This window comes from Sodalis sp. RH16 (assembly GCF_047324245.1).
In the GTDB taxonomy this organism is placed as follows: domain Bacteria; phylum Pseudomonadota; class Gammaproteobacteria; order Enterobacterales; family Enterobacteriaceae; genus Acerihabitans; species Acerihabitans ligni.
Genome location: NZ_CP178737.1, coordinates 800837 through 857836, shown reverse-complemented (window position 1 = coordinate 857836; position 57000 = coordinate 800837). Strand labels below are relative to the sequence as shown.

Here is a 57000-nt window from a genome sequence, read left to right as displayed (position 1 = left end):
GGCGCCGGCCTTCAGGTAGTCCAGAAACTGCGATCGGGCATGCATGCTTTCGCCATGGGCCAACGGCGTCCTGACGGCGGCCTTCAAATCGACATAGCCCTGAAGATTATCATGCAGCAGCGGTTCCTCAATCCAGCCCAGTCCTAAGGCGTCCAGCCGCGCGCAGTTAACCAGCGCGTCGCTGCCGGACCATTTCTGGTTGAGGTCGACCAGCAGCTTTCCGCCGCCGCCCAATTTCTCCTTCGCCTTTACAATTCGCTCGATATCTTCTTCCAGGTCATCCCGGCCGATTTTGAATTTGATGGTTTGATAACCCCTGGCGATATAATCATCCACCCTGTCCAGAAAGTTCTCCAGCGGATCATCCTTGCTAAGATTAATCTCGCTGATATAGGCCGGGATGTCGGAACGCATGCCGCCGAAAATCTTATATAAGGGCTGATTGAAAACTTTACCTTTTATATCCCATATCGCTATATCAATGGCGGCGATTGCCATTAGATTAACCCCGATACCAAGGCGCCTTGATTGGCGTTGCAGGGTGTGCCAGATTTTTTCGTTATCCAGCGGGTCCATGCCGATAACCAGCGGCGCCAGGTAATTTTCAATCAGCGACGCAATGGCGGTGCCTCCGATATCCACCGTATAGGTAAAGCCGGTTCCTTCAATATTTTTGTCTGTCTGAATCTCAACGATGATGAATTCAATGCCCTGGACTTTATTGGTAGCGTCTTCCCAGGCGACGCTGGGCGGCGTTCTGTAAACCGAGACATTTATATTGCTGATTTTCATTGTTTTTACCCTGTTAAATTGAATAAAGAATTCTTACCGGCCGGTAGTTATCTTTTTTCAGGCGCCTGGACAACGCTTTATGGCATTTATGTTAACAACCAGTATTGTTTATGTAAGAATATCTTGGACACTTGTATCCAAGTGTTCAAGATTAAAAAATCGAAAATGTGAACAAAGCCGCAGATTCTGATCAGCGGTTTAATACCATGCCGGGAACGGATCGCTATACCATTGCCAGATTTTCGCTCCCAGCGCCATTTCCTCATCGGTTAATAAACAATCATCAAATCGTTTTCTCAACACCGCTTCATCAAGGCCGCGGCCTATCAATACCAGCTCCTGCCGGGCATCGCCAATTCCTTCAAGCCAATGTTGGCGTGGATGAATCCGGGCTTGGGCATCGTGGGACATAGTGTCGCGGGGTATGGCGGACCACCACTGTCCCGCCAGCCCATAAATGCTCACGCCATCGGTGCGGGACCAGAAACCGGTGTAACCGGGACGCGTAGCCAGCCAGAAAAAACCGGTGGAGCGTATGACACCCGGTAAATTTTCTTCAAGAAGAGGATATAAACGCTCAGGATGGAAAGGTCGACGGGCGCGGTAGATAAAGTTGCCCATGCCGTATCTTTCGGTCTCGGGTAAATTATGGTCCATTGTGTTTTGTCCTTTTCAAAAGGGGGCAAGATTTTAAGCAAAAGAATTCCCTGATGCCGGCGCATCATTAATGTCTCTTTTAGGTAGGTCTTAATCACGATCAATAATAAAAAAGTCATCTCCCCATGGTTTAATCATTTGTCCCATGCAGGTACTTATTTGCGATGGCCCGCCATTCCGGCGTCATGTAATTATCCGGATAACGCAGCGGTAAATTCTCCTCCGGACGCCAGCTGTTCAACGAGCCCACGGTTTGCGGCAGGAAGGCTATCAAAGCCGGCAGCGTTACGCCGCTGCGCAGCGCCATCATTTGCCCCGGCCGCAAGGCCACCGTGTTCAGATGTAATCGTCCGGCGGTCTGGGCCAGGGCGCAAAACCCCATCAACATCCGGTATTGCGACCGGGCCTGCTCATTACTCCACGGCGCCTGTTCAAAAAGCCTCACAGTATTAATGCTTACGCCGTTAATGCTTTTACGGCGCAGAACATACAGCCCCACATGATGATCGTTATCGATATTATTATTGAGCAACGAGTGTTGGGTTGAACGAAAGAAATAAACATCCGTTTTAATATCTCCGCTGTCAGCGGATAGCAGGCTTTTGGCCGCATGGTCCAGATTATCCCGCCACCGATGGGCAGACAGGGCGAGGTTGACCGGCGCGGCGGTTTTTGCCTTCAGCCAGTCGGCATCGATATTGAACCAGCCGGCTATGCAATCCAGGGTTTCTTCATTGAGATAATCCAGCGTTCGCGCCCGGTCTTCAAGCACCCCCAGGCGAATGTTGAACGGCGCCAGCAGCGTCGCCACTTCGGTGATGCCCAAGCCATGCGCTTCCATAAGTAATTGGAAACGTTCGTAAACATGGCTGGCCTGATTTTCAAACGGCAGCAGCATTTCACGGATAACCCCTTCCAGAATGAGATTGATCAGGCCGGAAGCCGATATACCCAAACCGGCTGATTGACGAACGACAAATTCCCGAACGCCTGGTTTAAGCCGCAATGCCAAGGGATCGTGGGATTTTCGTCCGTCTCCGGCGGCGTGAAGCAGGGCTGCAACAGATTCATCTTCCTGGCCGGCATAGATGCGTGCCATTACGGCGGTAAAGGTGGGTGTAAACATATTCGCTCCGTTACCATTAATCTATTCAAAATGTATTCAAGAAGTATACCGAAGCAAATACTTTAAGACCCATCATCGATAATGTATAATTGATAAAATCGATCGTTCGGATCGAATCTATTTATGTATTCTGATCGAATACATATATATATTCAAAGCGAGTCGCCCATAATTGGGTAATATTATTTTTCAACCTGTAATGAATTTAAGCATATTCTAATTTGGCTTAAGTCGCTATTTTTATACTGCCGCGATTTTCTACGAAAGTAATCAATAACGGCAGGTTCCGCCTGGATGAGAGAGCGGCAGGAGGGAGCGGCCGGGCGCACGAAGCCACGCCGGCGGAGCTGCTTAATGTTTCGGTGAAACGCCGTCCATATAGAACACATTGCCGTTGGCGGCGGGGCCCGCATCGGCGATGGCGGTAAATCGCCCGTTATAGCGCAGGCGATAAGCCGCGAGCTCATCGGCATCCGGCTCCAGTTCCCGTAAAAACGACAGCGCCAGGCGTACGTGTTTATGGGTCAGCTCCGCGGGCAGCCGCGCTTTACCCAAAACCGAGTGCCAGAACAGCAGGCTCTCTTCGGACTCATCGATAATAAAGGTCTGGTAGATCAGCAGCACGCCCGCCGCGTTGCCGATATGGGCCTCGGTATTATGCAGCAGGTAGCTGACGAACTCGCCGCCGGGGGTCTTCCCCATCTGGCTTATCATGGATTCCACGTAAACCGGCTCGATGTTCAGCCGTTTGGTCAACGCCTGCGACGCCCGGCGGGAATCGGAGTTCACAATGCGAAAGCCGATAAGAAAAACGACAGCCAGTGTCGCCAGTATTAGCCAGATCATGGGACATCCTTTAGCAAACCAAGCCCTATCATAAGGGTAAACCATAGAAGAGAAAACAGCGGCGTTGAGGGAAGGTTGTCTTCGTTCACGCCATTTCATCCAGCGTGACCGCCAGCTTCTGGATCATCATCTGCGCGGCGCGCGACAGCTGGCGGCGAGGGGCGACGCAAAGCGCCAGGGTTAAAGGGCGTATCGGCCTGCCCTGGATGGGAACGAACAGCAGCTCGCCTCTTTGCACCTCGGTGATGACATCCAGTTTGCTCAAGATGCCGATACCGGCCGACTCGCGAATAAACGATTTGATCATCCGGATATCATTGCACAGGATCCCGGCGTCGGGGGTGATGCTGTGCCTTTTGTAGTGGAGATGCACCCGATCGTGCACGGTCAGTGGGGCTGCGGGCATAATATGGCGGTATTCCGACATCTGGCTGATGGACACCGTTTGGCTGGACGCGAGAGGGTGGGCCGGCGACATCACGATACCAATGGGTATTTCAATAAAGGTTTTCACCTCCAGCCCATGATGTTCCACCGGGTCCAGCATAATGGCGAAATCCACTTCCGCATCCGATACGCGCCGGCTGATGTCACGGCTGTCATTCACGCTGATATCCAGCGTCAGCCAGGGACATTCCAGCGCAATCTCCGCCAGCTTTCCGGCGATGGCGCCTTCGCTCAGGGCCTGGATCAGCGCTAGGGATACATGGCCGCGCTTGAGTCCCTGGAGCTCATCAAAACGTTCTCGGGTGCGTGCGTATTCGCGGCGCCAGCGGAGCAAATCATCGCAGAGCAGCTCTCCGGCGGAGGTTAACCGCAAACCGGCGTGTAGCCGTTCAAATAACAATACCCCCATTTCCTCCTCGGCGTTCAGGATTTGCCGATTGATAGCCGACGCGGAAACGTGAAGTTTTTCAGATGCATTACGCAAACTGCCGCTACGGGCGACCTCCACAAAATAGGTGGCAAATCTGGAGAAAGGATCCACTGGCGTCGCTCCTGTACTGTTTTTTGCAGAGTAAAAGTTAAAATTCTGTTATGGACTGCAACACCAAAGTGTATTCACAATGTAAATGCAAGAGCAATGTCTTATCCATTATTTTTTGTGAGTCTGAGAGGAACCGGATGATGAATAAAATAGCGCCCCCTCCTCACTGCAGTTTCGAGCCTGACGACTGGCTGCGGCTGGCCGGCTATTGGTATCCCGTGGCGCGAGCGTGCGATGTGGGCAATGCGCCGCAAAAGGCGACCTTACTGGACGAACAGTTGGTGATTTACCGGCTAAAAGGGCAAATTGTCGTCGCCAGAGACGTCTGTCCGCACCGCGGAGTACCGCTGACGCTGGGATTTCAGGAAGAGGAGGGCATTGTTTGCCCCTATCACGGGCTGCGGTTCGGTGAAAATGGCCGCTGCAACCGGATTCCCTCCAGCCCGGGACAAAGCATTCCGGCAAAGCTCAACCTGACGACATTCCCGGCACGGGAGCGTTATGGGCTGATCTGGACCTGTCTGGCACCGGCGCAAGACACTGACGCTCCGCTGCCGTCGATGCCCCACTGGGACGATGCCGGTTTTCAGCAAATAACCTGCCCCCCGTTCGATGTGGCGGGTTTTGCCGGGCGCCAGGTCGAAGGCTTTTTGGACGTCGCCCATTTTGCCTGGATCCATACCGCAACCTTCGCCGATCCCGACAACCAGGAAGTGCCGGACTATTCCCCCGCTGAAACGCCGTACGGTTTTTCCGTTGATTACTGGAGTACGGTGGGAAATTATCCCGCCAGCGCGGAGCACCGCGGCCCCGAGGGCTTTAAATGGCTGCGCCGTTTCGATATGTATCTGCCGTTCACCGCCACGCTGACCATACATTTTCCCGGCGAGTCGCGGCTGGTCATAATGAACGCGGCCTCCCCCGTTTCCGCCAGAAAGACCCGCATGTTCGCGCCCATCGCCCGTAACTTCGATCTTCATGTACCGGTTGAGGACGTGCATGCCTTTAACCATAAGGTTTTCGAAGAGGACCGGCTGATGGTGGAGACGCAACGGCCGGAACGCCTTCCTCTCGATTTGACGCTGGAGGCGCATATTCCCGCTGACCGGAGCTCCATTGCCTACCGGCGCGGACTGAAAAAACTTGGTTTCGGCGAATTCTTCCTGGTTTGAAATCTATAAGGAAACGGAAATGGAAAAACTTGCCGTTTTTGTCGATGCGCTCTCGCGCCAGGGAGAACATTGCATAGCCGTCAGGCTTACCCCGGAACCGGGGAAATCGCTGCCGGCTTGGGAAGCGGGGGCTCACATTGATCTCCATCTGGCCAACGGGCTTATCAGGCAATATTCCCTGACGGGGCCTCCGGGCGAAACGGATCATTATCTCATCTGCGTTAAAAATGAACGGGATTCCCGCGGGGGTTCGCGCTATCTGCATAATGAACTGCGGTTAGGCCAGCAGATGGAGATTTCACCGCCGCGAAATCTCTTTCCCCTCGAAGAGGCTGACAGCTATCTGCTTATTGCCGGCGGGATCGGTTTGACGCCTCTGCTGGCGATGGCGGAAGAACTGGAGCGCCTTAAGCAACCCTTTGAGCTGCATTATTATGTGAAGCGGAGAAGCCACGTAATATTCCGGGAAAGGCTGGACAGCCATTTTGCCTATGGCCGGTGCCATGTCGGGTCGGGTTGCGAGGGGAGATCGCCGCGGACAGCGTTGCCTGAAGGGCTGGCGCAGCCCGCCGCGGGGAAAAAACTGTATTTGTGCGGCCCAGAGGCGTTTATGTCGCATATCCGCAACAGAGCGCTTGATGCCGGCTGGCGTTCTGAAGACATTCACTCTGAATCATTCCAGCCCCGCGCGCGTAATATACCCTGCACCCAGATAGAGCATGATTTTACCGTAACGCTGAAATCCAGCGGGATGTCTTTTACCGTTCCTCCAGACAAAACCATCGCCGCCGTGCTGCAAGAGCATGGCGTCGATGTGCCCTTGTCCTGTGAAATGGGCATTTGCGGCGCCTGCCTGACGCCGGTGCTGGAGGGTAAAGCGGACCATCGCGACACCGTGCAGTCAGAAACGGAAAAGGCCGGCCATAAGCAGCAGATAACCCTTTGCTGCTCCCGCAGCCTGACCGGCAATTTGGTTATTGATTTGTAGGATTGTCCGTGGCGATGGAGAAGGGGCACATGACGCATCTCCATCGCCCTTGCAGGCGTTAGCCCGTTGATTATTGACACCGCCTCCGAAAGCTGATGCGGTGGTATTAAAATGTTATATAGGTGGTTTTAAAGATGTTGGCAGGAAAGGGAATTTTTCAGGGTGAAGATGAAGTTACCGTTTTCTTTGGTTATTTTACCTCCGGTGGCAGTTAGGTTCGAAGTCAGTTCAAAAAACTCATCGCTGGTCATTGCGAAGGCGAATTCAACTTTTTTTGCCTTGCCCGTTTTGAGGATATTTTCAGCTTCTTTTAACGACGTCGCTTTATAGAAACACATAAGCTTATCCTTTTCTCTGATTGATTTTGGTGAGTTGTTTACCCGAAGTTGCACCAAAACAGTTCATATATCATATTAAATCAAAGATAAACAGATCTGGAGGGGCATGGTGTGGCTTTTTTGCATTTTGCCGGATCATGAAAGCAAAAGGGTTTGAACGTTTAACAATCTTCTGAACGCCAGCGAGCCGCTGTGGGTCAGGGTGACTTCCCTGAAGCCCGGCGTTCTGGTTAACTTCGTCAAAGAACGAAACGTAGCGGAAACTGGGGATGGGGTCTCTCCATTTCTCGGTACATTCACCGTTTTTTTACTTTTATTGCGGCTTCGGATGGACTATTTTGCGCTGACAGGTCGGTAAACAGGATGGCTATTATCATGAAAATCACGGATTTTCCGGTGGAATCTCTCTGTAATGACTCCATTCGACTCATTGCGCCTACGATGAGCAGAGTTGAAGAAATGCTCATTTTGATAAGTCATTTCAATGAATTGCATCATGATTTCCTTTTATGGGCATCCAGGGAAAACAGCCTTGATGATGTTCGGGAAAATATGCGGGCAGCGATACAGGATTTTGCAAAGGATAGTAACGAATACAAATTCCTCATCATCAGTCGCGAAAGCCAAAAACTCTTGGGTTGCATCAGTCTTTTTATTCGTAATCCGCAAATCCCCTATTATGAAATAGGCTATTGGCTTGCAACCGACGTTTTGGGCAAAGGATTGATGACCCAAGCGTGCATTTTGGTGCGAAACCTTGCCCTCGACGTTTTGAAAGCGAACCGGTTGGAAATCAGAACCGCGGGAAAGAATATTCGTAGCGCTGCCGTGGCGCTGCGTTGCGGTTTCAAGCGCGAAGCCGTTCTTTCCAACGAGCGTCTCGATGGCCATGGCCGGTTGGATGACACCCATATCTATCTCTACACGACGGTATGATACCTTGGGATGAAAGCCTCAATGATTATTTGCATGTCTTGACCAACAAAATTAGACCAAGTAGACTCAATGCAGTTGACCAACTTTTTTTGACGCTGGCTTACCGTTAACGCCAAGGGGGCAGTGATGCAAAAAGTAAATCTTTATGATGCAAAAACCCATCTTTCCAGGATTATCTCCAAAGTACAAGAAACGGGAGAAACCTATGTGATAGCTCGCAACGGCAAGCCTATGGCTAAAATCGTCCCTTTGTCGGCAGCGGAAAAAACACCCAGGATTGGCTTTATGAAGGGGAAAATCTCGGCTCCCGATAATTTTAACGAGCTGAACAGTGACGATATTTCCGACCAGTTTTATGGGAAGTAAGAATGCCGGCGAAAAAGGATGATATCAAAAAGTTGCTTTTTGCGGATTATCTATTGGACACCCATGTTTTGATTTGGGCGGCGGGGGAGCCTGAGCGATTGAACAGCAAGGTTATTGATATCCTGTCCAATGAGAAGAACCGTCTGTATTTCTCCGCCGTATCTATCCAGGAGATCGCTATCAAGACCGATTTGAACAAACCTGATTTCAGTATTGATGCCGAGGCATTGACCGAAGGCTTGCTGGAAGCGGGCTATACCGAGCTGCCGATGACGTCGCGACATGCTAGCGGTATCAGTGGCTTGCCGGTGATGCATAAAGATCCGTTCGATCGTCTGTTGGTTGCTCAGGCGAAGGCGGAGAATCTGAACTTTATCACTAACGATGGCATTATCATTAAATTCTGCTCTGATTATATCAACATCGTTGAGTGTGTTTAAAAATTGGCCCATGCCCATGCCCATGCCCATGCCCATGCCCATGCCCATGCCCTTGTTCTTGTTCTTGTCAGGGTTTTAGCCGCTGCCGGCTAGGCCGGCAACCACACATCACTCTGCTGGTTTATTGTTTTCCAGCCACTGCTTTACATCGGTAACCCGAATTCCGTTGCGGGCGTTATAACTCTCTTCTTTCCGCCAGGCCACGCCGTCCGGTCGCGCAAAGGCGAGCCGGTAGGCCGCCGCCACATCGTTTGGCGCGGCTTTTGTCGCCTGCCGCAGGTCATCATGGCTATGCACCTCTAGGGTGAAGGGACGCTGATAATGCTCACTCAACAGCGTGGTCAGCCGGCGGTAGGTAAGGGTATCGCCGGCGATATACACCACTTCATCCTCGATAACGGGCTGGTGGAAAAATATCTTCGCCGTCAGGATGCCGATGTCCTCCGGCGTGGTAAGGGTCAGCCCATAATCCCCATCGCCCGGCGCATGGACCCGATGCCGGGGCATGTCCACCAGCCCGAAGCCGGGTTCGAAAAGATAGCTGGTGAACATGCCCGTGGAAACGATGACCCAGCGGGTCTGGCGCTGGGCGCGTAACATTTGACGCACGGCCAGCTGTTCATCCCACACCGGCTGCCCGCTGTCCAGACCCACCCGATCGTAATCCACGCCAAACTGCCAGGGAAAATAACGTTCCACGCCGGCATCGAGCACTGCTTGGGTAATTTTAAGCTGGGTCCCCGCTCCGCCGACAAAACCGCTGCAATTGATGATGGCGTCATAAGAGGTGAAGCGCTCAGCCAGTTCTTCAGCGGTTTGCCGGCTGAAATCCGCGGTGATTACCGCAACGCCCCAGGCCGCCAGCCGTTGGCGGCGGGTCCGATTCGCCGGACCGTCATCTTTTAACGATGCCGGGCGCAATAATACGGTTAAAAAGATATCGGGATGCCGCTCGCGCTCTTTTACAAAGGCATCAAGCATTGCCATACCCAGTTCTCCGGCGCCGAGAACCAGAATTTTTCGCCATTGACGAGTCATTGAACCGTTCATAGTATCCTCCTGTGGATGTGGCCACATCCTGCCAGCAGGAAACCCATGCCGCAATCAGGTACACAGATGATACCGGGGGAGTGAATGAAACTAGCGAAAGCGCAGATAGCGCAATTCTCTGCCATTTGTGATGCGCTGAGCGATGAGGATGACGACCTGAAGCGGGGGATTCTTGCCCATGCCGGCAACCGCTGGTCGCTGGGGGTGGTGTATGCGTTGGGAACAAGGGGGACGTTGCGTCATGCGGAGCTGATACGGGCATTACCCAAGATTACGCAAAGAATGCTGACCCTGACGTTGCGCCGTCTTGAGCGGGATGGCCTTATCAGCAGGCATGATTATCAGCAGAAAACGCCGCATCCCAGGGTGGAATACGGGCTGACAACGCTGGGAGAAAACATGCTGCTTAATATGCTGCCGCTATGGAACTGGATCATTGAAAATTCGGCGGCCTTTCGCCAGTCCCGCGATGATTTCGCGGCCAGGGAGTTGGGATAACGGCTTATCCGCGGCTGTGGATTTCCCACGGCTAAACCGCCCGAAGCGTTATTTCTTTTTCGATGCTTTGCCTTTTTCCGCCGCTTCATTTTCAATAGGCGGGACCGCGCCGATTTCCGCGCCGGTTATGGGGTTCACCGCCGGGTCGGATGCCGTGCGAAGCGCGAGATTGTCCAGGTTGGCCTGCTGTTTTTTAGGCAACGTCACGCTGGCGCCGCCGTCGCCGCCATCCACCGCCGGCGCCGGTTCGGCCACGTAGTTGAAATTCTCGTCCGAGTTCCAACTGCCCCTGACTTCGCCCCCGTCGGACATATTGAAATAGGTGGCGGCATATTTTTCTATGGGCGGCAGCTTGCCGGGCGGGAAGTTGTCGCGAATGGAATACAACGCTTTCTCAAATGAAATCTGGTGGGCCACTTCACGGGTCATCAGAAAACCCAGCGCGTCTTTGACGCCGGAGTCATCCGTCAGGTTAATCAGGCGTTCATAGATGATTTTGGCGCGGGCTTCCGCCGCGATATTAGAGCGTAAATCCGCCGTGACCTCGCCGATGGTATCGATATAAGCGGCAGTCCAGGGTGCGCCGGCGGAGTTGGTCAATGCCGGCCCGCCGCCGTATAATAGCGCCGTGGTATGGCTGCTGTTGCCATTACCGGTTAATGAACGATAAAGCTCCCCTGCCTGTTCGGTGCCTTCAGCGAGATCGCCTTTGGCGCCTTTATTCAGCATGCCCACCAGGGTACCGATGATTTCCAGATGGCTCAGTTCTTCGGTGGCGATATCCATCAGCAGATCCTTGCGGCCCGGATCCTCATCCCCGATACCTTGGGTAAAATAACGGCATGCCGCCGCCAGTTCTCCCTGCGGGCCGCCGAATTGTTCAAGGAGAAGATTCGCCAGCCCAGGATTAGGATGGGCGACGCGGACGGTGTACTGCAGTTGTTTTACATGTCTAAACATTACTCTCTCCAAAAATCAAAATGACGGGTTCGGCGATTCCTTGCCCTGTGATCCCTGTTTTCTTACTGTTGGCAACGCGTCGCGGCGCATTGCCCGGTAAAATTATTTTTTCGCCTCGACATCCGGCGTATTGGACCGCACCAAAAATTGTTCCGTGAGCGCCGGCAAATGGGTCAGCGCCCAGTCAGCCATAGCGATTTCCTGTTCGCGGATCTGTTCAAAAACACGAGCGCCTTCAATATCCCCGACCAGCTCGGCCGCGGCAATCAGCGAGGTGTAGCAGGCGACTTCGAAGTGTTCAAAGACATAGCCGCTGATCGCACCTTTTATCACTTCATCTTCCGCGGTCATGCCGCCCATTGCCTGGCCAAAGGCCGATAATTTTCCCATCGCGTCTTTCAGCGTAGAGCGGGAAACATCATTACGGTCAATGACTTCATCCAGCAGCACCAGCTGTTGGCGGGTTTCTGCGATATGCTGTTCAATGCGCGCTTTAAGATCGGGATAGTGTTCGATCCTGCCGGCCATTTTTTCCAGCATGCTTTCCGCCTGCTTTTCCATAGCGTGGGCGTCACGCAGCCAATCGTGGTAATTTTCTTCGTAAGTCATGATTCACCTCGTTTTTGATTAACTATTACTACTTATGTAGGGAACGGATTTGAACAAATAAATATTTAGGACTATTCGCATAGGATAAGAATTGAATAATTTGATTTTACTGGAAATAGTAAATGGCAAATTAATAAAAATATTGATTAAATTTAAATGAAAATATTTTCTTGGCTAAAAACGCGTGCTAACCCGAGACTTGTGCTCATGAGATAAAGCGGAAACGAAGTATGCCGACAGGGAGATTGAATCGCGGGAATGAATTAAAAATCGCAAATTATCAACCATTACGGTGAGTATCACACAGATTTAAAGTGTAAAAATGATAAAGAACAAAATACAATACAATTAGATATCGTTATTTTTTTGCAGTCTCTGACGTTTTATAATGCCTGTGTCGTCTATCTAAAGTTAGCTCATCATAAAATTAATGCAAACTCATTACGCTCTTTTTTATTATATACTGTCCTAGGGATATAATTCTGATGGAGTTTTTTAAATTGGAAATTTGACATATTTTAATAGTTCCGCTAGCGGTGTTTATGCAACCGCACGAGAATGACAAAAGGCGGGACATTAAAGCGAAGCGGGTAAAAGTTAATTATTGATCGGAGCCTTTAATAACCTCCTTTCATAACAGCCATTAATCACACCTGTTCATGGCCTTGCCGGGAGCATCAGCCCGCAACCTAATGTCGCGTATTGCCGACGGTCCCGGCCCGGCGCGGTATCAAACGGTCGGCTGTCTTCTCTGGACATGGGATTCAAGCCGGTTAAAAAAATCGGTGATAATAACGTCGCGCTCAATATAAGAAATATAGCGGATAAGATGCCTGGCGGGGTCGGCGCTCCAGGTGCCTTGCGCCGTTAATAACGGCGCGGGCGTCAGGCCGCTGTGCATGGACTCCGGATGCAGCAGCCAGCCGACGGCGGCCATATCCCAAATTTCTTTTGACCAGCCTTTGTGTTCGCGGCTGTACTCCTTGAAGCGTAATGACAAGAAGGCGCCGATGTCGCCGCAGGGTTCGACGTAGCGTTCGATTTCCGGCACGGTAGAGCGCAGGTGCGTGGTGATGCCTTTGCAGGGAATCAGCACCAGGGGAACGCCGCTGTCCAGCAGGATCTGCGCGCCGCCGATATCCTGCCGCAGGTTGAATTCCAGGGTATCGGGCCAGTTTAACGCATGGCCCCCCAGCCATATGACGACGATACGATCGATGATATCCGGCGCCTTCAGCAGTGCGGAGGCGATATTGCTGATGGCGGCAATCGCCACCACGTAGAGCGGCGACTGCGGCGAGGCGCCGCGGGCGGCGCCAATCAGGTGATCCACCGCCTCCGCCTCGCGGGCTTCCTTTGCCGCGCCGACGTATGAGGTCACGCCCTTGAGCACCGGGACGGTGCCTTGCATGCCCAGCCGTTCCAGCAGGCGGTTGATTTCCTCGAAGCTCAGTTCCATGCCCCGGGCGGGATTATCCGCGCGCTGGTTGGAAAAGGGCGCGGCGTAGAGTGCTTCAACCGTCACCTTGTCCGGCGACAGCAGGGCCTGGACAATGGCGAACTGATCGTCTATTTCATTAAACGCATCGGTATCAAGCACCATGCGCACCTTGCCCTGGGGCGGCGTTAATAACCTGACCCGCTCGGTTTCATTAAGACTCATTTTTCAGATCCTTAGCCTTGCGGCATCCGCGTTATTCTTTATTGCCGGCGGCAGCCACCGACGGCGTGAAGTATTTCTGGAAAATCACCAGCACCAGCATGGGAATCACCGACGTAAACAGCGCGCCGGCAAAAATCAATCCCCATTGGGTGCCGGTAGTGGCCGAGAACTGCGCGATGGCGACGGCGGCCATTTGATACTGCGGCGACGGCGCGATCAGCAGCGGCCAGAGGAATGATTGCCATTGGAAAATAAACAGGATAAGTCCGGCGCCGATCATGGCCGGTTTCGACAGCGGCAGGTAGATGCGCAGAAAAATCGCCGTCCAGCCCATGCCGTCGAGAAAGGCGGCCTCGGATAGCTCTTTCGGAATTCCCAAAAAGAACTGGCGTAATAAAAACACGGCAATACCATTGCCGATACCGGGTAACACCAAGCCGGTATAGCTGTTATCCAGCCTGAGCAGATGGAATATCTGATACAAAGGCAGGGCGATGGCGTCGAAGGGAATAAGGAAACTGACCACCATAATGGCGAAAACGACGCCACGCCCTTTGAATTCGATGCATGCCAGGGCGAAGGCCGCCGCCGAGCACACCGCCAGTCCGATGATGACCGTCACGGCGGTCACCAGCACCGAATTGCCGATGGCCAGCAAAAACGGGCTCTGCACCAGGGCGATGACCTGTGACCAGGTGGCCCGGTCCGGGAACAGCGTGCGGATGCTGATGGGGGACAGATAACGGAAAATTTCCTCGCTGGGCCTGAAGGCGCTCACGCCGGTCCACCAGAGCGGCAGGATGAAGAAGGCCACGATGATAAGCAGCGTGACCAGACGAAGCCCGCGGCGAGAGAGGGATGGGCTCATCGTACGCCTCCTTTTTGCATCAGTTTGAACTGAAGGCCGACGATGGCAATCACCAGAATCATCAGAATCACCGTGGACGCATAGGCGCTGCTGGGGTCGCCGAAGGAAAAGGCCTGGGTATAGATCTCTTCCATGATCAGATTGGTTGAATCCTGGGGGCCGCCCTTGGTGAGAATCTGCACCGGCGCGAATACCAGAAAATTGGCTACCGTATTGGCCACCAGCACAAAGGTCAGCGGGCGTCGCAGCTGCGGCAGCGTGACATAGCGGAATTTTTGCCAGGCGTTGGCGCCGTCAATCTCTATGGCATCGTACAGGGCCTGGGGAATATCCTGTAAACCGGCCACCAGGAAGGTCATCCAGTAGCCTACCCCCACCCAACTGACAATCAGGATAATGGAGGCCAGGGCCTGATCGGGGGAGGTGACAAACGGCTGGGAAGCGATGCCCAAGGCGTTGAGTAAACCATTGACGGGGCCGTCCGGCCGCAGTCCCACTCCCCATACCACCGCGGAAACGCTTTGCGGGATGGCCACCGGCAGCAGGATAAGCGTGCGCCACAGGCCTATCAGCGGCAGCGCGGCGTTGGTCAGCAGCGCCAGGGCCAGGGCGATGGCGATTTGCAGCGGATTGACGATAATGGAAAACAGCAGCGTCACTTTTAATGAGGCAATGAATTCGGGATCGGTGAGGATATACAGGTAATTGCTCAGTCCGTATTTGCCGGAAATGGGATCCACCAACGATTCATGGATGGCGAGCACCGCCGGCCAGAGGCGCAGTACCGCCACGCAGAGCAGCGCCGGACCGAGAAATATAAACAGTTGCACCCATTTTTGATTCAATTTACTGCCCATGGCATACCCCTATTCGTTATTTAATCCGTGCAAAAGAGCGGTTCAAGCGCAGCTGCGCGCGCTCAAGGGTCTGCTTGCTGTCGGCGCCGTTTCGGATATCGCTGAATGCCCGGTCGATGATGGTTTCAAATATGACGTACCCTTTGGTACGCGGCCGGCTGACGGCGGTATGGGCCAACTCGTAGGAAACGATGCTTGAGATCGGACCAATCTTGCTGTCCATGGTGGACAGATTGCCGATGTAGCGCTTGAAGGCGACGTTATTGACCGGGGGCAGCGGGTTATTGATGACTGTGCTGTACGAGCCCTCGGGATCGATGGAGATGAATTCGGCGAACAGCTTCGCTTCACGGGCGTGGGCGGAGTGCGGATTGATCCCCACTGCCCACGAGTCGGTGGGCGTGCTGGGACTGCCGCCGGCGAAATAGGGCATGGGCGCCACGCCGTAATGCAGGGAAGCGACCTTGTTGAAGCGGCCGATATTCCAGGGCCCGCCGACAAAAAACGCGACTTTGCCGTCCCCGAACAGATCCGGCGTCTGCTCCGGCGTGACCCCCCGCGGCGCGATATGCTTGATATACAGAGAGCGATACCAGTCGCTGACCTGTTGCCACCCGCCGCTGGTTAAATCAGCGGTCAGCGCGTCGTTGCCCTTCAGGCCGCTGCCGGCGCCATAAGAGATATACAGCGACAGCAGCTGGTAGTAGCGATCCACCTGTTCGAATGAAAATCCCCAGGGAGCGCCCGCCTGCTGCGCCTGTTGAGCCTGGCCGACCAACTGTTGCCAGGTCAGGCGCCGGGCGGGATCCGCCGACGGGTACGGAATATGGGCGGCATTGAGCAAATCGCGGTTGAAGTACATTATCTGGGTCGAGGTCCACAGCGGATAGGCATAGATTTTGCCTTGGTAGCTGACCGCCTGGATGGCCTTATCGCCGGCGATGTTTTCCAGCTTGGCCCGTTCATCCTCCAGGGGCGCAAGATAGGATTTCGATGCCAGTTCGGTCACGCGCGGAACGTCCACCGCGTACAGGTCGAGGTCTTTATCGCCGGAGCCGATACGCGCGGCGACCTGCGCGCTCAGATTATCAAAAGGCACCTGTTGATACTCGATATGGATATTTTTATGCTGCCGTTCAAACAGGGCGATGGCCGGGGCAAAGGTATCGGGTCGCTCCGCCGTGAGAAAGGTTACCGTGGTTTTCGCCTGCTCCTGCGCCGCGCAGGGCTGAGTCAGCGCCGCCGCGGCGACGGATAATATTGCGCCGATGCCCTTGGGGTTGAATATCAACACGGCACGCCCTCCCGCAACGATTTCTGGCTTTGCGCGTCAAACAGATGAATATGCTCCGGCAGGATGCCCAGCCGCAGGCGCTGGCCGGCTTCGATGGACCGGTAGCCGTCCACCATCAGCGACAAAGACATGTTTTGTCCGATACGCGCGCTCACCAGGCTATAGGCGCCTGAGGGTTCATTGAACAGGACCGTGGCCTCCAGGGGCAATCCCGGTCCGTCGATCACCAGGTTCTCCGGCCGGATGCCGAGGGTGACCGCCTGCCGGTCGGGCAGGGTAAAGGGCAACCGCAGCGTAACATCCTCTGCCAGAACCAGCGATGTCTCCCCGGCGGCGGTTCGCACCGTGGCCGGCAGCAGGTTCATGGACGGCGAGCCGATAAAGGTGGCGACAAACTGGTTTTTAGGCCGCAGATACAGCTCCATCGGCGGTCCTACCTGCTCGATAACGCCGCGGTTAAGCACCACGATGCGGTCCGCCAGCGTCATGGCTTCCAACTGATCGTGGGTAACATAAATCAGGGTGGTGGCCAATGTGCGATGCAGGCTTTTTATCTCGATACGCATTTGGGCGCGCAGCTTGGCGTCCAGGTTCGACAGGGGTTCATCAAACAGGAACACCGAGGGTTCCCGCACAATGGCGCGTCCCATGGCGACGCGCTGGCGCTGTCCGCCGGAGAGCTGCGACGGCCGTCTGTCCAGCAACTCTTCGATTTCCAGCAGCTTGACGGCTTTGTCCACGCGTTCATCGATTTCTTTTTTGCCCAGTCCGGCGATTTCAAGATTCAGGCTGATATTACGCCGTACCGTCATATGGGGATAAAGTGCGTAGTTCTGGAATACCATGGCGATGTTTCTGTCTTTCGGCCGCAGCGCATTCACCACCTTATCGTCTATCAGTATTTGCCCCTTGGAGGCGGTTTCCAGGCCGGAAATGATCCGCAGCAGGGTGGATTTACCGCAGCCGGAGGGGCCCACCAGGGCGATGAATTCGCCGTCTTCGATGGTCAAATCAATACCGTCGATAACCCGGTGGCCATGGAACTCTTTTTCGATATTGTTTAACGCGACTCTGCTCATAGCGGCATGTTGTCCTTACGACCTGTAGCGAAATAGCCGGGTATCGGGATGTGGACGTTAACCCGGTAAACGGATTATCTCTGGCTCAAACGGCTGACCGCCTGCTGATGGCTGGGCATGTTGGACGCCCCTTCCAGCTCCACCGCCAGCGACGCGAAGGCACAGGCATAGGTGGCCGCCTGCAATAGGGGCCGGCCGTCCGCCAGGGCGGCGGCCAGCGCGCCGTTGAACGCATCTCCGGCGCCGGTGCTGTCAATACACAGGGCGGGGAAGGCATGGATAAGCTGGAATTGATTATTCTGGTACAGCAGCGCCCCTTGGGAACCCAGCGTAATGATGACCTGTGGCACCCCCAGGGCGACAATAGCCAGCGCGGCTTTTTTTGCGCTGTGGATGTCGGTGACCTCGATGCCGGAAAGCTGCGAGGCTTCCGTTTCATTGGGGGTAACCAAATCAATATAGGGCAGGCATTGCACAACCTCTTGGGAATAAGGCGCGGGATTCATAACAATAGTGACACCCATCGCCTTGGCTAATTTTATCGCGCCTAAAATAGCGGAAATATTATTTTCCAATTGCACCAGTAAAACATTTGATTCCGACAGCTCAGCGGCCATTTCCGCAATTTCTTCATCCGTGATGGTTTTATTCGCACCCGGATATATCGCGATCATATTTTCTCCATTTTCGTCGGAAACATAAATAATCGCATTGCCGGTGGGTTCCGTTTCCGACTGATAAAGCCGAAACGAATGAATGGCGGAAGAAGCCAGGTGATCGCAGGCGAACTGGCTGAATTGATCCTTGCCGACTTTTGACACAAAATGCACTCTGGCGCCGGCCCGGCTGGCGGCGGTGGCCTGGTTGGAGCCCTTTCCCCCCGGACCGAGATTGCTGCTTTCCGCCAGCAGTGATTCACCGCCCCGGGGAAAGCGTTTTACCTTGGCCACAATATCGACATTAAAAGAACCGAGAATACAGACTCTGCCGCTCATTGGATTTTTCCTTTTTTTATCGCGCTTATATTTTTTGCTTTGCACGCGCTGCAATAAAACGTCGAAATTACCGCTTGCCGGTGATATCAGGCTGCGATAAAGCCCGCAGCGAATAACCATGGCTCCCCCATGGCAGCGTTTTAATCCTCCCTGGCTTGCAAGCAGGCGTAAATCAGCCCGTATGGTTTCTTTGGTGACGCCAAACATATTCGACAAAAACGGCACGCTGGCGCGTTCATGTTTATCTAAATAGTCAAGGATGCCTTTTCGTCTCTCTTCAGCAAACATAAGGACCTCTTCACCGGATGGTCTTAATGGTAGGAAGTAAACTTTGTCGGTAAAGTGATCTCTAGCATGTAATATTCAGGAAAACAAAAACAAACAAAAATTTAACACTTGTTTTATCGATACCGGCATGGAGTCGATCGCTATTCAGCAATAGTGCTAAGCTGTTATTCAATGTCTGTCCGGAGCTGCCGCGGCCTGCCGTTCGCCTGAGCCCGGGATGCGGGAACGGTTGGCCCGCCGGCCTTTGCAAGGATCTTGTCATGAAGAAAACCGGTCTGAAGTCGAGTGGACACTGTTTACCAACCGCGTATCCCGTCCCGATACGGGTTCGGTACCGCACCATCAGGCGTCGATAAGCGATGGCAAAGCCAGGACAGACTTCCCCGGATCCCCTAAGCCGGTTCCAGCCCGCCACCAGGGACTGGTTCGCTTCGGCGTTCCCGGCGCCTACGCCTGCGCAACAGGCCGCCTGGGCGGCGATCGGCGCCGGCCACTGCACGCTGGTGATTGCGCCCACCGGGTCGGGCAAGACGCTGGCGGCCTTTTTACACGCCATTGACGCACTGTTCCGGGAGCGTGAAAACGATCCTGCCCGGCCGCGCCAAACCGCCACCCGCGTGGTATACATCTCTCCCATCAAGGCGCTGGGGGCCGATGTGCGGCGCAATTTGAGCGTGCCGCTGGACGGCGTCAGCGCCAGGCGCCGGCAGCGGGGGGATCCCCAGGTGGCACTGACGGTGGGGATGCGCACCGGCGACACGCCCGCCGCTGAACGCGCCGGCCTGCAGCGCAAACCGCCGGATATTCTGATCACCACCCCCGAGTCGCTGTACCTGATGCTGACCTCCAAAGCGCGCGAGACCCTGCGCGGCGTGACCACGGTGATTATCGACGAGATCCATGCGGTGGCCGGTTCCAAGCGCGGTTCCCATCTGGCGCTGAGCCTGGAGCGGCTGGACGCATTGCTGCCCGCGCCCGCTGCGCGCATCGGCCTGTCGGCGACGGTGCGCCCGGTAGAACGCGTGGCCGGTTTTTTGGGTGGCGCAATGCCGGTCACCGTTATCAATCCGCCGTCTCGCCGTCCCCTGGAGGTGAAAATCGTGGTGCCGGTGGAGGATATGACCGATATACCGGCCCGGGGCGATGCCTCGCCGGAGACCGGCGGGCCCGGCCGGCCGGGGTCGATTTGGCCCCATGTGGAAGCCAGTGTCCTGGAACAGATTCTCGCCTGCCATTCCACCATCGTGTTTACCAATTCCCGCGGACTGGCGGAGAGGCTGACGGCGCGCCTCAATGAACGCTATGCCGAGCATTACGCCCATTCATCCTTACCGGAAGAGTCGCCCGTGAATTACCTTTCTTCCTCGGGGGGCACCGGAAAGCGCGCCGCCGGCGAGCCGCCCGCCGTCGCCCGGTCCCATCACGGCTCGGTGTCGAAGGAGCAGCGGGCGGAGATTGAAATCGCGCTTAAATCCGGCGAACTGCGCTGCGTGGTGGCCACCTCCAGCCTGGAGCTCGGCATTGATATGGGTTTGGTGGATCAGGTCATCCAGGTTGGCGCGCCGCCCTCGGTGGCCAGCGCGCTGCAGCGGGTGGGGCGGGCCGGACATCAGGTGGGAGGCGTCTCCTCCGGGGTGTTTTATCCCCGTACCCGGCGCGATTTGATCGACACCGCGGTCACGGTGGAACGCATGCTGGCGGGGTCTCTGGAAGCGGTGGCGCCGCCCCGCAATCCTTTGGACGTTCTGGCGCAGCATACCGTTGCCGCCGTGTCTATGGGGCCGCTTAACATTGAGGACTGGTATGCCATGGTGCGGCGCGCGGATCCGTTTCGCGCGTTGCCCCGCAGCGCCTTCGACGCCACTCTGGACATGCTGGCGGGCCGCTATCCGTCGGAAGCGTTTGGTGAATTCCGCCCGCGCCTGGTGTGGGATCGCGGCAGCGGCACGCTGACCGCCCGCCCGGGCGCGCAGCAATTGGCGGTGACCAGCGGCGGCACGATTCCGGATCGCGGCATGTTCAGCGTGATCCTGCCGGAAGGCGAGGAGCAGCGCGGCGCGCGGCGGGTGGGCGAGCTGGACGAGGAGATGGTCTACGAGTCGCGGGTCAACGACGTGATTACGCTTGGGGCGACCTCCTGGCGAATCCAGCAGATCACCCACGATCAGGTGGTGGTGATCCCGGCGCCGGGACGTTCCGCCCGACTGCCGTTCTGGCATGGCGATAACCCGGGCCGTCCGGCGGAATTAGGCGAAGCCATCGGCGCCTTCCTGCGCGAAGTGGAGGAAGCCACGGCGGGCAAGGGGGATCCGCTGCATAAGGATAGTCCGCTGGCGGCGCGCCTCCAAACCGCCGGCCTGGATGAAAACGCCGTTAATAATCTGCTGCAGCTGGTGGCGGAGCAGCGGGAGGCCACCGAGGCGCTGCCCACCGACCGGACGCTGGTAATCGAGCGCTGCCGCGATGAGAGCGGCGACTGGCGGGTGATGCTGCACTCTTCCTATGGGCAGCGCGTGCATGCTCCCTGGGCGCTGGCCATCGCCGCGCGTATTCACCGGCGTTTGAAAATCGATCCTTCCGTCGTCGCCAGCGATGACGGCATCATTATTCGCATACCGGACGGCGTGGGCCGCCTGCCCGGCGCGGAACTGTTTGTTTTCGACCCCCATGCCCTGGCGCAAATCGTCACCGATGCGGTGGGGCAGTCGGCGCTATTTGTCGCGCGCTTTCGCGAATGCGCGGCGCGCGCCCTGCTGCTGCCGCGCCGCCGTCCCGGCAAGCGCTCGCCGCTGTGGCAGCAGCGCTTGCGCGCCGGCCAACTGCTGGAGATTGCCCGGGAGCATGACGATTTCCCGCTTATCATCGAGACCGCCAGAGAGTGTTTGCAGGATGTTTACGACCTGGCCGCACTAGAGGCGCTGATGCAGCGGCTGCATGACGGCGCGATACGGCTGCAGGAGGTCACCACCGAAATCCCTTCGCCGTTTGCCGCCGATTTGCTGTTCGGCTACGTGGGTGAGTTCATGTATCAGGGGGATGTGCCCCTGGCCGAACGGCGGGCGTCTGTGCTGTCTTTGGACAGCGGCCTGCTCGGCGAACTGCTGGGGCAGGTGGATTTGGGCGAGTTGCTTGATCCCCGGGTGGTGGAACGGGTGGAGCAGGAGTTGCAGCGCACCGCCGCGGGCACCCAGGCCAAGGGCGCCGAGGGGCTGGTGGATCTGCTGCGCGAACTGGGTCCGCTGTCGCTTGCGGAAATCGCCGGTCGTTTGTCCGGCGAGGATCCCGCTGATTATCTGGCGCCGCTGGAGGCGGCCCGGCGGATTATCGCCGTGCGCATAGCCGACGAGGGGCGCTGGGCCGGCATAGAGGATGCCGCCCGTTTGCGCGACGGGCTGGGGGTGGCGTTGCCGCCGGGCATTCCTGACGTATTTCTGCAAGCGGCGAGCGATCCCTTGCGCGAACTGCTCGGCCGCTATGCCCGCACCCATGGCCCCTTCGCCTCGGCGCAGCCGGCGGCGCGCCTTGGGCTGGGAGTGGCCGTGGTCAATGAGCAGTTGGAGCGCCTGCGGGATCAGGGCAGGATTTTGCCCTGTAACGTCGATGCCGGATCCGCACGCCGGTGGGTATGGGATGAAGTATTCCGCCGTTTGCGGGCGCGTTCTTTGCAGGCGGCCCGCGAAGCGACCCGGCCGGTGCCGCAGGAAACCTTTGTGCGGCTGGTGCTGGAGCGTCAGGGGCTGCTGGCCGACGCCGCTTTCCCGGCCACGATACCAGCGCTTGCCGCGGGGCAGGGCGCGTTTGAGGGTATCGAGGGCGTAGCGCGGGTCATCGAACAACTGGCGGGTATTGCGTTGCCGGCTTCGCTGTGGGAGCGCCAGATTCTGCCCGGCCGCGTGCATGACTATCGGCCGGCCATGCTGGACGAACTCATCGCCGCCGGCGAAGTGCTGTGGGCCGGCCATGGCGCGCAGGGAGACGACGACGGGCTGGTCTCGCTGCATCTGCGCGAGCTGGCCGGCGAAACGCTGCCCGTCACGGGTGACAGTGCGGATGATGAGGCCGGCGTACCCATTTCTTCCCCGTTGCAACAGGCCATTCTCAACGTGCTGGCGGATGGCGGCGCCTATTTTGTCCGCCAGCTGGTCACCCTTGCCCAGGGGCATCTGATGGAGGCTTTTGCCCGGGAAACGGCCGAACCAGGGAGCGCGGCGGAGGTCACCGCCGCCGAAGTGGCGGAAGCACTGTGGGATCTGGCCTGGCAAGGCCGCGTCACCAGCGACACCTGGTCGCCGCTGCGCGCGCTGACCGGTGTGCGCACGCCGGTACGTTCGCGCCCTGTCCGCTCACCGCGCCACCGTCGCCAGGTGGCGGGGTGGGTGCCGGTGTGGCAGCCGTCCAAACCGGTATCGGCGAGAAACGCCCGCTTTGGCGATGCGGCCCTGGCCGGACGCTGGTCGCTGCTGGCCGGCGAACCGGTCAACCCCACCGTCAGAACGCTGACCCTGGTGGAGAATCTTTTCGATCGCTATGGCGTGATAAGCCGCGGCGTGGCGGTGGCGGAGCAGCTGCCGGGGGGCTTTCCCGCGCTTACGCCGGTGTTGCGGCGCATGGAAGAGGCGGGTCGAGTGCTGCGCGGCCGCTTTATCAGCGGACTGGGGGCGGCGCAGTTCGCCGATAAAGACTGCATCGAGCGTCTGCGCGAGCTGGCGGAGGCGTCCTCCGGCGAACCGGTAGCGGTGGCGCTGTCCGCCAACGATCCGGCCAATCCCTTCGGCTGGCTGTTGCCCTGGCCCTCCCACCCTTCAGGTATCCGTCCGGCCCGGCGCGGCGGCGCCCTGGTGGTCATCTGCAACGGCCGCCTGGCATGCTATCTGGGGCAGGGCGGCCGCCAATTACTGACCTTTGCCGGCAAAAAAGAGGCATTTGATAAAAATGACGCGGAATCCGCCGGATGGTTTGCCGCCGTACTGCGGGCGCTGGCGGCCGCGCTGAAACGCGAGCCGCGCCGGAGTTTTACCCTGGAAGATGTCGATGGCCGGCCGGCGGGCGCCAGCCCTGCGGCGGATGCCCTGTCCGCCGCCGGCTTTTCGCGCGCACCAAAGGGGTACGCCTGGTATGGGTGAGGCGGAATGGCCGTATCAGCCGGTATATACCCTAAATAATTCGAGTTGCAGGAAGGCGGCAACGCAGCGAACCACAAGAGCTTACCCGAGTAAGTGACCGGGGTGAACGAGGCGGGCCAACGCACCCGTAACGTGAAGGATGACGGGTATACCCATGTAGAGACCGACAATAGCCATCAATAGGCACGAAAGGTAAGGCGCTTTCCCGGCAAGAACGCTAAAGCCGCGCCAGCGTTTGGCCGCCTGCCTTGCGCCGACGGCAGCGACAACACCCACCGTGACCAGGGTGAGCGCAAGACCGATGCTAAAACACAGAACCATGGCGGCGCCCAGCGCCACTTCCTTCAGCTGAAGGCAGATAAGCAGCACCGTAATGGCTGCCGGGCAGGGTATTAGTCCTCCCGTCAGGCCAAAAAGAACGATTTGCATGTTGCCGACACGGTCCCCGGAAAAGCGGCGGGCAATAGCGCCGGCGTGCGCCAGCTCATGGGCGGTTTGATATTCGTCGGGACCGGCTTTTACGCCCGCCGGCGCCGGATGCATAGGTCCGAGAAATATCCGGGGACTGTGGTCTTGCTGCGGGTGAAGGTGGTGGTGAGGATGAGGGTGGTTGTGCGGATGTGGGTGGGGATGGGCGTTTTCCTGCCCATCGCCAAACCGGTTTTCCTCATCTTTCCGCGCCCGCCGGAACATCCAGAACGCCGTGCCCAGGATAATCACGGCAGAGATCATCTGAAGCCAGGGCTCGGCTGATTCCGAGGTGAATTTTCTGCTGACGTACATCCCGCCGAAAGCAATCAGCCAGACAATAGCGGTATGCGATACCGTGGCGGCCAGGCCCAGCATAACGGCCTGGCGGATGGTTCCCTTGATGGCAATGATAAATGCCGCCATCATCGTTTTTGAGTGACCGGGCTCCAGCCCATGTAGAGAACCGAGCAGAATAGCGCTGGGGATAAATAACCAGGCATTGCCTTGCGAAAGCAGAGCGTTAAATTCATTCATGATAATAATTTTTGATTAAACAGATGATGGCATACTACTCCCCCCAGTACAATATACTACCCCCTAGTATCCTGCAATGGTATATTGACCCCAGATTTGATGTCGGAGTGAGGTTAACGTGTCGCATATCCTTCGTGACCAGCAGAAGCTGAAGGCGAGAACCAATAAAATTCAGGGGCAGGTGGCCGCTCTGAAAAAAATGCTTGATGAGCCTAATGAATGTGCGGCAGTGCTTCAGCAGATAGCGGCTATCCGCGGAGCGGTGAACGGATTAATGCGTGAAGTGATAAAAGGCCATCTCACGGAACACATTGTTCATCAGGACGAAGAGCTAAAACGGGAAGAAGACCTTGATGTTGTGCTGAAGGTGCTGGATTCCTATATGAAATAGCTGATCTTACCCGCGCGGCTCGCATGGGGCTCACCGGAAACCGGGGCTTCCGGGAGCCGTTAGGATAAAGATTGACGATTTTTTGGCCAGGCATCTTACCGCTGTTCGGCGGCCCACGCCTCTGCGTCCTCGCCGGCCGGGATATGCATCGGGCTGTCCGGGTCGGTGGCCGCGCGCCATACCGCCCGGGCTACATCTTCTGAGTGCGTGATAGGACCTACGTTCTCGGCAAAGGTGGCGAAAAGATTCTTAACCAGTTCGGCGTAGGCTTCATGGTCGATGCCCGCCGTATGGGGCTGTGCGTTATCGCCGAAACGGGTCTCGGGAGCGCGCCCCGGCAATACCAGGCGTACCCGGATGCCGAACTGTCCAACCTCTGCGGCCAGCGACTCGGTGAAGGCGTTCACCGCCGCCTTGCTGGCCCGGTAAACGCCCACCAGCGGCAGTGCCTTAAAGGTGACGCTGGATGTGACGTTGATAACGACGCCGGCCTTGCGCTGCCTGAATTGCGGCAGCACTGCCTGCGTCAAGGCCATGGTGCCGAAGGTGTTGGTCTCAAACAGTTCGCGCATTGTCGCAAGGGGCATGGACTCGATGGGCGCCGCCGCGCCGAATCCCGCATTGTTCACCAGCACGTCAATAGGCCCCGCGGCCTCCACGGCCCGTTGAATACTCTTGGCATCGGTTACGTCGAGGGCGAGCACGCGAAGATGCTCGGAAACGGGCAGGATATCTTCCCGAGGGGTGCGCATGGTGGCGATAACCCGCCAGCCGCGGTCAAGGAAATGACGGGCGATTTCAAGGCCGAAGCCGGACGAACAACCGGTAATCAAGACTGTCTTCATGAAAGCTCCTGGTATTATGGTGAGCGATGTCCAGATGATAGACGGCGGATACCGTACTCACTACAATCAAAAGTCCATATTTCATCCGCAGGAGTCCGGTATGATCGATCCTCTCGCCGAGGTAGTCACGCTGCTGCAGCCGGGCGCCGGCTTTTCAAAGAGCGTCGTCGGCGCGGGTCCCTGGGCCATCCGCCGTTCGGAAGCCGGGGAACCCTTCTACTGCGTAGTCCTCGAGGGCGCTTGCCGCCTAGCTGCCGATGGGCATGCGCCCATCGAGCTCCGGTCGGGTGACTTCGCCCTTATCCCGTCGGTCTACGGTGTTGCGATGTCAAGCCTTGAGACGCCGCCGGCGGGCGCCGAGACGCAGCACGCCGAGTTAGGGGCGGGCCGATTCAGGATCGGCCGCCAGGAGGGGCCGACCGACTTTCGTATGCTGGCGGGCCACTGCAGCTTCGGCTCGCCGGATAAAGCCTTGCTGGTCTCGCTGCTGCCGCGGATCATGCACGTGCGCGGCGAGCCCCGGCTGACGACGCTTGTGCAGCTCGTGGGCGAAGAGACTCGCGAGCAGCGGCCCGCGCGCGAAGTTGTGCTGGTACGCCTGATGGAGGTGCTGCTTATTGAGGCGCTGCGGTCAACGGCGGGGACGGCAGCGTCGCCGGGCCTGGTGCATGGTTTGGCGGACAGCCGCCTCGCGGCCTCGATCCGCGCCATGCACGAGCGTCCGACGCGCGCCTGGACGGTGGCGGAGCTGGCGAAAGAGGCGGCGCTTTCACGTTCGGCGTTCTTTGAGCGCTTCAGCCGCGCCGTGGGCGTGACGCCCATGGAATACCTGCTCACCTGGCGCATGGCGATGGCCAAGGATCTGCTGCGGCGCGACAAGGGCAGCATAGCCGGGATTGCCGAGCACGTCGGCTACAGCTCGGCCAGTACTTTCAGCGTGGCGTTCACGCGCCATGTGGGCATGGCGCCCACCAGATATGCGAGATTGCAGCGGGCCGCGGTCCCCAAATAACCCCTTAATTATGCAAAATTTAATCTTACAGCGATTTATGCAAGCAAAAAAGAGTATGAAACCCTAAGCTAATTACATATTTCTTCGGCAATTTTTATGGATGGCCGTCGGTTATTTTAAATAGTATAAATATATGTAAAACATCAAGGATTTCCGAAAAATCCCTATTTCGGCGGTTAATCAATAGAACTTATCACCAGGAGATATCATGCCAGTTTGTCATGTTAGCACCACGTCTAAATGGCTTCACCCCACCGAGTTGTTGACAAAAGAGCCGGCACGGCTGGATGATGCAAACAGAGTATTCTATTCAGAGCGAAAATATGGCTGTGTCGAAAATTTTGAAAGCGGCCAAGACTTCGGACGATATATTGAACAGATCGAAAACGACTTCAAGTCGATTGCAAAAAATATAAATGCAGATCGTTCATCCGAAGAAAATATAAGACTCTTTTGCCAGAATTTTCACCAATGTCAGAATGTTAGAAATGAACTGAAACCGTTTTTATATGCCGGCCTTGGTAAATCTTTAATGGGCTTCAGACAATTAAATTTTGACGGTTTTTTTGCACATAAATTTTATATCCAAAGGATGCTGAATAATATAATTCTCAATCTGGGAAATAATGTTGAGCAAGCGTTGTCAGATATCATTCAGATCAATGAAATAATCAATGTTCCCTCAGGGAAAAATATTTTGCAACATATCAATGCCCACATAGAAAAAACGGCTCATGACGTCATTGTAAAGCATGTCCAACAATATCATGCGGCCATTGACCGGGATGAACAGGAACTCTACGTCGACGCCTACAAACAGCATCTGAAAAAAGCCAACTGGATTTACCCGCTGCAGTGTAAGAATAAGAGGCTTAGAGCGGATATTGACTGTATCACGAAAGAGCATTTCTATATTATGCTTGTAAAGCTTAATCAAGCTACCAATATCATCACCATGATTAAAGACATTGGTGATGAGATACGTCAAAATGTAGAAGTAATATTTAATATGCCGGGGAATTATGCCGACGTGGGCGATATGAGGTATTTGACTGAACGTGGCCATCAGGAAATCTTGCAATTTACGCAATCAACGAGCCTGCCGGTGGATCTCACCGCGATCCTGGGGCGAAATGCCGCAAATAATCATAATATTTATTTACTGGAATATTCTGGCGCCATTTATGGTGGTTTAGCTGAAGCGTTAGTCGCGGAAAATAATGAGGGAAATACTTATAATATCCAGTCTAAACGCATCTCATATTCGAGCACTATTAAATCATTTAAGGGTTTGTTTTGGGTCGATCACGGCCAATATAGGGACTCTGTAACATTGCAGGCCTTGCATATGGGTGAGATAAATTGTCGCATTCAAGATGATTTGCTTCGTGACGCCATCACCTATTCTCCAGAGGAATCGCTGCTTGAATATTATCATAGCAGCTGGTGCGGGGATGTTGGCAAGGTTTTTAATGACTTCTTTAACAAAAATATATATTTGCTGTCCATTGCATATGTTAAAAAAAACTTAATGAAAATCGAAGACTTCAAAGACAAAAATGGTAATACACTCCTTCATGCCATGATCCATCACGACGATAAAGTCGCGTACAATGGCCTTAAGGATAAACTCTCTCTTCTTATCAATGAAAAGAATAACTCCGGCACCACTGCCCTGATGCTGGCGGCAGAAAAGGGCTGGGCTTCTATGGTGATGGATTTATTGGAGCACGATAAAATTCACTTTGACGCTACCGATAACAACGGCCATACCGCCTTGAAGATAGCACTAGATAATAAACAGGACACGGTCATTCAAATATTGCAGAGCTTTGAAATGACCTTCGATAATATGGAAAAACCAGCCATTACCGGCCAGTATCGATCCAACGTTCGTGCCACTTCAGGCGTACCCCCTAAGTGGCGCAGAGTGTCTTAAGCTTCAACGACCGGGCGTGGTTCGGCGGGATGATGTACATGAACGGTTTCGCGATAGTCCGTTGGCCTTTGGGGACGGAAAAGCTAAACACGGCCTTTCGCCGTTCCCCGGCTTTTCAGGCAATTCCCCACAATCAGCGCCAGTGCAATCAACGCCATCAGAAATACGCTGACCACCGCAATGGCGGGGGTAAGTTCATAGGTCACGGCATCGTAGATGCGCACGGGTAGCGTTTCCAGGCCGGGTTTTGTCAAAAATACCGCCACCAGCAGCTCATCGAAGGCGATAAGAAAACCGAGGGCGGCGGCGGAGAGAATCCCGTGGCGGGCCATGGGCAAAATGATCCACAGAAAGACCTGGTGTCGCTGGCCGCCGAGGCTTACGGCCGCCCTGATGATTGAGACGTCGATATCGCGCAGGCCGGCGGCGATGATTAGCGTGGCAATCGGCAGGCCCAGCAGCGCTTGTCCCACCGCGATCAATAGCCAGTTGCTGTCGGCGGGCATCCAGTTTGACAGAATATAGGTGGAAAAGGCCACGATAACGGTGGGCACCATCACCGGCATCAACAGAATTATTTCAAGCACGCCTTTTATTTTGCTGGTGGAATGCACCAGCAGGTAGGCGCCCAAATAGCCGATCGCGGTGGAAATCAGGGTGGCCAGGCCGGCGGTAACCAAACTCCATGAGAACGATTCCCGCCACTGGCTTCCCCCCAGTACCTCGCGGTACCAGCGCAAAGAGTAATGCTCCGGCAGGGCCGACATGGTGGCGCTGTCGCCCAATGAGATGGGTACCAGCGCAGCCATCGGAATCAGCATCAGGATAATGAGGCCGTAGGCATAGACTGAAAGGACGCTTCTGGAGAGCGAGGGCCGCGTTTTCATCCGTGCGGCCTCATCATCCTGGATAAGCCAAGCCAGCGGGCGGCAACGGCGTACACCGCCAGCACTATCGCCAGCATAATAAGAGACAGCGCCGCCGCGCCGTGCATATCGTACATGACGACGATGCGCTGCTCCACGAGCTGGGCAATCATGGTTTCGGACGGGCCGCCCATCAGCGCCGGCGTGACAAAGTAGCCGAAACCGAGAATGGTGGTAATGATCGTTCCCGCCGCCACTCCCGGCAGGCTAAGGGGCAGATAGACGGTCAGGAAAATGGTGGCGGGCCCGGCGCCGAGGCTGCGTGCCGCATTCAACAGCACCGGGTCGATTTTGCGCATCGTGCCGATAAGCGACAGTAGCATATAGGGCAGTAAGACATAGGTCATGCCGATAACCACCCCCGTCTGGTTAAACAGAAGTTTGAAGGGTGTTCCCGGTATGTCCAGGGCCTTGAGCAGGCTATTGAGCAGGCCGGTGCGACCAAGGATAACCATAAAAACAAAGGTGCGCACCAGGCTGCTGGTGAGGAAAGGGAACAGGATGGCGACTCCGGTCAGGGTTGCCATTTTGCCTTTTAGCTGTGACAGGTAATATGCCGCCGGATAGCCAATGATAAGGCAGCAGAGCGATACCTCCGCGGCGGTGAACGCCGTCTGCAGTATGACGTGGCGCAGGCTGCCGTTTTGAAACAGTTCCTTCAACGGGGCGAAGGTAAAATTCCCGCCATCATCGGTAACGCCAAGAAACAACACCTGCAAAAGCGGCGCAATGAACGTCGCCAGCATGAACAGAACGACGACCGTTAATGCCAGCCATTGCAAATCAGGCGCCGTTAAACGTTTGCGAGGCGCCGGCGCAGCGGCGATATTCACCTCAGCCATGGCTGCCGTCCATTTTAATCAGATGAATATCCCGGGGATCCCATGATACGACGGCACGGCTGCCGGGTGAAAGCTGCGTATGGCCGGAACGCGCAACTTGGTGAATTAGCATCGTCACATCCATGAGTTCGCATTCAAATTCATAGCGTATGGACTGGCCCACAAAGGCCAAATCTTTGACCATGCCCGTAATAAAACATCCCGGTGGCGGCTCCTCGAGCAGGCCGGCGGGCTGTATGGCCAGGACTTCCGGGCGCAGCAGCGCGGCGCATAACGCCCCGTCCTCTTTCCCGTCAGCCTGTTCCGCCGGGAGCCGAAGGTGTGTGCCGGCCACCTCCAGCGCGGGGCCGGCGGTATGGCTCAAGCGGCCTTTCAGCAGGTTCGAGTCCCCTAAAAACCGGGCGGCGAACAGGGTTTCGGGACGCTGATAGAGTTCCTGAGCGGTGGAGTACTGCTCAATCCGCCCGTCGCGCATCAAGGCAACGCGATCGGAAAGCAGCATGGCTTCATGTTGATCATGAGTGACATAAATGACCGTGGCGCCGATTTCCCGCTGCAATCGCCTGATCTCCCATTGCAGCTCCTCTTTGAGGCGTACATCCAGCGCTCCCATGGGTTCATCCATCAGCAGGACTGAAGGCTCAAAAACCAGCGCCCGCGCCAGCGCCACGCGCTGCTGCTGCCCGCCGGAAAGCCACGCGGGCTTGCGATCGGCCAGGGGCGTAAGCTGCACCAGCTCCAATACCTTGGCGACGCGCGCTTTGATCTGCTGCCGTGGCAGGTGACGAACCTTCAGCGGATAGGCGACATTTTGCGCCACGGTCATATGGGGGAATAAGGCATAATTCTGGAAGACAATGCCCATATCCCTTTCGCGGCCGGGCGGGACGCGGGTAACGTCGCGATCGCCGACGGTAATCCGCCCGGCGTCGGGCGTGAGGAATCCGGCGATGGCCATTAAGGTAGAGGTTTTACCCGATCCGGAGGCGCCGAGCAGCGTCACAAATTCCCCGGCGTTAACATGTAAATCGACGTTGGCGAGGAGGGTGGCGCCGCCGATGGCTTTTTTCAGTCCTTCAACGCGAACCGAGGCGGATTTGGTCACCCGCGTTCCATCGGCCTGAACTGCCGCGGCGGATGTTATTCCTCTCATTGCGCTGCCCACTGATTCCATTTATTCGTCACCAGCTGGCTATTGTCTCCCCACCATTTGACATCCTGCATGAACCCTTTATCGCTCCAGGCGGGATTGGTGGGCAATTTCGCAGCGATGCCGGACGGGATAAGATCAAATGCCTTTTTGTTGACCGGACCATAAGGAATTTCCTTGGCAAAATCCGCCTGCACCTGCGGCGACAGGGCAAAATCGAGGAAGCGGTAGGCGTTCTCCAGATTTTTAGCCCCCTTAAGGATGGCGTAGGCGCTGGGCACCTTCATATGCTGGTTCCATTCAATGGCATAACCGCCCCCTTCATCAATCATCGATTGAATACGGCCGTTGGCGATGGGTTCAATATCCACTTCACCGGTGGACAGCAAATTCGCCGAAATGGCGTCGGTATTATAAAAACTCTGGATCTTGCCGCGAATCCGGCTATAGGCCGCCAGGGCGCGATCAATATTAATCGGGTATATCTCGTTCATCGGAACGCCGTCGGCCAGCAGGGCGAACTCCAGGTCAGGCATGTCGAGGCCAAGTCCGGGCAAGGCGCGGGCGCCGGGAAATTTTTCCGCGTCCCAGAACTCCCGCCAATCGGCGGGAACGGCGCCGGTAAAGGCGTTTTTGCGGTAGCCCAGCACGCGCGCGTAAACCATTCGGCGCACCATGTATTGTTTGGCCGCGTCTTTGCCGATGTCGTCGACGGTGAACAGCCTGCATTTGCCATAATCGATAGCATTGAGCGCCCCATTGGCGGCCAGGGTCTGCAGCAGCCCTTCCGATGTATCCACAATGTCAACCAGCGGCTTGCCTTGTTTAGCTGAAGCAATCAGCGGCGCCATATCGCTGGCGGTCTTGATGATGCGTATGCCGGTGGCCTTGGTAAAAGGCGTGAAAATGGCGCGATCCATCGCTTCGCCATAGCTGCCGCCGGAACTCGTGCGCACAACCAGCGTCTCGCCGGCTAAAGCGGCCAGCGAGACGCGGGAAAAACCGGCGGCGACGGGCAGGATGGCCGCCGAAGCCAGAATGAAAGAGCGGCGGGTGAGCCCGCCGGCCCGCTGGGAAGAGCGACTGTTTTTACTCATTTTTTTACGGTTCCTTCATTCATTGATGATGTCAGGGATTCACAGGCGTTTTGAGCCGTCAGCCCAGAACACGCCGCCACGGGTGAGCCGTTCAGGGCCGTTTTCTCCTAGCGCGACCGTACAGCCGATACTGACGGCGCGTCCCTCCGGCAAATGCCCCACCAGCACGATATGGAATGCCATACCCGTTTCCAGCGTCTCTTCCACCAGCGAGTTCAACCCCAACTGCCATTGCGCGCCCCAGGAAGGAGGGAAACCGATGCCCAGTGAATAACCGCAGCGGCGTGCGACGACACAGCCGGGATCGTTGGCCGCCAGCACCGCCTCCGCCGCCTGATTGATGACCCGGGCGGGACGGCCGGCCTCCACGGCCGCAACGGCGGCCTGTTGTGCCTTTTCAAGGACTTCGGCCGCGTGGCGAATAGCCGGCAACGGATTGCCCACCAGGATTGTTCGGCAGGACGGCGCGTGATAGCGCAGCTTTACGCCGGTGATTTCAGCCATCACATGATCGTCACGGCCAATGGCAACGCCCTCCCAGGCGGCATGAATTCTTCCGGTGCGCTTGCCGACCATCACGTTGGGCCAGCTGCCGGGGTATTCCGACCCTTGGTTTACCATTTCGGTCATCAGCACCGCGGCCAGATCGTTCTCGGTACGGCCGGGAGCGATGGCCGCCAGGGTTCGGTCGGCGATGGCATCGCCGATACGTCCGGCTTGTGCCAGCGCCATGAGTTCTGCTGGCGACTTAACCAATCGCAGCCTATCGATAAGCGTCGAGACATCAATCCATTTTGCCGCGGTAAAACCACGGGTAATCCCCTGCGCGCGCTGGGCCGGCATGCACCAGCTTGCCAGTTCCAGCCCGACCCTGGCCCCCGAAGGGAGATGGCGGCGCAAAAAAGCGATGGCGGCCTCCATGGGGTCCTGATCGTCCTGATACACTTCATAATCGGAAAATCCCCCTTCAGCATGGGCGGCCATGGCATTGGCAATTTCCATCTGCCGGGTGAACAATAACAGCAGGCCTTTTACCGTGAATAAAAGAAACTGAAAGGTGAATACCGCCTTGGTTTGATACCCGGACAGGTAATAAATATTCTCTGGCGCCGAAACGATAATGGCATCCAGCTTTTGCTTTTCCATTTGCTGTCTGAGCCTGTTTTGCCGCGTATCGAATTCCACGCGGTCAAACCGCACTATTCGGTCTTTCACTGTTCATTCTCCCGCAACGCCGGGCCTTCCCGCATAAGGCGGCCGGCGAAGATGTGTTATTGACCATGGCGTGGCTGGCGCCCCCGTTCACAACTGTTTCCTGTTCATGTGATTTACGCCGGCAAGGTAAGTCTTCGATCCTGACGGGCGACAAGACGCTCGATCTCGTTAACAGCCGGCTCGCTCAGCATGATTCCCGGACGCCGCTGTGCCGCGCAGGAAATGGCGCCGCGTTTTGCCAGCAGGTATTTTCTTACCGCCAGGCCAAGTCCGGGTTGCTGCTCATAGCGAATCAACGGCAGGTAAGCGTCAAAAACATCATGGGCCTCTTCAACCCTGCCCGCGTTCATCAGCCGAACCACATCAACCATCATTTCCGGATAGGCGAAACCGGTCATGGCGCCATCCGCTCCGCGCTGCATTTCCTCGGGTAGAAAAACCCCGGCATTGCCGCACAAAATCGATACGGGACGCTGTCCCTGCGCTTCGGCCCGGCGGATGTCGCTGATTTTTTGCAGTCCCGGCCAGTCCTCGTGTTTTAGCATGACAATGCTGGGGTGGGCCGTAAAAAGGACCCCCAGCGTCTTGGTTGAAATCTGCACGCCGGTGGAGAGAGGAAAGTCCTGCAGCACCACCGGAGTCTCGGCGCCGACCATGTCGATCACGTGACGGTAGTAATTGATGATCTGTTCATCGGTGCGCAGGGTGGCAGGCGGGGCGACCATAATCCCCGCAGCGCCCATGTCCATGACTTTACCGGACAGTTCTCCGAGGGCGGCCAGGCCGGGCGCGGAAACGCCAACGATAACCGGTTTGCCTGACGCGCGTGCCAACGTCAGCCTGGCGACCGCCAATGACTCGGCCAATGTCAGCTTGGGCGCTTCTCCCATCATGCCCAGAATGGTCAGCCCGTCGGCGCCCTTTTCAAAATAGAAATCCACCATACTGTCAATGCTGCCGGGATCGATCGTTCCGTCATGCCGAAACGGCGTCACGGCAATAACAAAAACGCCCTTTGTTTTAGATGTGATTACAGACATTTGTCATTCCTCGTTAGCGCTGCCGCACGCAGGTTACGGGCATGCCGCCAAGACTTTTTTATTAAGCGCCGCCAGCTTTTGCACGAGGATCTTCTGCCTTCCCTGCCATAAATCCTCGGCTTTCTCTACCGATACCGCTTCAAAACGAATGGGATCGCCCGGTTTCATCTGGCCCAGCCTGGCCAGATCCGCGCGGATCACCGTGGCAATCTTCGGGTAGCCGCCGGTAGTCTGGCGATCGTTCATGGCCACAATGGGTTGGCCGTCTCCCGGAATCTGGATGCTCCCCGCGCATATCGCATCGGAGATGATGTTAAAGCCTTTTACATGGGCCAACGGGCTGCCTTTCAGGCGGTATCCCATTCGATCGCACTGTGGTGAGAGGGTATAGGTTTGGGTGAGAAAGGACGCCCGCGCTTCATCGTCGAAGTAATCGTCCTGAGGTCCCCAAACCACTCGCACGGCTCGTTTTTCCATCTGGGGTAGAATCCGTTCGGCCCGGACGCCATGGCATACCGAATGCCGCTGCGGGGCAATGGGCAGGCGGTCGCCCTTGCGCAGCGGATGTCCGTTAACCCCTCCCAGCTGCGCCCGCATCAGCGTGGAGACGCTACCTAGAACCGGCGGCACGGCAAAGCCGCCGGAAATGGACAGATAGCCTCTGGCGCCGGAAATAACGCGCTGAATCGACAAAATATCCCCAGGATGCATCCGGTGATTCTGGTAAGTTGCGCAGGGCGCGTCGTTTAATGTGGCGCTAAAATCGCCGGTGACCGAAAAGAAGCAGTATCCGTCACCGCACAGCCGCAGGCTTGGGCCGGTAAGGGTGAATTCGATAGCCCCTGTTCCGGGATGATTTCCCACCAGAGCGTTGGCAATGGCGAAGCTCAGCTCGTCCAGCACCCCTGACGGCGGGACGCCTTTATCTTCATAGCCGAAACGGCCGCCATCCTGAAGGGTGGATAACAGTCCCGGCGAGATAACGTCAAAATAGGTCATGCCCGCAGGTTCCAGTCAGGCATATAACCCCGGTCGTCAGCGAGCTTCACATATTCATTTTCTTTAATGGGAACGAACTCGACATATTCTCCGGCGGTAAAAAGAAAAGGCTGTTCGCGCAACGGGTCGAAACTCTTGACCGGTGTTTGGCCAAGCAAATGCCAGCCGCTGGGAGCCGCCACGGATCCCACGGCTGTCTGTATGCCGCCGATGCTTACGCTGCCTGCCGGGACACTTGGCCGCGGGGCGGTTCGTCTGGGTATGTGAAGTCTGGCGTCAAGCCCGCCCAGATAGGCGAAACCGGGCATAAAGCCAATCATATAAATCCGGTAGCAGGTTGCGGTATGCAGTCGGATAAGCTCATCGGGACTCAATGCAAGCGTTTGGGCCGACGCCGGCAGGTCAACACCGTATTTACCGCCATAGCAGACCGGCAGGTACCAGCATTTGCGCGTTTTTGTCTCGGTTTTTACGGTCGTTATCAGTTCTTTCAAACGTTCAATTAAATGGGACTGCCTGACTAAAGCTGAGTCATATGCCACCGTCAGGGAACGATAAGTGGGAATACAGGCCGTTACGCCCGTAAGCCGTTTATTATTAATTGCCGCGGCCAGGGACGTTATTCGAAGATTAATTTCTTCATCTATCAGCTCGCCGAAATCAATATTAACAGCCTGATCCGCGACCGGCTGAAATTCCCAACGAACAGAATTGTCGGCCATTTCCACTTTACGTTCCTAACATAGAATAAAGCTATTTGTAGTCGGAATACATTTGGCATACCATTGGCATGCTGTCAATAATTGTACAAGACAAAAAACTTATCTTAGAAAAAATAGATATTAAAATTATACAGTTGAGGTGAATGTCAGATGCTAATCGATTTGAACTGCGACATGGGTGAAAGTTACGGAGCATGGCAAATGGGTTCTGATGAGCTAATGCTTGAGATTGTCACTTCCGCCAATATTGCCTGCGGTTTCCATGCCGGCGATCCCGATGTCATGGCGATAACTCTCGACAATGCTTCGCAAAAGAGGGTGGGCATCGGGGCCCATCCGGGTTTTTTTGATCTGCCCGGTTTTGGCCGCCGCCGGATAATCGGCGACAGTCCGCTGCAGATCCAGCGTCAGGTGATATACCAGATAGGCGCTTTGAAAGCGCTGGCCGAAAGCCAGGGTATGCGGCTGCAGCATGTTAAAACCCACGGGGCGCTGGGGAATATGGCGGCTGAAGACGACGATCTCGCCATGGCGGTAGCAAAGGCGATTTACCTCGTTGATAAGGATTTAATCATGGTGGTCATGCCGGGCATGCGCACGGAAACGGCAGCGCTTAAAGTGGGCCTGCCGGTGATAAGGGAAATCTATGTTGACCGGGCCTATGCTGAAAACGGCAATCTGCTGTCGCGAAAATTACCCGGCGCCGTGCTGCACGATCCGGTCATGGCCAGTGAACGGATATTGCGGATGATGGAACAAAACGCGATCGTTACGGCAAACGGCACCCTGATTCCCGTGCCGATAGATTCCCTCTGCGTGCATGGCGATACGCCCGGCGCGGTTGAAATGGCCAGGTCGGTTCGCCGGTTGCTTGAAAAGCAGGGCATTGCATTCGCCACCATGGACAAGGTGCTCGCTGCAAAAGCGTAACCTGAAAAAGCTGGCATCACCCCTACCTAAAACGTAAAAATAAGAAAATTTCTCTTTTATGGTGATATATCATGAAGCTTGCCGATCAGTTATTCAGTGCCGCAGATGAGGTTGAGCAAAACCTGAGCAAGAGAGCGTACGAAACCGTTCTGGAAATGATCCTCAAGCGTGAACTGCCGGTCAATACCGTACTGCAGGAACGCCGCCTTGCCGACATGATGAATATTTCCCGCACGCCGGTACGCAATGCGCTGAACAGATTGGAAAATGAAGGCTTTATCGCCAGAAACGGCGGCAGAACGCCCTCTGTTAAAGAGTTTTCCATTCAGGAACTGGTTGAAACCCTGCATATCCGCCGAATACTGGAAACCGAAGCGACCCGCCTGGCGGCCGGCAAAATTCCGCTCGGCGAATTGGATGAAATGGAGCAGCAGGTCAGGGCGCTGCTGTTGAAAAAAGTTCCTGACACGGAGGCTGACTGGGAGGCGGATTCACGCATCCACGAAACCATAGCCCGTTACAGCGGCAACAGAATGCTGGTGAATTTCATCCGGACCCTGCGTCTTAAAACCCATATGTTCCATCTTACGCAGGTTCCCGAACGATTCGAGGCCGGGCATAAAGAGCACCTGGCAATCATTCAGGCGCTGCGTGACAATCAGCCCGAGCTTGCCCAGAGTTTGATTGCCGCGCATATCGATAATGTCCGGGAAGGCATCATCAGGCGGTTAAGCCAGTTTTGACTCCCGGCCAATCCGAATACGTTAATGATGGCTTAATTGGCGTGCGGCTGGCGGAGAACCCGGACATCGGCGGCCGGCTTGATGGGCTGGCTGCGCTGGCAAACGTGGACTTTAGGGCATCCTTATCGCGGGTGTGAATAACCCGAAAGGCTTTCCTGGTGCGGTATGCCGTGACTTTTTATCTGCACGCTTGCGCGTTTTATCAGCGCGCCGCAGATCAATATATTGGTATGGCTGGAACTTTTTCCCAAGCTGATGCGCTGATACAGTAAATCCACCGCCGCCGCGCCGAGTTTTTTATTAAACACCTGGATGGTTGTCAGCGGAGGCTCTATCACGGCGGAAATCGGCAGATCGTCGAATCCAATCAGGGAAATATCTTCCGGTATCCTTAGGCCATATTCTTTGAGCGCTTTCAGGCAGCCGCAAGCGATAATATCATTGACGCAAAAGTACCCCTGTGCGAGCGGCTTTCCTGCCGCCAGATAGTGCTTCATTGCCTGATAGGCATCTTCAAGGGTGGAATTGACGCTGAGGGTATCCCGGTTATCAAAGGCCAGTCCGACTTGGCCGACCAATTCACGAAAAGCGGCTTCGCGCTGCTGAAAATTAGGCGTGTGGGCAAAGCTGGTAATCAGCCCGATTCGGGTCAGGCCGCTGCGCTGAAAGTGATGGAGTATTTTAAATACGGCGCCCCGATTATTTATATTCACAAAATCATAGGGAAGAAAATCGTTAATATTATCAATAATCACAAACGGTGCTTTTATATTTTTCAATGCGCTAAAATCGGCCTGTTCGAATTCGGTGCCTAATATAATGACGCCTAGCACGGGTTGCAGACTGCTCTGTTTTTCAACTATCTGTTCTACGCTTATGCCCTTATAATGCGCCACCTCAAGTGAGAGCTTTAATTTTCCCGCCTGTTCAATCATGCCATCAATATAACCGTTAATGAATATACTATGATTTTCATTAACGGTATTGCCGTGTAATGCAATTTTTAAAAAGCGGATCACGCCGGGATATTTCTCCTGTCGTGAGGAATGATAATCGAGTTCGTGAGCAATCTTCAGAATCAGTTCGCGTGTAGTGATACTGAGGCCCCGCTTGCCATTCATGGCAATTGAGACCGCACTGAGGGAAACGCCCGCGCGTTGCGCGATATCTTTTATTTTTGCCATAAATTCCCCATGGGTTCTTATGATAACTACATTTAAATACTCCAATAAAAATTTAAAATTGCCTATCTTTATCATTAACTCTATCAGGTTTAATGAACGGGCTTGTGACACTGTTCACATATTAAAATCCTCTCTATATTTTAGTAAAATTTTAGTTTACAGCTTTTTTTTACCTTCCTATTATCTATTTCATCAAGCGGTTAATCATTTATTTCTCCATTGAAAATTATGGAGATTATGGACATTTATCCGATGAAAAAATTTATTAACGCTCCCTCCGAATATGTAGTGGAAATGCTGGCCGGTATTTATGCCGCCCATCCTCGCCAGTTGAAATATGTCGCTGATGATGTGCATTGTCTGGTTAACGCCGTCCCGGCCGTGCCTGGCAAAGTGGGGTTGGTCACCGGCGGCGGTTCGGGCCATTTACCCCTGTTCCTAGGTTATGTGGGGGAGGGCATGCTTGACGGCTGTGCGGTGGGGGATGTTTTTCAATCGCCTTCGGCGGATCAAATCCTGAATGTCACCAAGGCCGTGGATCAAGGCAGCGGCGTACTGTATCTGTACGGCAATTACAGCGGCGACATTCTTAATTTTGATCTGGCCGCCGAACTGGCCGGTTTCGACGGCATCAACACCGCTACGGTCGTGGGCGCCGATGATGTCGGTTCAGCCACGGCGGACCGTCGGTCAAAGCGGCGGGGCGTGGCCGGTATTTTCTTTATCTATAAAATTGCCGGCGCGGCGGCGGCGGCGGGCCTGAGCCTGGAGGAGGTGGCGCGACTGGCCGCCCGCGCCGGCGATGCGACCAAGACCATCGGCGTTGCCTTGTCGCCCTGTATCATCCCCGAGGTCGGCACCCCGGCGTTTACCGTGGCGGAAGATGAGATGGAGCTCGGCATGGGTATTCATGGCGAACCGGGCATCAGCACAGGCAAACGTGAAAGCGCGGACCGCATTATTGATCGCATTCTGCCGCTGCTATTGGACGAGTTGACCTTCAGCCAGAACGACCAGGCGGCAATTTTGCTTAACGGTCTCGGCGCCACGCCGAAAGATGAGCTGTATATCCTGTATAACCGCATTCACCAAGTGTTGGCCGAACGGCGGATTGCCGTTTTCCATGTCTATTGCGGCGAGTTTGCCACCGCAATGGAAATGACCGGTTTCTCATTATCGGTTTGCAAGCTTGACGCCGAGCTGAAGGGCTATCTGGCTCAGCCGGCGAATACGCCATTCTTTATCCAGCCAAGACTTGATAACTGACAGGAGCATCCGCCGATGGTTGATTGTTTGTCATTAACACAGTGCCGCGCCCTGGTCGCCGCCTGGCATCAGGCCATGATCGAACAGCGCGCTACCCTGATCGCGCTCGATCAACAGATAGGCGATGGGGATTTGGGCATCACGATGCAAAAAGCGTTTGCCGCCGCGGCGAACACAGTCCCGGGGGAGCAGGAGGGCATTGGCGAATATTTTGCCCTCTGCGGCGTGGCGATGGCGAAAGCCGCGCCATCAACCATGGGAACCCTGATGGCCACCGGGTTTATGCGCGGCGGAAAAGCGCTTCCCGCCGCCGCTGCCCAATTGGATGGTCAGCTGCTGGTACGGTTTTTTAACGCCTTTACCCAGGGCATTGCGGACCGTGGTAAAGCCCGGGCCGGCGATAAAACGGTATTGGACGTGCTGCTGCCGGCCAGTCAGGCGCTGTCGGACGGCATTGACGGCGGCGCCTCGCCGGCGCAGGCGGTGGAGGCCGCTTTTCGAGCGGCGGAGCAGGGGCTTGATGCAACCCGTACCATGCTGCCTCAATGGGGCAAGGCCGCGTCTTTCGCGGAAAAAGGCCTGGGTATCGTCGATTCGGGCGGTAGCGTCGCGGTGATTTTATTCCGGGTGCTGCATGACTTTTTCCAACAAAGCCCGCTATTACCGTGAAAAACGCTGACGGGCCCGGAGACGGCGAATCCAAAAGAGGGCGCTGTCGGGAGGAGATGATCGATGCGTAACATTCTGTCGGACCGTCAGCTCAATTTTCTGGCCGCGGCCAACGTGCTGGTGTTAGCGGCCGGCGTGGCGTTTGCCGGCGCCAACTTTATCACCCTGTACAACTTTCAATCCATGTCGGCGCAGGTGCCCGAACTGGGGTTGCTGGCCCTGGGCGTCATGCTGGCGATGATTTCGGGCAATGGCGGCATCGACCTGTCCGGCATCGCCCTGGCCAATCTGGCCGGCGTCCTGTCCTATCTGCTGGTGCGCCACTGGGTGTCGGCTGATGACGCCCCGCTGCTGTTCGTTTGGGCCTTCGCGGCCGTCGCCCTGCTGGTGGGGCTGGCGGGGGGCATGCTTAACGGCTTCCTGATAGCCCATGCCGGCCTGACGCCGATTATCGCTACCCTGGGCACGCAGATGTTCTTCACCGGCATCGCGGTGGTGCTGACCAACGGGTCGGCCATCAGTATCGGCTATATCGAACCGCTGGACGATTTCGGCAATTCGCCGGTGCTGGGCCTGCCGCTGTGTTTTTCGCTGTTTCTGGCGGTGGCGCTGCTGCTGGGCATCGTATTGCGTTTTTGCCCCTTCGGCCTGCGGCTCTATCTGATGGGCAGCAATGCCAAGGCCGCGCGGTACGCCGGCATCGCGCTGAAAAAGATGCTGTTTCTCACCTACACCGCAAGCGGCGTTCTGGCCGGTATCGCCGGCATCGTCATCGCCGCCCGCACCTCCAGCGTGAAGTGGGACTATGGCAGCTCCTATGTGCTTATCGCCATCCTGATTGTGGTGATGGCCGGCGTGCGGCCGGACGGGGGCTACGGGCGCATCGTCTGCGTCGTGCTGTCGGCCACCGCGCTGCAGATGCTGGCCAGCCTGTTCAATTTCCTGAATATTTCCAACTTTTTCCGCGACTGCGCCTGGGGCCTGCTGCTGCTGCTGTTCCTGGCGGTGTCGCGCGTCGATATCCGGTCTTGGCTTGCGTCACGAACGTGACGCGTTTTATCGCCGCCGGCGTCTTATCGGCGCCGGCGGCGAACTCTTACCCTACGTGCAACACAACCATAATGAGGAAACGTTGATGCCAATGATACGTAAACTTACCGCCCTCGCCGTTGCGCTGGGCGCCCTGTGCGCGGCGCCGCCCCTGCTCGCGAAAGACGCGCCGTCCATCGTGACGGTGGTAAAGATAACCGGCGAGAACTGGTTCACCCGCATGAATGAAGGCGTCGTTGCCTACGGCCGGGACAATCCCGGCGTCACCACCAGCGAGATCGGCCCGGCCAAGGCCGATGCCGCCCAGCAGGGACATCTCATTGAGGATCTGATCGCCAAGAACGTCAGCGCCATCGCCGTGGTGCCGATGGACCCCTCGGCCACTGAAGGCGTGCTCAAACGCGCCATGGATCGCGGCATCAAGGTCGTTACCCATGAGGGGGACAGCGTCAAAAATACCCAGGTGGATATCGAGGCGTTCAATAACACCGCCCTTGGCGCCCACTTCAACGAACAGCTGGCGCAATGCATGGGCAAAAGCGGGAAATGGACCACCTTCGTCGGTTCCCTCGGCAGCCGGACCCACGTGCAGTGGGCCGACGGCAGCGCCGAGAACGCCAAGAAGTACCCGCAGATGCAGCTGGTGTCCCCCAAGAATGAATCTTTCGATGATGCTAATACCGCCTATGAGAAAGCGCGCGAAATCCTGCGTAAATATCCTGATATCAAGGGGATACAGGGCAGCGCCGGCAATGACGTCATCGGCATCGGCCGCGCCGTGGAAGAAGCCGGCCTCTCCGGCAAGGTGTGCGTCATCGGTATCGGCCTGCCGAAGGACACCAGCAAGTATCTGGAATCCGGCACCGTGCAGAGCATCTCCTTCTGGGATCCCAAGGACGCCGGCTACATCATGAACAAGGTGGCGCAGATGCTGCTGGAGGGCAAGCAGGTTACCGACGGCATGGACCTGGGCGTACCCGGCTATAACAAGGTGTCGGTGAAAAAGGGTCCCGGCAAGGGCATCATCGTCACCGGTCAGGCCTGGGTTGACGTGAACAAGTCCAACTACCGGCAATACCCGTTCTGAGTCTCTAAGGCCATAGAGAGTGCAACGGATCGGCGGCCGGCCGCCGGTCTCAGACTGCTGACAAAGTACTCAGAGTTAATAGGGAGGGATAGGCTGCCAGAAGAGTAAACCGTCCGCGCCAGGGACCAATACGCCGGGAGCGTATTGGAACAACGCCGCCAGGCGTTGGCCCGCAGGGCGGCGACCAAGGAAGGTAGCCGTAATCGCGCGGATCGAGCCTCCAGGGATGGATTCACGGCGTGTTTACGATCTGGCAGCCTATCCCGACCAGGCACTTTGTCAACAAACTCGGATCGGCGGCCAGTTGCCGATCCCCACCCGCAAACCTGCCTGGATAAAAGCCATGCCCGTGACCGTTCAAGCCGATACCTCGCCCGCCGGCAACCCGGCGCAGACCGTGCCTTTTCTCGAGGTGCGCGATCTGCAAAAACACTTTGGCGGCGTCAAGGCGCTTAAAGGCATCAGTTTTGTTATCGAACGCGGCCGCGTCTATCACCTGATGGGGGAAAACGGCTGCGGCAAAAGCACGCTGATCAAAATCATTTCCGGGGCGCAGCCGTCCGACGGCGGCGAATTGCTGATCAACGGCCGGCGGGTGGACAAGCTGACGCCGGTGGGCGCGCTGGCCGCCGGCATTGAGACCGTCTATCAGGATTTGTCGCTGCTGCCCAATCTCAGCGTGGCCGAAAACGTCGCGCTGACCCGCCAGTTGGTGGCCGCCGGCGGCAGTCTGGCGCGGCGCCTGGACCTGCGCATGCTCAAGGACACCGCGGTGCGCGCGCTGGCCAAGGTCAACCTGCCCGCCGATGCGGCGTTTCTCGACACGCCGGTGGAAGAACTGCCGATAGCCACCCGCCAATTGATTGCCATTGCCCGGGCCATTGCGTCGGACGCCGGCCTGGTCATCATGGATGAGCCCACCACCGCCCTCACCCGGCGCGAGGTGGACAACCTGATTGCGGTGGTGGGCAAACTGCAGGCGCAGGGCGTATCGGTGCTGTTCGTCACGCACAAGCTCGACGAGTGCAAGGCTATCGGGGGCCGGGCCATCATCATGCGCGACGGCCTGAAAGTCACCGAATGCGATGTGGCCGGACAGTCAAAGCAGCAGCTCGCCTTCTGGATGACCGGCAAGCAGCTGGATGACACCCGGTACCGCGCCGCCTTTGACGGCGGCGAGGCGCTGCTGGGCGTCGACGGCCTCGGCCGGCGCGGCGGCTACCGGGACGTGTCCTTCCAGCTGGCGCGCGGTGAAATCCTCGGCATCACCGGGCTGCTGGATTCCGGCCGCAATGAACTGGCCCTGTCCCTGGCGGGCATTTTACCGGCGGACAGCGGCCGGATAACGCTGGACGGCGCCGCCATCACCCTCGGCAGCCCGGCGCAGGCCATCGGCGCCGGCATCGGTTATGTGCCGGAGGACCGGCTGTCCGAGGGGCTGTTCCTGGAGAAATCGATTAAGGAGAATATCATCGTGGCGATGCTCGACCGCCTGCGCGGCTCGTTCGGCCTGCTGGACGGCAAACGCAATCACGCCGCCGCCCAGCGGACCATCGATGACCTGCAGATTGTCACCCCCGACAGCGACAACCCCGTCACGTCGCTCTCCGGCGGCAATCAGCAGCGCGTGCTCATTGGCCGCTGGCTGACCATCGAGCCGCGGCTGCTGATTTTGCACGGGCCCACGGCGGGGGTGGATGTGGGCTCGAAGGACACCATTTATCGCATCATCCAGCGGCTCGCCGGCGACGGCATGGGCGTCATCATCATCAGCGACGACCTGCCGGAACTGCTGCAAAACTGCGACCGCATCCTCGTGATGCGCCGGGGGGCCGTGGCGGCGACGTTCGCGGCGGATAACCTTGAGGAAGGGGCGCTGTACCGCGCCATGGCGGCGGAAGAGCGCCCGGAGACGCCACAATGACCGATATCGCAACACAGCATCGCCGCGACGGCACGGCAAGCCGCGGCGTACGCCTCAGCCGCTGGTTCATTCACCATCCGCCGGCGGTGACGCTGCTGCTGATAGTCCTGGTCTGCCTAGCGGTGGGCACCCTCAACCCCGCCTTTTGGCAGGTGTCGAACCTGTTCGACATGGCGCGCTCCTCCGTGGAAAGCGGCCTGTTTGCGCTGGGCGTCCTGGTGGTGCTGGCGGCGGGCGGGCTTGACGTCTCCTTCACCGCCATCGCCGCCCTGGTGATGTACGTCATCACCAAACTGGTGACGGACCTGGCGCCCGGCATGTCCATGGCGCCCATTCTGCTGATGGCCGCGGCGGGCGGCGCGCTGCTGGGGGCGGCCAACGGCCTGCTGGTCAGCGCCCTCAGGGCGCCGTCGCTGATTGTGACCATCGGCACGCAGTATGTGATCCGCGGCTTCCTGCTGACCTTTGTCGGTACGGCGCTGTTTATGAACATCCCGGCATCGATGGATGCGTTCGGCAAATATGCGCTTTTCCATCACCAGAGCGCCGGCGGCGGGACGTCGGCGCTTCCCGCCTACGTGCTGGCGCTGGCGGTTGCCGCCGTCGCCACCTGGTACCTGCTGCAGCGTACGCTGATGGGCCGGGCCATCTATGCGGTGGGGGGTAATGCCGACATTGCCCAACGGCTTGGCTATAACCTGCGTAACGTGCGGGTGTTTGTGTTCGCCTATGCGGGCCTGCTTGCCGGCATCGCCGGCATTATGCATGTCGCCAGCAACCGCCTGGCCAATCCCTTCGACCTGGCGGGTTCCGAACTGGAGGTTATCGCCGCCGTTGTTCTCGGCGGCGCCCGCATCACCGGCGGCTCCGGCAGCGTGGTAGGCACCCTGCTCGGCGTCATCCTGATCACGCTGGTGAATAATGTGCTGATCCTGGTGGGCATCCCGAGCACCTGGCAACTGGCCATTATCGGCGCCTTTATAGTACTGGCCGGTATGCTGTTTTCCATTAAACCTACCCGATAAGGTCCCATGCTTATATAGCATGTGTTGTGTCCGGATCTTTACTGAGCCTGATCAGATAAATGTCCCCGACCTTTTTAACCGAGCCGGCGGCGGGCCAGACCGGCATCTGTTCAAAAACAATGCTGAGCGCTTTTCTCTCGACGTCGCTAGGCAGGACAATATTGTGATAACCCATTACTTTCATATATTGGGTGATACGAGAAATATTATCATGATCCCACGAAAAAAATGAGCCCTGCATGGTTCCTTGCCAAGCATTCGCATAATAAGTCGTGCTGAAAATTTTTCGACCGTAGAAATCCATTATCAAGGGGGCATTGGGATCGAAATCAGCGCTTAATTCACCAATCCTGCTGTAAATATCGGCGGCCAACAGCCTGTCGTGTGATTGTACGATAGTGGCTGACGCGATGTATTGAGACGTCACGCCGATGATTTTTATCTGTAACAGCCCAACCAGAATGCCGCTCGCCAGAAGAGTCACGGCACGCTGACAGGACAGCAGGATGATACATGCCAGCCAGCTGACATACGCGATGGGAATTAACGTGCGCACCGGTAAGGGCTCGCCGCCGGTGACCAAATGTAAAGCGAACGGAGAAAATAATACGCCCAGCCATAACACAAAATTGATTGAATTTTTGAAAAAATTGGTGCGTAAAATAGCTAAAGTAGCCAGACAGATTATTACTCCATTCATGGCTAAATTAGCGCCATATCTTTTAGTAGACCCGCCATAAATAGCCAGCTGTTCCCGGGAAATGGAGCGCAGCACGCGTAAAGGTTCTGATAACGTTTTATCATAATTAAAAAAAGCTTTAGCGATATAGCCACTGTCGTGGGCAATAAAGTGTTGGGACAGTTTATTAATGACTTCATAAACAAGTATCGCAGCGCTCACTAGGAGCATTACTCTGAATACAGCCATTGCCAGCAATTTTAATGGTATCCGACGTACGCCACCAATACGCAAACACCTCACTAACAAGATGCCGCACGCGTAAGAGACAAACATCAGAATCAGAGATTGATAAGCGGCAATGCCACAAGCCAGCATCGTGATAACGACCGTATTTTTGGCAAGGGAATTATGGCCTGCTATCTTCCCGGTATAGCCTGCGCCAAAATAGAGATAAGCGCCCAAACTGGTTAAAACGAGTCCTATGGCTAAAGCGGGAGTGTTGGCGTAAAACGTCGCGATGGCCCACCAGGTGGGGAAGGCGCAAAAAACAGGATAGGCCAGGTAGGTCCTCCAGCTTTCTTTATAACCATGTGCCTTGACGAGCGCAAGGTAAGAAACGGCAAATGCGATGATCAAAAGGACATAAGGGGCAAAAGGAACCGAAGGCTGCTGCAATAAAAATCTCTCGATAAGATAGGTGAACCATCTTCCCTGACTCACCCAAACGCCGGAGTCCTGGCGAAGAGCCGCGGATTCGTTATCGATAGACAATGAGAACGTTGATAAAAAATAGCCATAAAATACCGCGCCTATAAAAATCAAGACCGCCAGCTCACGTAGATTGAAGCCGTCAAAGCGCAATTGCACGGCGAAACCTGCTAATGAGTGGTCGGCCCTATTAAATGCTCTGCATAACGTATTTTTGTAAATAAACGCAAGCAAGATAACAAAGGCAATAAATATCCCTGCAATCCCGTACAGGGCAACGCTGTTTATAACGTCCATATCAAGCAATCCTTTGGGAAGAAAAGTTATGCTCCGGTTTTATCTGTGTGCCGGCATTTCCGGCGGCTCATTTAAAAACTGCCCACAGACTAAAAGAGCAGCTTGGAGAAAAAATACGTCACCGGCAGGGTCACGGCAATTGCCGCCAGCGGGGCTAGATGGACGGAGAACTGCCATTTCTCAACCCAACCCCATAAAACGATCATGCTTAATACATACTGTAATATATAAACAAAAGGCAGCCAGATAATTGATTTCAGCCCTTGATGACGCTTGAAGACGAAAAAACGATTCATCACATAGGCAAATAAAATACCCGCCGCATACGCCATGGAGAAGCTTGCGGTATAGCTGAAAGCCATCAGCAGCAGCAAGTACACGCCATAGGTCAGGACAGTGTTAAGCCCGCCCGACAGGAGAAATCTGGCAAATGTCAGTTTAAATACTGCCAATGGCGCCGACATCATGGCCGCCCGTTACCGGCGCATTCAGTGAGTATTCTGAATTCGTCATAGTCCCGTATATAGTCTGTGGCGTCGTAATGATGCGAGGCGAATACCATCAATATGGCATCCGGCGAGTAGCGATACTGAATGCCCCAGGTCATCGCCGGCAGATAAACGCCCTGGGTGGGTTTGTCGAGTATAAACTCCTGGCGATGAATTCCATCGTCAGCCACGACATGCACCAACCCTTTTACCGCAACGAGAAATTGATGACAGACCCGGTGCGCATGTTCTCCCCGGATTTCTTCGGTGGGCACATCGTAAACCATAAAATAACGTACCGGCTTGAACGGAATGGCGTGGCCAAAATTACCCACCGACAAGCTGCCGCGAAGGTCGGCGAATTTGTTCATGGTATGCAATGTCACGCCTTTCACCATGGTTTCCGTTTGCGCCGCAACCTTACCCGCCGCGGTTATCTGTTCATGGCAAACCGGCCTGGCATCAACATAACCCACTATCTTGGCCGGGTTGCCGACGACAATGGCGTTGGCGGGAACGGAACGCGTGACGACAGCCCCCGCGCCGACCATGGCGTTTGTGCCAATGGTCAGGCCCGGCAGGACGGTACAGTTCGCGCCCAAGGAAGCGCCCCTGCGAATAACCGTTCTTGCAAATTCCTGCGGATAGACTTTACTGCGGGGGAAAGGATCGTTGGTAAAAGTAGCATTGGGTCCGATAAAGACATCGTCTTCTATGGTAATGCCGTCCCAGAGCTGGACACCGCATTTTAAAGTCACCCTATGCCCAATCTGTACGTCATTTTCAATAAATACATGGTCACACACATTACACTCGCTGCCCAGGCGCGCCCCCGGCAAGATATGAGCAAACGCCCAGATGCGCGTATCCCTGCCAATGTCATTTGATTCGCATATTGCCTGGCTATGGACAAAAAAACCGTTGGCGCTATTCATCCGCTCCTCCAAAAGCCTCTACCCGCATCGGGATGGCTAACGGCCGGGACTTGGTGTTCTCGTAGGTGCGCCAGGCATAGGAACCGACGGTACCCAGGCCCAGGAGAATCAGGCCGCCTAAAAAGGTGATGGTCAGCATAATCATGGCATAGCCGGGTATTTCAGTCGTGCCGGAAAATTTGACAAACAGGGTCAACATTCCCAGCAATACCGCCATACCGGAACCCAATGCGCCAACGCTTATCAGTAGTTTGATCGGCAAGTCGGTGAATGCAAATATACTGTCCATCATGTAATTAATTTTTTTGCCCAGCGTCCAGGCAGAACGCCCGTGGCGCCGCTCCCGGCGAGTGTACGTCACCACCTTGCGGCGGTAACCCAGCCAGAAAATCTGGGCAATAAGTGAGCTGTGGCGTTCTTCCAGCCGGAGCAATTGGTCGCGAAACGTTTTGTTACAGGCAAAAACGTCAACGCCGCCGGCGGGGATTTCGGGAATGACGTAACGGCGGTATAAGCCCCAGTATATCGCTGAGGCCAGGCGGCTCAGCCAGGGATCATGCCGGCCCTCTCTTGCGCCAACCACAACATCGATGTCCTGCCGCAGCAGTAGCTGATTCATGACCAGGACCAGTTCCGGCGGCTCTTGCAAATCCGCCGCCATGACGGCGAAACGATCACCCTTGCCATACTGCAAGCCTGCCCTGATGGCCATAAAGGCGCCGAAATTTTTCGACAGCAGCAACAGCCTTGAGCGAAAAGGCTGCAAAGGCAACTGTTGATGCAGGAGCTCATAACAGCGATCGGGGCTGCCGTCCACCACGAAAACCACTTCCAGCGCCTTTCCCAACCGGTTATTCAAGCCCGCAACGGCGGCCAGCAGGTCCGGAAGATTGTGTTGGTTACGATAAACGGGAATGACCAGCGTCAACACATTCATCCCTCCTGTTCAAAATAGGCGGTGACCGCTGTAATCACGCGATCAACCTCATCACCGGTCAAGCCAGGGTAGCAGGGCAAAGAAACCACGGTTTCGCAGGCGTGCTCGGTGACGGTCAGGGCATAGGGAAGCTCGGCAATATAGGCTGCCTGGCGATAATCGGGAATGGGATAATGGATATCCGTCTTTATCCCTTTTTGTTTAAGCACGTTGATGAATTGCCGCCTGTTCGCCAGGCGCATGACGTAAAGATGAGCAACATAGTCCGCCGCCGTGGAGCAGGGTAAAAGTACATTGAATTTGAAAAACGCCTCGTTATAGCGTTTTGCAATGAATCGGCGTTGTTCATTCCATTGATCCAGATAAGGCAGCTTGATACGCAAAATAGCCGCCTGTATCTCATCCATGCGGCTATTACGCCCGCCGGCAAGGGTTACCTGATATTTTTGCCCCCAGCCATATTGCCGTAATTGACGAATGCGTGCGGCCATGTCGTGGTTATCAGTGACCATCGCCCCGCCATCACCCAACGCGCCAAGGTTCTTGGTGGGGTAGAAACTAAAACAGGCAATAGCGCCAAAGCTGCCCGCCGGTTTGCCATTGCGGCGGGCGCCATGGGCTTGGGCGCAATCTTCCAGCACCGGTATGCCCGCGGCCGACGACAGGCGGACGATCTCTTCCATATCGGCAAGCTGGCCGTAAAGATGGGTGACGATGACGGCGGCTATAGAGGAGTCAAGTACCGCTGCCAATGCTTTGGGGCATAGGGTTAGCGTCGCTGCATCAACGTCGATATAAACCGGCGTGGCGCCGATGGCATAAATGGCGCTGCTGGCATAAAACCCGGCGTTGGCCGCCGTCACGACCCGCGCGCCCGCTTGCACATTCAAGGCTTTAAGGGCGAGCTCCAGCGCATCCGACCCATTGGCAACGCTAATGCAGTGATTTACGCCAAGGTAGTCGGCGAATTCATTTTCAAACGACCGCACCTCGTTGCCCATCACATACCAATGGCTGGTTAATACCTTGTGCAGCGGGCTGAGAAAGTCGAGGCCGGCATTCGCCTTTACGGCGGAAAAAAGTTCAAGCTCGTGCATATAATAAATACGTGTTTAACCCATTTTTAATGGATGGGAGTAGTCCTGAGCGCAAAGCAGCCAAGGTTGAATGTAGGAATGCAAATGATAAAATCATTACTGATATGATTCAGGGTTCACTGGGATAAAGTTAAGCTGTAAACCCATATTCGCCATAATTGTTTTAGTTAGCCGTTTAGTTATGATTGATTAAATTAGTTTTTTCCAATATATGACTTGCTCTATATACCTTGACCAGTTTTAGTTCAGGTGCCGGCCGCTTCCGCTTACCACGACTTTAGCAAAGCTATCTAAGTAAAACTCCGGCATGCAGATTACCACTTTCCGAACCGGGAGGTGTTTGCTTGACATTATGGTGATCGATGCGTGTGGATTCGCATTTACCCATCTGGATAGTTAAAAAAATCTTATCCTCAACGTATCCAATAAATTATAGCTAAATTAGGCTTTTCGTGCTGATGTTTGTCCTTCATTAATTGAAAGTTCATATAACTGAAACACAGTGTGTTTATTTATTAATTCAGCTAATCGGGATGAATGACTTGTAAGCCATATTTGTGAGTATCGGCTTGCTTCTGATATTAATTTTGCTAGCGCAGGTAACATCTGAGGATGAAGGCTATTCTCAGGTTCATTGAGTATAATTAATTTAGGAGGTCGAGGGCTTAACAGCGCCACTGCCAAACATAAAAATCTAATAGTACCGTCCGACATTTCATTGATATGAAGTGGCCGAGAGATGCCTACACGATTCATCATTAAACTAAACTGGGCTCTGTTGTTCGTACAAAAAAAGGAACATTCTGGGAAGGCGACCTGCAGAATTTCGTTTAATAGCTCAATGTGACCAATCTCAACAATAGTTTGATAGGCTGCTGCAAGATTTTTTCCGTCACTTGACAAAACGGGCGACCTAAATCCGACTTGCGTTTGTCTAATAGCGGATTTGCGTGAAACATCAAATTCATGATAAAAACGCCAATTTCTAATAGTCTCCTTTACTTGAGATATTTCGGGGTAAAGATGCGGTTCACTTAATTGACTGAAGAAAGATTCGTTTTCATAGATTGAGCTTGCATGTGTTATCTTTTCGCCATGTATATTAGATAATATCACGGATTGGTTTTTTCTACGTAAAACATTTGACGAGGGTCGGCGGTTAAACCCGGCAATCCATATGCTTTCTTCTTTTATCACTGGGTCTAAATCGAAGAGTGATTCAAAGGGGGGTTTATCAGGGAAACCGATTTGAAGTTCATATTCGAAGTCTACCGTTTCAAATGATAGTCTTAGTCTGCGTGGGCTATCATTTGATCTCGAGGTGCCTGACCACATAGCGTTTTCTATACCACCTTCATCACTTAAAAAAGAAGAAATCTGATTCGAAGCCGCACTGGATAAAAGATGAATGGCTTTGTAAATATTTGATTTACCGCAACCGTTTGGACCAAAAACAATATTAATCCTATCCAATTCCAAAGAGATATTTTTAATAGAACGATAGTTTTCGATGTGGATATTTGTGATCATGTTTAATTATTTTACAAGTAATTGAAATTAATTTAATTAATTTAACACATTAAGAATTTAAAGAAAAGTGAAGTGCCAATTCCATTAAATTTTTTAGAGAACCTCACTAAAGTTAAATTTTACTGCTGTAAATTAATTGAAAATAATCAAGATGACCCATTATCACTTTACTTATTGTTGATGCTGAACTGCTTTCCTGCGCCAATAGACTTTATGCAGTGACATAAATGCGCGTGGGTCTTTGACTAGCGCTTTTTTCCATGACAGACTTGTGATGAATAATTCCAGTCTGCGATGTCACGGAAGTAAACATGACTCATCATACTTGGTACGAGACTGATGTCGTGGGTAAGAGCGAACAAAGGGAGCTTGCCAAACTTATGGCCGTTTTGATTGCTCATTTGCTCAAGTGGACATTTCAACCGAGCCTCAGAGGGACTCGTTGGGTAAAGACCATCAAGGCGCAGCGTAAAGACATAATGTGCCAACGAAACGAGTGCGCTTGGCTTTTTCAGACGTGCAAGTCCATGGGACGCACAAAGTGAAAAGGTACGCGCTTCATGCCATGAATAGTGAAAAACCCGGGATAAACGCAGATGAACATTCCTTTTTCAGGCGGGTGTGCATGCGGGTCGGTCCGCTATACCGTTGTGCGGGAGCCGGTAGCCATGATCAACTGCCATTGCAGAGACTGTCAGCTTTCAAGTGGGGCTCCTTTTGCGTCAGGCATCATCGTCAAGACTGCCGACCTCGAGATCATGGGTACGCCGAAAACATATGCGGTTCGCGCCAGCAGCGGTGGTCTCACAACCCGCAGTTTTTGCCCTGACTGCGGCACCCCTTTGTTCACGCAAAGCGAAGCGTATTCGCAAGTCACCTCTATCCGATTTCCTTCCCTTGACGACATATCGGACTTCAAGCCAACGCTCGACATTTATACCGCCAGTGGGCAAAAGTGGGTTTGCCTTGATCAGACAATCCCCCACTTTCCTCAGTCACCCCAGCAGCCAAATGAACGTGACGCCTAAGTAGGGCGGTGCTGAACAGGCTGGCCGGCTTTATCCAATTTATTGCTTCTCCACCAGATATTTCACCGTGGCTGCATACTGCTGAACGAAGATATCCATGTTGCTGGTATCCATGCCCTGCATATTCAGCTGGTATTTACCGTTAACGTACATCGCCGGCACGCCCTGGAGCTGAAAGTCAGCCACCGCTTTTTCTTGCTGGACGACCAGGGATTTCACCACAAAACTGTTCCACGCCCCGTCGTACTCTTCCGGCTTCACACCCGCATCAATAAATACTTTTCGGATATCGGCCTTGTTCTGCACGGTCTGGGTTTTCTGGATCGCTTCAAACAGCGGGGATGATATTTTATCTTCTATGCCCAGCGCCATCGCCACCGCCCACGCCTGGGTCAGTTCTTTACCCAGCGGCTCAAGGAATTCAACGTGGTACTTGGTTATCTTGGTGCCTGCCGGCAGTTTTTGCTTCACGTTGTCGGAAATATGAAACACCTGTTCGAACTGATAGCAGTGCGGGCAATTAAAAGAGAAAAATTCCAATACCTGCGGCTCACCGGCAACCGGCTTATCCAGGGTAATGTACTGTTTACCGTCGGTAAACTGCGCGGCAGATGCGCTAAAGGCCAGGATGATGCCCGCCAGCGATAGCCAAATCTTTTTCATAATTAACTGCTTCCTTGATTTCACGGATAAACGTAAATTGTCATGGTGGTTCAGGTAGGGACCGGGAGCGGACCTGCTCTGTGCCCTCCGCATTTTGTGTGTCTGCATTTAAAGCCGCTACACCGTGCTGAATATTCTTGCAAGCGCCCTCATGCATTCAAGTTTTATAGTCTATAGAATTATGATCGTAATATAAAGATGCGGACCGATGCAGAAGCTGCATTATGTCGATTAGCCGGCAGCCGAACCCATATCTTCTGCTGGGTCGCGATGTCTCCGGCACAAATCAAAATAGATGAAGACATCATGCTCCTTTGTTATATTATGACCATAATTCTATGGTGGTGAAGCTTGATAAGCTGAGGGCGGTTCTATGCGTTACGCAAAAGATCACAAAGAAGAAACGCACAGACATATTGTTAAGGTCGCGGCACGGCGTTTCCGTGAAGAAGGCATTGAAAAAGTCGGTGTTGCGGCATTGATGGGGCAGGCGGGCTTGACCGTGGGAGGATTCTACAGCCACTTCACGTCCAAGGAGGAGTTGATCCGGGAAGCCGTCGGCAGTGCGGCGGACGAAACATTTTGCGGTATTTTCGGCGGCCCCGGAGGCAACGCAAAAGTCACGCTCGAGCTGATATTACGGCGTTATTTGAGCGTCGAACATCGGGATGCGCCGGGAGAAGGCTGCGTGGTGGCATCTTTGGCTTCGGAACTGAAGAATCGGCCGGAAGATACCCGTGCAATGATTGCCGGCAAAACCCTAGACTTCATCCGGCGCATGGCCGACTGCTTGCCTCAAGAGGCTGCCGCCCAGACACGAATGCGAGTCGCGGGAGCAATCTGGGCGGTGATGGCCGGTACTCTTCAGCTCTCTCGCATCGTTCCGGATAAGGCATTGTCAACGCAGCTGCTAAATGATGGCATAGCCAACGCATTGAGACTTGCCGCCGCAATGGAAAATCACCAGTAATATACAAGATGGTTTAACGCCCCTTTTGCCATTGCTTCACTATATGAAGCAATATCGCCGGTCATTTTATGACTCCTCTCACGCAACGCGCATGTGCGATAGCTTCCCGACCCCGCCGGCATACACTGCCGGATACGTAAGCAGAATTGCTCACCCAGCCTGCCGATAAATGACTGAACCTGTCCTTTATCGGCGCGCCGAAAATAACAGAGGCCTGCGCCGTCGCCTTATTATGGCGCACGGACTTCGGCTTCTATAAATAAACCTGACATTTTACCGGGAATAATACCGTTCCACCGGCGCGATGGCCCCATGCCGAAAATCCGGTGGGAAAACATGTTGGCCGCCAATATCCCATGTCGGTTAAAGCGGTTTTTTTGAGGAATAATAATATGACAGCCCTACGGAAAACGACGGTGCTTTTTAGCTCAGCACTGTTAAGCATGATTGTCCTGCCCGGTTTGGCCCGGGCGGATATCACCCTGCTTAACCGAAACAATAACCTGCCTATGCTTAACGGACTGGAATTACAATTCGGCGGTCTTATCCGGCCGCAATATCGCAATAAAATGGGCTCGGCCGACGATCATACTTATACCCAGCGGGGATATGACAGCGGCAGCTTTATTCATACTTCAGTGAATTATTACTTCAATGATGATATAAGCTTA

54 protein-coding genes and 1 pseudogene (2 of these 55 only partly in view) are annotated in these 57000 nt (G+C 55.2%); 22 read left to right on the top strand and 33 right to left on the bottom strand.

All coding sequences use genetic code 11. The features are described 5' to 3' along the window. The 5 genes from ACL2XJ_RS04040 to ACL2XJ_RS04020 form a co-directional block, all read right to left on the bottom strand. Window positions 1–792, bottom strand: partial view of a mandelate racemase/muconate lactonizing enzyme family protein gene (locus ACL2XJ_RS04040; RefSeq protein ID WP_132925365.1) — the 5' portion only. It extends 345 nt beyond the left edge of the window; only the first 792 of its 1137 coding nucleotides appear in the window; the start codon lies at window positions 790–792; the stop codon falls past the left edge of the window. A 198-nt stretch (window positions 793–990) separates the two neighbouring features. After that, on the bottom strand, window positions 991–1449 hold the full coding sequence (locus ACL2XJ_RS04035; RefSeq protein WP_413725702.1) for a GTP-binding protein: 459 nt from the start codon (window positions 1447–1449) through the stop codon (window positions 991–993). Window positions 1450–1579: 130 nt separating this feature from the next. Continuing rightward, complete coding sequence (locus tag ACL2XJ_RS04030; protein WP_413725701.1) at window positions 1580–2575, bottom strand: hypothetical protein; 996 nt, start codon at window positions 2573–2575, stop codon at window positions 1580–1582. A gap of 351 nt (window positions 2576–2926) precedes the next feature. Next, window positions 2927–3421 carry a DUF1198 family protein gene (locus tag ACL2XJ_RS04025; protein ID WP_413725700.1) on the bottom strand — a complete coding sequence of 165 codons (495 nt, stop codon included), beginning with the start codon at window positions 3419–3421 and terminating at the stop codon, window positions 2927–2929. Window positions 3422–3506: 85 nt separating this feature from the next. After that, window positions 3507–4409: a LysR family transcriptional regulator gene (locus tag ACL2XJ_RS04020; RefSeq protein ID WP_413725699.1), complete on the bottom strand. Its 903-nt coding sequence runs from the start codon at window positions 4407–4409 to the stop codon at window positions 3507–3509. Window positions 4410–4546: 137 nt separating this feature from the next. Between ACL2XJ_RS04020 and hpxD the strand changes: the two genes are divergently transcribed. Then, window positions 4547–5581, top strand: a complete 1035-nt coding sequence (gene hpxD, locus ACL2XJ_RS04015) for a molybdenum cofactor-independent xanthine hydroxylase subunit HpxD (RefSeq protein ID WP_413725698.1) — start codon at window positions 4547–4549, stop codon at window positions 5579–5581. 19 nt (window positions 5582–5600) lie between these two features. Next, window positions 5601–6569: a PDR/VanB family oxidoreductase gene (locus tag ACL2XJ_RS04010; protein ID WP_413725697.1), complete on the top strand. Its 969-nt coding sequence runs from the start codon at window positions 5601–5603 to the stop codon at window positions 6567–6569. Between the two features lie 128 nt (window positions 6570–6697). Here ACL2XJ_RS04010 and ACL2XJ_RS04005 read toward each other — a convergent pair whose 3' ends face one another. Further along, complete coding sequence (locus ACL2XJ_RS04005; RefSeq protein ID WP_413725696.1) at window positions 6698–6907, bottom strand: hypothetical protein; 210 nt, start codon at window positions 6905–6907, stop codon at window positions 6698–6700. A 375-nt stretch (window positions 6908–7282) separates the two neighbouring features. Between ACL2XJ_RS04005 and ACL2XJ_RS04000 the strand changes: the two genes are divergently transcribed. The 3 genes from ACL2XJ_RS04000 (at window position 7283) to ACL2XJ_RS03990 (ending at window position 8649) form a co-directional block, all read left to right on the top strand. Beyond that, the gene (locus ACL2XJ_RS04000) at window positions 7283–7843 is read left to right on the top strand and encodes a GNAT family N-acetyltransferase (RefSeq protein ID WP_413725695.1); all 561 of its coding nucleotides are present in this window, start codon (window positions 7283–7285) and stop codon (window positions 7841–7843) included. Window positions 7844–7969: 126 nt separating this feature from the next. After that, the gene (locus ACL2XJ_RS03995; protein ID WP_132925394.1) at window positions 7970–8209 is read left to right on the top strand and encodes a type II toxin-antitoxin system Phd/YefM family antitoxin; all 240 of its coding nucleotides are present in this window, start codon (window positions 7970–7972) and stop codon (window positions 8207–8209) included. A 2-nt stretch (window positions 8210–8211) separates the two neighbouring features. Beyond that, complete coding sequence (locus tag ACL2XJ_RS03990) at window positions 8212–8649, top strand: type II toxin-antitoxin system VapC family toxin (RefSeq protein WP_413725694.1); 438 nt, start codon at window positions 8212–8214, stop codon at window positions 8647–8649. A 108-nt stretch (window positions 8650–8757) separates the two neighbouring features. Here ACL2XJ_RS03990 and ACL2XJ_RS03985 read toward each other — a convergent pair whose 3' ends face one another. After that, the gene (locus ACL2XJ_RS03985; protein WP_413725693.1) at window positions 8758–9699 is read right to left on the bottom strand and encodes an aromatic alcohol reductase; all 942 of its coding nucleotides are present in this window, start codon (window positions 9697–9699) and stop codon (window positions 8758–8760) included. Between the two features lie 84 nt (window positions 9700–9783). Between ACL2XJ_RS03985 and ACL2XJ_RS03980 the strand changes: the two genes are divergently transcribed. After that, a complete protein-coding gene (locus tag ACL2XJ_RS03980; protein ID WP_413725692.1) occupies window positions 9784–10197 on the top strand; it encodes a winged helix-turn-helix transcriptional regulator in 414 nt (137 codons plus the stop codon). A gap of 48 nt (window positions 10198–10245) precedes the next feature. On the opposite strand, the gene ACL2XJ_RS03975 is transcribed toward ACL2XJ_RS03980, so the two are convergent. From ACL2XJ_RS03975 to ACL2XJ_RS03940, 8 genes are all read right to left on the bottom strand, one after another. Continuing rightward, window positions 10246–11157 (bottom strand): manganese catalase family protein, encoded by a 912-nt coding sequence (locus ACL2XJ_RS03975; RefSeq protein WP_413725691.1) that lies wholly within the window; start codon window positions 11155–11157, stop codon window positions 10246–10248. 102 nt (window positions 11158–11259) lie between these two features. Next, the gene (locus ACL2XJ_RS03970) at window positions 11260–11766 is read right to left on the bottom strand and encodes a ferritin-like domain-containing protein (protein WP_413725690.1); all 507 of its coding nucleotides are present in this window, start codon (window positions 11764–11766) and stop codon (window positions 11260–11262) included. Window positions 11767–12496: 730 nt separating this feature from the next. Then, window positions 12497–13429, bottom strand: a complete 933-nt coding sequence (locus ACL2XJ_RS03965; protein ID WP_413725689.1) for a nucleoside hydrolase — start codon at window positions 13427–13429, stop codon at window positions 12497–12499. Window positions 13430–13460: 31 nt separating this feature from the next. Further along, the gene (locus ACL2XJ_RS03960; protein WP_132925407.1) at window positions 13461–14297 is read right to left on the bottom strand and encodes a carbohydrate ABC transporter permease; all 837 of its coding nucleotides are present in this window, start codon (window positions 14295–14297) and stop codon (window positions 13461–13463) included. After that, a complete protein-coding gene (locus ACL2XJ_RS03955; RefSeq protein WP_413725688.1) occupies window positions 14294–15154 on the bottom strand; it encodes a carbohydrate ABC transporter permease in 861 nt (286 codons plus the stop codon). Before ACL2XJ_RS03955 ends, ACL2XJ_RS03960 begins: the two co-directional genes overlap by 4 nt. 16 nt (window positions 15155–15170) lie before the next feature. Next, on the bottom strand, window positions 15171–16448 hold the full coding sequence (locus ACL2XJ_RS03950) for an extracellular solute-binding protein (protein ID WP_413725687.1): 1278 nt from the start codon (window positions 16446–16448) through the stop codon (window positions 15171–15173). Then, window positions 16442–17527, bottom strand: a complete 1086-nt coding sequence (locus ACL2XJ_RS03945) for an ABC transporter ATP-binding protein (protein ID WP_413725686.1) — start codon at window positions 17525–17527, stop codon at window positions 16442–16444. Before ACL2XJ_RS03945 ends, ACL2XJ_RS03950 begins: the two co-directional genes overlap by 7 nt. Before the next feature lie 74 nt (window positions 17528–17601). After that, on the bottom strand, window positions 17602–18810 hold the full coding sequence (locus ACL2XJ_RS03940; protein ID WP_132925414.1) for a PfkB family carbohydrate kinase: 1209 nt from the start codon (window positions 18808–18810) through the stop codon (window positions 17602–17604). A 359-nt stretch (window positions 18811–19169) separates the two neighbouring features. Between ACL2XJ_RS03940 and ACL2XJ_RS03935 the strand changes: the two genes are divergently transcribed. Next, window positions 19170–23933: an ATP-dependent helicase gene (locus tag ACL2XJ_RS03935; protein WP_413725685.1), complete on the top strand. Its 4764-nt coding sequence runs from the start codon at window positions 19170–19172 to the stop codon at window positions 23931–23933. Window positions 23934–24014: 81 nt separating this feature from the next. Here the strand turns inward: ACL2XJ_RS03935 and ACL2XJ_RS03930 are convergent, their stop codons facing one another. Beyond that, window positions 24015–24938, bottom strand: coding sequence for a nickel/cobalt efflux transporter (locus ACL2XJ_RS03930; protein WP_413725684.1), 924 nt, complete (start codon window positions 24936–24938; stop codon window positions 24015–24017). A gap of 118 nt (window positions 24939–25056) precedes the next feature. On the opposite strand from ACL2XJ_RS03930, the gene rcnR reads away from it, so the two are divergent. Continuing rightward, entirely contained in the window at window positions 25057–25329 is a 273-nt protein-coding gene (rcnR, locus tag ACL2XJ_RS03925) for a Ni(II)/Co(II)-binding transcriptional repressor RcnR (RefSeq protein WP_132925420.1), read from the top strand. 95 nt (window positions 25330–25424) lie between these two features. Here the strand turns inward: rcnR and ACL2XJ_RS03920 are convergent, their stop codons facing one another. Next, entirely contained in the window at window positions 25425–26174 is a 750-nt protein-coding gene (locus tag ACL2XJ_RS03920) for an SDR family oxidoreductase (RefSeq protein ID WP_203521013.1), read from the bottom strand. A gap of 100 nt (window positions 26175–26274) precedes the next feature. Here ACL2XJ_RS03920 and ACL2XJ_RS03915 point away from each other — a divergent pair, with 100 nt between their 5' ends. Together ACL2XJ_RS03915 and ACL2XJ_RS03910 are read left to right on the top strand one after the other, a co-directional pair. After that, entirely contained in the window at window positions 26275–27186 is a 912-nt protein-coding gene (locus ACL2XJ_RS03915; RefSeq protein ID WP_413725683.1) for an AraC family transcriptional regulator, read from the top strand. A 208-nt stretch (window positions 27187–27394) separates the two neighbouring features. Beyond that, window positions 27395–29125 carry an ankyrin repeat domain-containing protein gene (locus ACL2XJ_RS03910; RefSeq protein ID WP_413725682.1) on the top strand — a complete coding sequence of 577 codons (1731 nt, stop codon included), beginning with the start codon at window positions 27395–27397 and terminating at the stop codon, window positions 29123–29125. Between the two features lie 83 nt (window positions 29126–29208). On the opposite strand, the gene ACL2XJ_RS03905 is transcribed toward ACL2XJ_RS03910, so the two are convergent. The 8 genes from ACL2XJ_RS03905 to pxpB all read right to left on the bottom strand — a co-directional run bounded on the left by ACL2XJ_RS03905 (window position 29209) and on the right by pxpB (window position 37116). Then, window positions 29209–30012 (bottom strand): ABC transporter permease, encoded by an 804-nt coding sequence (locus ACL2XJ_RS03905; protein WP_413725681.1) that lies wholly within the window; start codon window positions 30010–30012, stop codon window positions 29209–29211. Beyond that, on the bottom strand, window positions 30009–30893 hold the full coding sequence (locus ACL2XJ_RS03900) for an ABC transporter permease (RefSeq protein ID WP_413725680.1): 885 nt from the start codon (window positions 30891–30893) through the stop codon (window positions 30009–30011). Before ACL2XJ_RS03900 ends, ACL2XJ_RS03905 begins: the two co-directional genes overlap by 4 nt. Further along, the gene (locus tag ACL2XJ_RS03895) at window positions 30886–32046 is read right to left on the bottom strand and encodes an ABC transporter ATP-binding protein (protein WP_413725679.1); all 1161 of its coding nucleotides are present in this window, start codon (window positions 32044–32046) and stop codon (window positions 30886–30888) included. Before ACL2XJ_RS03895 ends, ACL2XJ_RS03900 begins: the two co-directional genes overlap by 8 nt. After that, on the bottom strand, window positions 32043–33140 hold the full coding sequence (locus ACL2XJ_RS03890; RefSeq protein ID WP_413725678.1) for an ABC transporter substrate-binding protein: 1098 nt from the start codon (window positions 33138–33140) through the stop codon (window positions 32043–32045). Before ACL2XJ_RS03890 ends, ACL2XJ_RS03895 begins: the two co-directional genes overlap by 4 nt. A 39-nt stretch (window positions 33141–33179) precedes the next feature. Then, the gene (locus ACL2XJ_RS03885) at window positions 33180–34355 is read right to left on the bottom strand and encodes a M24 family metallopeptidase (protein WP_413725677.1); all 1176 of its coding nucleotides are present in this window, start codon (window positions 34353–34355) and stop codon (window positions 33180–33182) included. A 113-nt stretch (window positions 34356–34468) separates the two neighbouring features. After that, the gene (locus tag ACL2XJ_RS03880; RefSeq protein ID WP_413725676.1) at window positions 34469–35395 is read right to left on the bottom strand and encodes a dihydrodipicolinate synthase family protein; all 927 of its coding nucleotides are present in this window, start codon (window positions 35393–35395) and stop codon (window positions 34469–34471) included. A 33-nt stretch (window positions 35396–35428) separates the two neighbouring features. Next, window positions 35429–36394 carry a biotin-dependent carboxyltransferase family protein gene (locus ACL2XJ_RS03875; RefSeq protein ID WP_413725675.1) on the bottom strand — a complete coding sequence of 322 codons (966 nt, stop codon included), beginning with the start codon at window positions 36392–36394 and terminating at the stop codon, window positions 35429–35431. Then, window positions 36391–37116, bottom strand: coding sequence for a 5-oxoprolinase subunit PxpB (pxpB, locus tag ACL2XJ_RS03870; protein WP_413725674.1), 726 nt, complete (start codon window positions 37114–37116; stop codon window positions 36391–36393). The genes ACL2XJ_RS03875 and pxpB overlap by 4 nt, the downstream gene beginning before the upstream one ends. Before the next feature lie 150 nt (window positions 37117–37266). Between pxpB and ACL2XJ_RS03865 the strand changes: the two genes are divergently transcribed. Beyond that, on the top strand, window positions 37267–38046 hold the full coding sequence (locus tag ACL2XJ_RS03865) for a 5-oxoprolinase subunit PxpA (protein ID WP_203521032.1): 780 nt from the start codon (window positions 37267–37269) through the stop codon (window positions 38044–38046). 71 nt (window positions 38047–38117) lie between these two features. After that, on the top strand, window positions 38118–38789 hold the full coding sequence (locus ACL2XJ_RS03860; RefSeq protein WP_413725673.1) for a GntR family transcriptional regulator: 672 nt from the start codon (window positions 38118–38120) through the stop codon (window positions 38787–38789). Between the two features lie 122 nt (window positions 38790–38911). Here the strand turns inward: ACL2XJ_RS03860 and ACL2XJ_RS03855 are convergent, their stop codons facing one another. Further along, complete coding sequence (locus tag ACL2XJ_RS03855; protein WP_413725672.1) at window positions 38912–39973, bottom strand: LacI family DNA-binding transcriptional regulator; 1062 nt, start codon at window positions 39971–39973, stop codon at window positions 38912–38914. Between the two features lie 252 nt (window positions 39974–40225). Between ACL2XJ_RS03855 and ACL2XJ_RS03850 the strand changes: the two genes are divergently transcribed. From ACL2XJ_RS03850 to ACL2XJ_RS03825, 6 genes are all read left to right on the top strand, one after another. Next, window positions 40226–41239, top strand: a complete 1014-nt coding sequence (locus ACL2XJ_RS03850; protein WP_413725671.1) for a dihydroxyacetone kinase subunit DhaK — start codon at window positions 40226–40228, stop codon at window positions 41237–41239. A gap of 15 nt (window positions 41240–41254) precedes the next feature. Further along, entirely contained in the window at window positions 41255–41908 is a 654-nt protein-coding gene (locus tag ACL2XJ_RS03845) for a DAK2 domain-containing protein (protein WP_413725670.1), read from the top strand. A 63-nt stretch (window positions 41909–41971) separates the two neighbouring features. Then, the gene (locus ACL2XJ_RS03840) at window positions 41972–42958 is read left to right on the top strand and encodes an ABC transporter permease (RefSeq protein ID WP_413724080.1); all 987 of its coding nucleotides are present in this window, start codon (window positions 41972–41974) and stop codon (window positions 42956–42958) included. Beyond that, on the top strand, window positions 42942–44045 hold the full coding sequence (locus ACL2XJ_RS03835; protein WP_243701516.1) for an autoinducer 2 ABC transporter substrate-binding protein: 1104 nt from the start codon (window positions 42942–42944) through the stop codon (window positions 44043–44045). The genes ACL2XJ_RS03840 and ACL2XJ_RS03835 overlap by 17 nt, the downstream gene beginning before the upstream one ends. Window positions 44046–44271: 226 nt before the next feature. Beyond that, entirely contained in the window at window positions 44272–45969 is a 1698-nt protein-coding gene (locus ACL2XJ_RS03830; protein WP_413725669.1) for a sugar ABC transporter ATP-binding protein, read from the top strand. 95 nt (window positions 45970–46064) lie between these two features. Continuing rightward, window positions 46065–46994, top strand: coding sequence for an ABC transporter permease (locus tag ACL2XJ_RS03825; protein ID WP_413726845.1), 930 nt, complete (start codon window positions 46065–46067; stop codon window positions 46992–46994). A 10-nt stretch (window positions 46995–47004) separates the two neighbouring features. Here ACL2XJ_RS03825 and ACL2XJ_RS03820 read toward each other — a convergent pair whose 3' ends face one another. The 6 genes from ACL2XJ_RS03820 to ACL2XJ_RS03795 form a co-directional block, all read right to left on the bottom strand. Beyond that, window positions 47005–48681, bottom strand: a complete 1677-nt coding sequence (locus tag ACL2XJ_RS03820; protein WP_413725668.1) for a glucosyltransferase domain-containing protein — start codon at window positions 48679–48681, stop codon at window positions 47005–47007. Window positions 48682–48770: 89 nt separating this feature from the next. Further along, window positions 48771–49148: a GtrA family protein gene (locus ACL2XJ_RS03815; protein WP_413725667.1), complete on the bottom strand. Its 378-nt coding sequence runs from the start codon at window positions 49146–49148 to the stop codon at window positions 48771–48773. Continuing rightward, complete coding sequence (locus ACL2XJ_RS03810; protein ID WP_413725666.1) at window positions 49145–50104, bottom strand: WxcM-like domain-containing protein; 960 nt, start codon at window positions 50102–50104, stop codon at window positions 49145–49147. Before ACL2XJ_RS03810 ends, ACL2XJ_RS03815 begins: the two co-directional genes overlap by 4 nt. After that, window positions 50097–51041, bottom strand: coding sequence for a glycosyltransferase family 2 protein (locus ACL2XJ_RS03805; RefSeq protein ID WP_413725665.1), 945 nt, complete (start codon window positions 51039–51041; stop codon window positions 50097–50099). Before ACL2XJ_RS03805 ends, ACL2XJ_RS03810 begins: the two co-directional genes overlap by 8 nt. After that, window positions 51038–52138, bottom strand: a complete 1101-nt coding sequence (locus ACL2XJ_RS03800) for a DegT/DnrJ/EryC1/StrS family aminotransferase (protein WP_413725664.1) — start codon at window positions 52136–52138, stop codon at window positions 51038–51040. Before ACL2XJ_RS03800 ends, ACL2XJ_RS03805 begins: the two co-directional genes overlap by 4 nt. 441 nt (window positions 52139–52579) lie before the next feature. Then, window positions 52580–53668 (bottom strand): AAA family ATPase, encoded by a 1089-nt coding sequence (locus ACL2XJ_RS03795; protein WP_413725663.1) that lies wholly within the window; start codon window positions 53666–53668, stop codon window positions 52580–52582. 311 nt (window positions 53669–53979) lie between these two features. Here ACL2XJ_RS03795 and ACL2XJ_RS03790 point away from each other — a divergent pair. Together ACL2XJ_RS03790 and ACL2XJ_RS03785 are read left to right on the top strand one after the other, a co-directional pair. Continuing rightward, window positions 53980–54147 (top strand): annotated as a pseudogene (locus tag ACL2XJ_RS03790) (DUF29 family protein); the annotation flags it as partial. A gap of 117 nt (window positions 54148–54264) precedes the next feature. Then, window positions 54265–54696: a GFA family protein gene (locus ACL2XJ_RS03785; protein WP_413725662.1), complete on the top strand. Its 432-nt coding sequence runs from the start codon at window positions 54265–54267 to the stop codon at window positions 54694–54696. A gap of 39 nt (window positions 54697–54735) precedes the next feature. Here the strand turns inward: ACL2XJ_RS03785 and dsbA are convergent, their stop codons facing one another. Further along, window positions 54736–55359 (bottom strand): thiol:disulfide interchange protein DsbA, encoded by a 624-nt coding sequence (gene dsbA, locus ACL2XJ_RS03780; protein ID WP_413725661.1) that lies wholly within the window; start codon window positions 55357–55359, stop codon window positions 54736–54738. A 373-nt stretch (window positions 55360–55732) separates the two neighbouring features. Here dsbA and ACL2XJ_RS03775 point away from each other — a divergent pair, with 373 nt between their 5' ends. Together ACL2XJ_RS03775 and ACL2XJ_RS03770 are read left to right on the top strand one after the other, a co-directional pair. Then, entirely contained in the window at window positions 55733–56329 is a 597-nt protein-coding gene (locus ACL2XJ_RS03775) for a TetR/AcrR family transcriptional regulator (protein WP_413725660.1), read from the top strand. Window positions 56330–56721: 392 nt separating this feature from the next. Continuing rightward, on the top strand, window positions 56722–57000 hold the 5' end (the start) of the coding sequence (locus ACL2XJ_RS03770) for a porin (RefSeq protein ID WP_413725659.1). Its footprint extends 879 nt past the window's final position; only the first 279 of its 1158 coding nucleotides appear in the window; it begins with the start codon at window positions 56722–56724; its stop codon lies off the right edge, out of view.

Coding starts and splice junctions, on each gene's coding strand:
- ACL2XJ_RS03920 (WP_203521013.1), bottom strand. CDS start 26,174: ATGAAGACAGTCTTGATTACCGGTTGTTCGTCCGGCTTCGGCCTTGAA.
- ACL2XJ_RS03965 (WP_413725689.1), bottom strand. CDS start 13,429: ATGAGTCTTAATGAAACCGAGCGGGTCAGGTTATTAACGCCGCCCCAG.
- ACL2XJ_RS04025 (WP_413725700.1), bottom strand. CDS start 3,421: ATGATCTGGCTAATACTGGCGACACTGGCTGTCGTTTTTCTTATCGGC.
- ACL2XJ_RS03990 (WP_413725694.1), top strand. CDS start 8,212: ATGCCGGCGAAAAAGGATGATATCAAAAAGTTGCTTTTTGCGGATTAT.
- ACL2XJ_RS03880 (WP_413725676.1), bottom strand. CDS start 35,395: ATGTCTGTAATCACATCTAAAACAAAGGGCGTTTTTGTTATTGCCGTG.
- ACL2XJ_RS03900 (WP_413725680.1), bottom strand. CDS start 30,893: ATGGCTGAGGTGAATATCGCCGCTGCGCCGGCGCCTCGCAAACGTTTA.
- ACL2XJ_RS03785 (WP_413725662.1), top strand. CDS start 54,265: ATGAACATTCCTTTTTCAGGCGGGTGTGCATGCGGGTCGGTCCGCTAT.
- ACL2XJ_RS03960 (WP_132925407.1), bottom strand. CDS start 14,297: ATGAGCCCATCCCTCTCTCGCCGCGGGCTTCGTCTGGTCACGCTGCTT.
- ACL2XJ_RS03955 (WP_413725688.1), bottom strand. CDS start 15,154: ATGGGCAGTAAATTGAATCAAAAATGGGTGCAACTGTTTATATTTCTC.
- ACL2XJ_RS03945 (WP_413725686.1), bottom strand. CDS start 17,527: ATGAGCAGAGTCGCGTTAAACAATATCGAAAAAGAGTTCCATGGCCAC.
- ACL2XJ_RS03795 (WP_413725663.1), bottom strand. CDS start 53,668: ATGATCACAAATATCCACATCGAAAACTATCGTTCTATTAAAAATATC.
- ACL2XJ_RS03890 (WP_413725678.1), bottom strand. CDS start 33,140: ATGAGTAAAAACAGTCGCTCTTCCCAGCGGGCCGGCGGGCTCACCCGC.
- ACL2XJ_RS03840 (WP_413724080.1), top strand. CDS start 41,972: ATGCGTAACATTCTGTCGGACCGTCAGCTCAATTTTCTGGCCGCGGCC.
- ACL2XJ_RS03860 (WP_413725673.1), top strand. CDS start 38,118: ATGAAGCTTGCCGATCAGTTATTCAGTGCCGCAGATGAGGTTGAGCAA.
- ACL2XJ_RS04005 (WP_413725696.1), bottom strand. CDS start 6,907: ATGTGTTTCTATAAAGCGACGTCGTTAAAAGAAGCTGAAAATATCCTC.
- ACL2XJ_RS03845 (WP_413725670.1), top strand. CDS start 41,255: ATGGTTGATTGTTTGTCATTAACACAGTGCCGCGCCCTGGTCGCCGCC.
- ACL2XJ_RS03815 (WP_413725667.1), bottom strand. CDS start 49,148: ATGATGTCGGCGCCATTGGCAGTATTTAAACTGACATTTGCCAGATTT.
- ACL2XJ_RS03940 (WP_132925414.1), bottom strand. CDS start 18,810: ATGTTTGCTGAAGAGAGACGAAAAGGCATCCTTGACTATTTAGATAAA.
- dsbA (WP_413725661.1), bottom strand. CDS start 55,359: ATGAAAAAGATTTGGCTATCGCTGGCGGGCATCATCCTGGCCTTTAGC.
- ACL2XJ_RS04030 (WP_413725701.1), bottom strand. CDS start 2,575: ATGTTTACACCCACCTTTACCGCCGTAATGGCACGCATCTATGCCGGC.
- pxpB (WP_413725674.1), bottom strand. CDS start 37,116: ATGGCCGACAATTCTGTTCGTTGGGAATTTCAGCCGGTCGCGGATCAG.
- ACL2XJ_RS03805 (WP_413725665.1), bottom strand. CDS start 51,041: ATGAATGTGTTGACGCTGGTCATTCCCGTTTATCGTAACCAACACAAT.
- ACL2XJ_RS03905 (WP_413725681.1), bottom strand. CDS start 30,012: ATGAAAACGCGGCCCTCGCTCTCCAGAAGCGTCCTTTCAGTCTATGCC.
- ACL2XJ_RS03930 (WP_413725684.1), bottom strand. CDS start 24,938: ATGAATGAATTTAACGCTCTGCTTTCGCAAGGCAATGCCTGGTTATTT.
- ACL2XJ_RS03775 (WP_413725660.1), top strand. CDS start 55,733: ATGCGTTACGCAAAAGATCACAAAGAAGAAACGCACAGACATATTGTT.
- ACL2XJ_RS03985 (WP_413725693.1), bottom strand. CDS start 9,699: ATGAACGGTTCAATGACTCGTCAATGGCGAAAAATTCTGGTTCTCGGC.
- ACL2XJ_RS04010 (WP_413725697.1), top strand. CDS start 5,601: ATGGAAAAACTTGCCGTTTTTGTCGATGCGCTCTCGCGCCAGGGAGAA.
- ACL2XJ_RS03935 (WP_413725685.1), top strand. CDS start 19,170: ATGGCAAAGCCAGGACAGACTTCCCCGGATCCCCTAAGCCGGTTCCAG.
- ACL2XJ_RS04000 (WP_413725695.1), top strand. CDS start 7,283: ATGAAAATCACGGATTTTCCGGTGGAATCTCTCTGTAATGACTCCATT.
- ACL2XJ_RS03830 (WP_413725669.1), top strand. CDS start 44,272: ATGGATTCACGGCGTGTTTACGATCTGGCAGCCTATCCCGACCAGGCA.
- ACL2XJ_RS03810 (WP_413725666.1), bottom strand. CDS start 50,104: ATGAATAGCGCCAACGGTTTTTTTGTCCATAGCCAGGCAATATGCGAA.
- hpxD (WP_413725698.1), top strand. CDS start 4,547: ATGATGAATAAAATAGCGCCCCCTCCTCACTGCAGTTTCGAGCCTGAC.
- ACL2XJ_RS03895 (WP_413725679.1), bottom strand. CDS start 32,046: ATGAGAGGAATAACATCCGCCGCGGCAGTTCAGGCCGATGGAACGCGG.
- ACL2XJ_RS03820 (WP_413725668.1), bottom strand. CDS start 48,681: ATGGACGTTATAAACAGCGTTGCCCTGTACGGGATTGCAGGGATATTT.
- ACL2XJ_RS03995 (WP_132925394.1), top strand. CDS start 7,970: ATGCAAAAAGTAAATCTTTATGATGCAAAAACCCATCTTTCCAGGATT.
- ACL2XJ_RS03865 (WP_203521032.1), top strand. CDS start 37,267: ATGCTAATCGATTTGAACTGCGACATGGGTGAAAGTTACGGAGCATGG.
- ACL2XJ_RS03875 (WP_413725675.1), bottom strand. CDS start 36,394: ATGACCTATTTTGACGTTATCTCGCCGGGACTGTTATCCACCCTTCAG.
- ACL2XJ_RS03850 (WP_413725671.1), top strand. CDS start 40,226: ATGAAAAAATTTATTAACGCTCCCTCCGAATATGTAGTGGAAATGCTG.
- ACL2XJ_RS03980 (WP_413725692.1), top strand. CDS start 9,784: ATGAAACTAGCGAAAGCGCAGATAGCGCAATTCTCTGCCATTTGTGAT.
- ACL2XJ_RS03855 (WP_413725672.1), bottom strand. CDS start 39,973: ATGGCAAAAATAAAAGATATCGCGCAACGCGCGGGCGTTTCCCTCAGT.
- ACL2XJ_RS03915 (WP_413725683.1), top strand. CDS start 26,275: ATGATCGATCCTCTCGCCGAGGTAGTCACGCTGCTGCAGCCGGGCGCC.
- ACL2XJ_RS03910 (WP_413725682.1), top strand. CDS start 27,395: ATGCCAGTTTGTCATGTTAGCACCACGTCTAAATGGCTTCACCCCACC.
- ACL2XJ_RS03800 (WP_413725664.1), bottom strand. CDS start 52,138: ATGCACGAGCTTGAACTTTTTTCCGCCGTAAAGGCGAATGCCGGCCTC.
- ACL2XJ_RS03970 (WP_413725690.1), bottom strand. CDS start 11,766: ATGACTTACGAAGAAAATTACCACGATTGGCTGCGTGACGCCCACGCT.
- ACL2XJ_RS04035 (WP_413725702.1), bottom strand. CDS start 1,449: ATGGACCATAATTTACCCGAGACCGAAAGATACGGCATGGGCAACTTT.
- ACL2XJ_RS03975 (WP_413725691.1), bottom strand. CDS start 11,157: ATGTTTAGACATGTAAAACAACTGCAGTACACCGTCCGCGTCGCCCAT.